This is a genomic window from Actinoplanes sp. NPDC051388 (assembly GCF_055586225.1).
Genome location: NZ_JBVJIP010000007.1, coordinates 259075 through 309050 on the forward strand (window position 1 = coordinate 259075; position 49976 = coordinate 309050).

39 protein-coding genes (1 of these 39 running past the window's edge) are annotated in these 49976 nt (G+C 71.6%); 20 read left to right on the top strand and 19 right to left on the bottom strand.

Going from position 1 to position 49976, the window contains the following annotated elements; all coding sequences use genetic code 11:
- The 3 genes from ACZ6TI_RS19835 to ACZ6TI_RS19845 all read right to left on the bottom strand — a co-directional run.
- Nucleotides 1–219 carry the start of a hypothetical protein gene (locus ACZ6TI_RS19835; RefSeq protein ID WP_465346550.1) on the bottom strand. Its footprint begins 813 nt before the window's first position, so the window shows 219 of its 1032 coding nt (coding positions 1–219); its start codon is at nucleotides 217–219; its stop codon lies beyond the left edge, outside the window.
- Nucleotides 216–755 (bottom strand): RNA polymerase sigma factor, encoded by a 540-nt coding sequence (locus tag ACZ6TI_RS19840; RefSeq protein ID WP_465346551.1) that lies wholly within the window; start codon nucleotides 753–755, stop codon nucleotides 216–218. The genes ACZ6TI_RS19835 and ACZ6TI_RS19840 overlap by 4 nt, the downstream gene beginning before the upstream one ends.
- A 144-nt stretch (nucleotides 756–899) precedes the next feature.
- Nucleotides 900–1178 (bottom strand): YggT family protein, encoded by a 279-nt coding sequence (locus tag ACZ6TI_RS19845; protein WP_465346552.1) that lies wholly within the window; start codon nucleotides 1176–1178, stop codon nucleotides 900–902.
- A 138-nt stretch (nucleotides 1179–1316) separates the two neighbouring features.
- Here ACZ6TI_RS19845 and ACZ6TI_RS19850 point away from each other — a divergent pair, with 138 nt between their 5' ends.
- Entirely contained in the window at nucleotides 1317–2639 is a 1323-nt protein-coding gene (locus ACZ6TI_RS19850; protein WP_465346553.1) for a PQQ-dependent sugar dehydrogenase, read from the top strand.
- Here ACZ6TI_RS19850 and ACZ6TI_RS19855 read toward each other — a convergent pair.
- Entirely contained in the window at nucleotides 2626–3084 is a 459-nt protein-coding gene (locus ACZ6TI_RS19855) for a phospholipase (RefSeq protein WP_465346554.1), read from the bottom strand. The genes ACZ6TI_RS19850 and ACZ6TI_RS19855 overlap by 14 nt on opposite strands.
- Before the next feature lie 116 nt (nucleotides 3085–3200).
- On the opposite strand from ACZ6TI_RS19855, the gene ACZ6TI_RS19860 reads away from it, so the two are divergent.
- On the top strand, nucleotides 3201–3827 hold the full coding sequence (locus ACZ6TI_RS19860; RefSeq protein WP_465346555.1) for a trimeric intracellular cation channel family protein: 627 nt from the start codon (nucleotides 3201–3203) through the stop codon (nucleotides 3825–3827).
- Here the strand turns inward: ACZ6TI_RS19860 and ACZ6TI_RS19865 are convergent.
- A complete protein-coding gene (locus ACZ6TI_RS19865; RefSeq protein WP_465346556.1) occupies nucleotides 3824–3979 on the bottom strand; it encodes a hypothetical protein in 156 nt (51 codons plus the stop codon). The genes ACZ6TI_RS19860 and ACZ6TI_RS19865 overlap by 4 nt on opposite strands.
- Before the next feature lie 26 nt (nucleotides 3980–4005).
- Between ACZ6TI_RS19865 and ACZ6TI_RS19870 the strand changes: the two genes are divergently transcribed.
- The 4 genes from ACZ6TI_RS19870 to ACZ6TI_RS19885 all read left to right on the top strand — a co-directional run bounded on the left by ACZ6TI_RS19870 (nucleotide 4006) and on the right by ACZ6TI_RS19885 (nucleotide 11629).
- Complete coding sequence (locus tag ACZ6TI_RS19870; protein WP_465346726.1) at nucleotides 4006–4629, top strand: NAD(P)-dependent oxidoreductase; 624 nt, start codon at nucleotides 4006–4008, stop codon at nucleotides 4627–4629.
- A gap of 21 nt (nucleotides 4630–4650) precedes the next feature.
- The gene (locus ACZ6TI_RS19875) at nucleotides 4651–4794 is read left to right on the top strand and encodes a hypothetical protein (protein WP_465346557.1); all 144 of its coding nucleotides are present in this window, start codon (nucleotides 4651–4653) and stop codon (nucleotides 4792–4794) included.
- 186 nt (nucleotides 4795–4980) lie between these two features.
- Nucleotides 4981–10464: an ATP-binding protein gene (locus ACZ6TI_RS19880; protein ID WP_465346727.1), complete on the top strand. Its 5484-nt coding sequence runs from the start codon at nucleotides 4981–4983 to the stop codon at nucleotides 10462–10464.
- A gap of 4 nt (nucleotides 10465–10468) precedes the next feature.
- Nucleotides 10469–11629: an acyltransferase family protein gene (locus ACZ6TI_RS19885; RefSeq protein ID WP_465346558.1), complete on the top strand. Its 1161-nt coding sequence runs from the start codon at nucleotides 10469–10471 to the stop codon at nucleotides 11627–11629.
- Here ACZ6TI_RS19885 and ACZ6TI_RS19890 read toward each other — a convergent pair.
- From ACZ6TI_RS19890 to ACZ6TI_RS19900, 3 genes are read right to left on the bottom strand one after another with little or no spacing between them, the layout of a single operon-like run.
- A complete protein-coding gene (locus ACZ6TI_RS19890; RefSeq protein ID WP_465346559.1) occupies nucleotides 11598–12119 on the bottom strand; it encodes a hypothetical protein in 522 nt (173 codons plus the stop codon). The genes ACZ6TI_RS19885 and ACZ6TI_RS19890 overlap by 32 nt on opposite strands.
- Nucleotides 12116–13702 (bottom strand): serine/threonine-protein kinase, encoded by a 1587-nt coding sequence (locus tag ACZ6TI_RS19895; RefSeq protein WP_465346560.1) that lies wholly within the window; start codon nucleotides 13700–13702, stop codon nucleotides 12116–12118. Before ACZ6TI_RS19895 ends, ACZ6TI_RS19890 begins: the two co-directional genes overlap by 4 nt.
- A gap of 38 nt (nucleotides 13703–13740) precedes the next feature.
- Complete coding sequence (locus ACZ6TI_RS19900) at nucleotides 13741–15987, bottom strand: ATP-dependent Clp protease ATP-binding subunit (RefSeq protein WP_465346728.1); 2247 nt, start codon at nucleotides 15985–15987, stop codon at nucleotides 13741–13743.
- 211 nt (nucleotides 15988–16198) lie between these two features.
- Here ACZ6TI_RS19900 and ACZ6TI_RS19905 point away from each other — a divergent pair, with 211 nt between their 5' ends.
- Both ACZ6TI_RS19905 and ACZ6TI_RS19910 read left to right on the top strand, forming a co-directional pair.
- Complete coding sequence (locus ACZ6TI_RS19905; RefSeq protein ID WP_465346561.1) at nucleotides 16199–16795, top strand: hypothetical protein; 597 nt, start codon at nucleotides 16199–16201, stop codon at nucleotides 16793–16795.
- Entirely contained in the window at nucleotides 16785–17627 is an 843-nt protein-coding gene (locus ACZ6TI_RS19910) for a hypothetical protein (RefSeq protein WP_465346562.1), read from the top strand. Before ACZ6TI_RS19905 ends, ACZ6TI_RS19910 begins: the two co-directional genes overlap by 11 nt.
- Here ACZ6TI_RS19910 and ACZ6TI_RS19915 read toward each other — a convergent pair.
- A complete protein-coding gene (locus ACZ6TI_RS19915; protein WP_465346563.1) occupies nucleotides 17605–17994 on the bottom strand; it encodes a nuclear transport factor 2 family protein in 390 nt (129 codons plus the stop codon). The two genes, ACZ6TI_RS19910 and ACZ6TI_RS19915, sit on opposite strands and share 23 nt — an antisense overlap.
- Before the next feature lie 165 nt (nucleotides 17995–18159).
- Between ACZ6TI_RS19915 and ACZ6TI_RS19920 the strand changes: the two genes are divergently transcribed.
- Nucleotides 18160–18426, top strand: coding sequence for a hypothetical protein (locus ACZ6TI_RS19920; RefSeq protein ID WP_465346564.1), 267 nt, complete (start codon nucleotides 18160–18162; stop codon nucleotides 18424–18426).
- Here ACZ6TI_RS19920 and ACZ6TI_RS19925 read toward each other — a convergent pair.
- On the bottom strand, nucleotides 18404–19942 hold the full coding sequence (locus ACZ6TI_RS19925; RefSeq protein ID WP_465346565.1) for a phospholipase D-like domain-containing protein: 1539 nt from the start codon (nucleotides 19940–19942) through the stop codon (nucleotides 18404–18406). The genes ACZ6TI_RS19920 and ACZ6TI_RS19925 overlap by 23 nt on opposite strands.
- Nucleotides 19943–20176: 234 nt before the next feature.
- Here ACZ6TI_RS19925 and ACZ6TI_RS19930 point away from each other — a divergent pair, with 234 nt between their 5' ends.
- Both ACZ6TI_RS19930 and ACZ6TI_RS19935 read left to right on the top strand, forming a co-directional pair.
- Nucleotides 20177–20881, top strand: coding sequence for a Clp protease N-terminal domain-containing protein (locus ACZ6TI_RS19930; RefSeq protein WP_465346566.1), 705 nt, complete (start codon nucleotides 20177–20179; stop codon nucleotides 20879–20881).
- Between the two features lie 337 nt (nucleotides 20882–21218).
- Nucleotides 21219–22274, top strand: a complete 1056-nt coding sequence (locus tag ACZ6TI_RS19935; protein WP_465346567.1) for an LLM class flavin-dependent oxidoreductase — start codon at nucleotides 21219–21221, stop codon at nucleotides 22272–22274.
- A gap of 45 nt (nucleotides 22275–22319) precedes the next feature.
- Here ACZ6TI_RS19935 and ACZ6TI_RS19940 read toward each other — a convergent pair whose 3' ends face one another.
- A complete protein-coding gene (locus ACZ6TI_RS19940) occupies nucleotides 22320–23297 on the bottom strand; it encodes a LacI family DNA-binding transcriptional regulator (protein ID WP_465346568.1) in 978 nt (325 codons plus the stop codon).
- 197 nt (nucleotides 23298–23494) lie between these two features.
- Between ACZ6TI_RS19940 and ACZ6TI_RS19945 the strand changes: the two genes are divergently transcribed.
- The 5 genes from ACZ6TI_RS19945 (at nucleotide 23495) to ACZ6TI_RS19965 (ending at nucleotide 29092) form a co-directional block, all read left to right on the top strand.
- On the top strand, nucleotides 23495–24850 hold the full coding sequence (locus ACZ6TI_RS19945; protein ID WP_465346569.1) for an extracellular solute-binding protein: 1356 nt from the start codon (nucleotides 23495–23497) through the stop codon (nucleotides 24848–24850).
- Complete coding sequence (locus ACZ6TI_RS19950) at nucleotides 24847–25716, top strand: carbohydrate ABC transporter permease (protein WP_465346570.1); 870 nt, start codon at nucleotides 24847–24849, stop codon at nucleotides 25714–25716. Before ACZ6TI_RS19945 ends, ACZ6TI_RS19950 begins: the two co-directional genes overlap by 4 nt.
- Nucleotides 25713–26612, top strand: a complete 900-nt coding sequence (locus tag ACZ6TI_RS19955) for a carbohydrate ABC transporter permease (protein ID WP_465346571.1) — start codon at nucleotides 25713–25715, stop codon at nucleotides 26610–26612. Before ACZ6TI_RS19950 ends, ACZ6TI_RS19955 begins: the two co-directional genes overlap by 4 nt.
- 105 nt (nucleotides 26613–26717) lie before the next feature.
- Nucleotides 26718–27080: an STAS domain-containing protein gene (locus tag ACZ6TI_RS19960; protein WP_465346572.1), complete on the top strand. Its 363-nt coding sequence runs from the start codon at nucleotides 26718–26720 to the stop codon at nucleotides 27078–27080.
- The gene (locus tag ACZ6TI_RS19965) at nucleotides 27077–29092 is read left to right on the top strand and encodes an ATP-binding SpoIIE family protein phosphatase (protein WP_465346573.1); all 2016 of its coding nucleotides are present in this window, start codon (nucleotides 27077–27079) and stop codon (nucleotides 29090–29092) included. Before ACZ6TI_RS19960 ends, ACZ6TI_RS19965 begins: the two co-directional genes overlap by 4 nt.
- Here ACZ6TI_RS19965 and ACZ6TI_RS19970 read toward each other — a convergent pair.
- Nucleotides 29076–29927 carry an aldo/keto reductase gene (locus ACZ6TI_RS19970; protein ID WP_465346574.1) on the bottom strand — a complete coding sequence of 284 codons (852 nt, stop codon included), beginning with the start codon at nucleotides 29925–29927 and terminating at the stop codon, nucleotides 29076–29078. The genes ACZ6TI_RS19965 and ACZ6TI_RS19970 overlap by 17 nt on opposite strands.
- A 295-nt stretch (nucleotides 29928–30222) precedes the next feature.
- On the opposite strand from ACZ6TI_RS19970, the gene ACZ6TI_RS19975 reads away from it, so the two are divergent.
- On the top strand, nucleotides 30223–34365 hold the full coding sequence (locus ACZ6TI_RS19975; protein ID WP_465346575.1) for an nSTAND1 domain-containing NTPase: 4143 nt from the start codon (nucleotides 30223–30225) through the stop codon (nucleotides 34363–34365).
- Nucleotides 34366–34614: 249 nt separating this feature from the next.
- Here the strand turns inward: ACZ6TI_RS19975 and ACZ6TI_RS19980 are convergent, their stop codons facing one another.
- The 3 genes from ACZ6TI_RS19980 to ACZ6TI_RS19990 form a co-directional block, all read right to left on the bottom strand.
- The gene (locus tag ACZ6TI_RS19980) at nucleotides 34615–35127 is read right to left on the bottom strand and encodes a VOC family protein (RefSeq protein ID WP_465346576.1); all 513 of its coding nucleotides are present in this window, start codon (nucleotides 35125–35127) and stop codon (nucleotides 34615–34617) included.
- 58 nt (nucleotides 35128–35185) lie between these two features.
- Entirely contained in the window at nucleotides 35186–37129 is a 1944-nt protein-coding gene (locus tag ACZ6TI_RS19985) for a GTP-binding protein (RefSeq protein ID WP_465346577.1), read from the bottom strand.
- Between the two features lie 114 nt (nucleotides 37130–37243).
- Nucleotides 37244–38920 (bottom strand): CocE/NonD family hydrolase, encoded by a 1677-nt coding sequence (locus ACZ6TI_RS19990; RefSeq protein WP_465346578.1) that lies wholly within the window; start codon nucleotides 38918–38920, stop codon nucleotides 37244–37246.
- Between the two features lie 119 nt (nucleotides 38921–39039).
- Between ACZ6TI_RS19990 and ACZ6TI_RS19995 the strand changes: the two genes are divergently transcribed.
- Nucleotides 39040–39861: an SDR family NAD(P)-dependent oxidoreductase gene (locus ACZ6TI_RS19995; RefSeq protein WP_465346579.1), complete on the top strand. Its 822-nt coding sequence runs from the start codon at nucleotides 39040–39042 to the stop codon at nucleotides 39859–39861.
- Here ACZ6TI_RS19995 and ACZ6TI_RS20000 read toward each other — a convergent pair.
- Genes ACZ6TI_RS20000 through ACZ6TI_RS20010 form a run of 3 tightly spaced genes read right to left on the bottom strand, consistent with a single transcriptional unit; the run spans nucleotide 39850 to nucleotide 44992 of the window.
- Nucleotides 39850–40551 carry an IclR family transcriptional regulator gene (locus ACZ6TI_RS20000; RefSeq protein ID WP_465346580.1) on the bottom strand — a complete coding sequence of 234 codons (702 nt, stop codon included), beginning with the start codon at nucleotides 40549–40551 and terminating at the stop codon, nucleotides 39850–39852. The genes ACZ6TI_RS19995 and ACZ6TI_RS20000 overlap by 12 nt on opposite strands.
- Before the next feature lie 32 nt (nucleotides 40552–40583).
- Nucleotides 40584–40886, bottom strand: a complete 303-nt coding sequence (locus ACZ6TI_RS20005) for an STAS domain-containing protein (protein WP_465346581.1) — start codon at nucleotides 40884–40886, stop codon at nucleotides 40584–40586.
- Nucleotides 40883–44992, bottom strand: a complete 4110-nt coding sequence (locus tag ACZ6TI_RS20010; protein ID WP_465346582.1) for a SpoIIE family protein phosphatase — start codon at nucleotides 44990–44992, stop codon at nucleotides 40883–40885. The genes ACZ6TI_RS20005 and ACZ6TI_RS20010 overlap by 4 nt, the downstream gene beginning before the upstream one ends.
- 229 nt (nucleotides 44993–45221) lie before the next feature.
- On the opposite strand from ACZ6TI_RS20010, the gene ACZ6TI_RS20015 reads away from it, so the two are divergent.
- The gene (locus tag ACZ6TI_RS20015; protein WP_465346583.1) at nucleotides 45222–47837 is read left to right on the top strand and encodes a carboxypeptidase regulatory-like domain-containing protein; all 2616 of its coding nucleotides are present in this window, start codon (nucleotides 45222–45224) and stop codon (nucleotides 47835–47837) included.
- Here ACZ6TI_RS20015 and ACZ6TI_RS20020 read toward each other — a convergent pair.
- Complete coding sequence (locus tag ACZ6TI_RS20020) at nucleotides 47834–48520, bottom strand: GntR family transcriptional regulator (RefSeq protein ID WP_465346584.1); 687 nt, start codon at nucleotides 48518–48520, stop codon at nucleotides 47834–47836. The two genes, ACZ6TI_RS20015 and ACZ6TI_RS20020, sit on opposite strands and share 4 nt — an antisense overlap.
- Before the next feature lie 97 nt (nucleotides 48521–48617).
- Between ACZ6TI_RS20020 and ACZ6TI_RS20025 the strand changes: the two genes are divergently transcribed.
- Complete coding sequence (locus ACZ6TI_RS20025; RefSeq protein ID WP_465346585.1) at nucleotides 48618–49862, top strand: MFS transporter; 1245 nt, start codon at nucleotides 48618–48620, stop codon at nucleotides 49860–49862.
- Nucleotides 49863–49976 lie beyond the last annotated feature (114 nt).

Below are 49976 nucleotides of genomic sequence, written 5' to 3' on the forward strand. Positions count from 1 at the left end.
CTCCGGGCGCAGTTGCCGCGCGGCCACCGCGCCTCCCCCGCCGAGCAGCACGACGGCAGCCGCCGCGAGCGCGACCCACCGGCGGCGCGCGGGCCGCCGGGCGGGTGCTTGCGCCAGGACCGTGCGCAGGCAGAAGAGTGCCTGCGAAGAAGGCGCCGACCCGGGTACGGGCACCGGGTTGGCCGCGGCCAGGCGGGCCATGGCGTCGTGTTCGTTCATGCCGATCGCGCCTTCCTGCTCGCCGGGGCGGGCCTGGTCAACGCGGCGGGTTCCTCCGCGGCGAGCAGCTTGGCGAGGCGGCGCCGGGCACGGTGGACGCGCACCTTGAAGGTCACGGTGGAGCAGCCCAGCACGGTCGCCGCGGCGTCGTTGTCCAGACCCTCCCAGCCGATCAGCAGCAGGGCCTCGCGGTCGGTGGGCGAGAGTCGCAGCAACGCCTGCCGCAGGCCGGTGTCGGCGATCACGGACAGCGCGTGGTCCGGGGCGGGCTCCAGGCGGTAGCCGGCGATCTTCTCGGCGACCCGGGCCTGACGGCGGGCGGCGCGCATCTCGTTCGCGAGACAGTTGCGCGCCACCCGATAGAGCCAGGGCAGCGGCGGCGTGGGTAACCGCTCGAAGTGCCGCCAGGCGATGGTGAAGGTGTCGGCGACCACGTCGTGCGCTCGCGCCGGGTCGGTGCGCCGCGCCACGAAGGCCAGGACGAGCGGGTAGTGCGCACGGAACATCTCCGTGAACTGCTCATGCCCGCTCGTCATCCGTCGCCCCCTCGCCGCGCCCCATCCTCATCGGTGTTAGGTCCGGCAGGCGGGGCGCGGTTACGAGAGCTATCGATCTGTTACCTGAAAACTGAGCCGATCAGGTCGGCCGATCAGGTCGGCCGATCAGGTCGGCCGATCAGGTCAGCCGATCAGCGACCGGATGATCACGACGGCCAGGAAGACGACGATGAACGAGAGGTCGATGCCGACACCGCCGAGACGCAGCGGCGGCAGCACCCGCCGGACCGGCGCCAGCACCGGCTCGGTCAGCGTGTGGACGCCCCCGGTCAGGCGGGACCGGAAGCTGCCGGCCGTGGTCGGCCCGGCCAGCGCGATCGACCAGTCGAGGATGGCACGGGCGATGAGCAACACCTGGAACAGCAACAACACGAAACTCACGAGGGCGAGCACGAGGCCCATGGGTTCCTCCAGAACGGCCGGTAGTTACCCCACAACGATGCGTCGCGTTGTTGTGAATTCGCTGAGATCCGGCGTTCGTCCGGTGCCCCGTAGCTTCGAAAGTTGCGGCGCGACACTTGAAGTGGGTACAGATGCACCGTGCACACCTTCGCGCGGGCAGCGCTGACCGGCGGCCTGGTGCTCAGCCTCGCCGGGTGTTCCTCTCCCTTCTCCGGCGGGGAGGAGGTGCCCGAGCCGGCCGCGACCGTGGCCGGCGGGCCGCGGCTCGCCGCCGTCCCGGTGCGTCCGCTCGAAGACGCCGGCGAGGCGCCGTTCGACCAGCAGCGGCAGATGTTGGCGCCGCCCGGCTGGCAGGTCACCGTCTGGGCCCGGGTGTCCGGCGCCCGCCTGCTGGCCTGGACTCCGGACCGCCGGCTGCTCGTGTCGCGGCCCAAGTCCGGTGACGTCATCGAGCTGGTCCCCGGGCCGGGTGACACCGCGCCGGAGCAGCGCCCGCTGGTCGAGGGGCTGAACCAGCCGCACGGGCTGGCCTTCGACGGCGACACGCTCTATCTGGCCGAGAGCGACCGGTTGGACGCCTTCGCTTATCGCGACGGGACCCTGTCGGACAAACGGGTGGTGGCCGACGGACTGCCCGACCAGAAGAGTCCCGAGCTCGGCGGCACCTATGCGCACGCGCTCAAGAGCGTGGCGGTCGGCCGGGACGGCGAGCTCTACTTCTCGATCGGGTCGACCGGCAACATCTCGGCCGAGGACCGCGACGCGAACCCGGAACGGGCCACCATCATGCGGGTCCCGTCCGGCGGCGGGCAGCCGGAGGTGTTCGCGCGTGGCGTGCGCAACGGCACCGGTCTGGCCATCGACCCGGGTGGCGCGGTGTGGACCGCGGTGAACAACCGGGACAACATCGCCATCCCCGAGGGCGACGACAAGGGTGAGGTCCGCACCGACTATGTGAACGACCACCCGCTCGAGCCGCTCGCCCGGCTGACCGAGGGACGCGACCTGGGATGGCCGTTCTGCAACCCGGACCCGGATCTGAAGGAGGGCGCGGCGCCGAACTACACGCGGCGTCCGTTCCTGCGGGACGTCCAGACCAACCCGGACGGCGCCGAGCTCGACTGCGCCACGCTGCCCCCGGTCGAGCAGGGCATGGGCGCGCACTCGGCCCCGCTCGGACTGAGCTTCGCCACCTCCCCCGGGCTGGGCGGCAGCTATGGGGCCGGCGCCCTGGTCGGCGTGCACGGCTCGTGGAACCGCAAGCCGCCCCGGCCGCCGGAGGTGTCCTTCTTCGCCTGGCGCGACGGCACGCTCGGCCCGCAGCAGACGCTGCTCAGCGGCTTCCAGGACGAGGACGGCTCACGCTGGGGCCGGCCGGTGATGGCCGTCCAGGGCCCGGACGGCGCCCTCTATGTCAGCGACGACCTCGCCGGCGCCATCTATCGCGTCACGCCGTCATAGGCGCGTTGCCGGCGGCTCGGTAGTAGATCCACGCCAGGGTGTCGCAGCCCGGGCGCAGCAGGAAGAACACGTCGTCGCAGACCCGGCGCAGGTCGGCCAGGAACGCGGCGTCCAGCCGGGCCCGGTTCGCGGTGAACTTGCCGGCCTTCGCGTAGTTGCGGTAGCCGAAGTCGTGCCGCTTGCAGGCGAGCCGGAAGTCGAAGCCGAGCGGCCGATCCGGCCCGCCGGTGCAGCCGTCGGTGGACCAGTCGAAGTCGAACTTCGCCCAGGCGTCCGGGTGCTGCCGGGCCTTGTTCCACTCGGCGAAACTGCCGGCCGACGGCTGCGTCCAGGCCTTCAGCACCTCGCCCCGGTCCACGGTGGCGTGGGCCGGCGCCGGGCCGACGAGCAGGGCCGCGCCGAGCGCCAGGACGGGCGCGAACAACAGCCGGGATCGTGCGGACATGCGTGGCCTCCGTGGTCTCCGTGAGCAGTCAGGACCACCATGCGGCCCGGCCTGCGCCACGCGCGGCGGAGTGCGCGGATGTCCGCCGATCAGGGGAGGTCGGCGACACTGTCCGGATGCGGGCAGGCATCGTGATCACCATCCTGGAACTGGTCGGCCTCTACGTGTTCGCCACCTCCGGCGCGCTGATGGCCATCCAGAAGGGCTTCGACGTCGTCGGGATCCTGGTGCTGGCGATGCTGACCGCGCTCGGCGGCGGGATACTGCGCGACCTGATCATCGGGGACACCCCGCCCGCCGCGTTCACGAACGTCAACTACCTGGCGATCCCGTTGGTGGCCGCGGTGGTGACGTTCTTCGCCCACGCGCTGCTGCAGCGGCTGAGCTTCACCGTGCTGGTCTTCGACGCCGCGGGCCTGGCACTGTTCTGCGTCACCGGCACGCTGAAGGCCCTCGCGTTCCACCTCGGCCCGCTGCAGGCGGTGCTGCTCGGCATCACCACCGCGGTCGGCGGCGGGGTGCTGCGCGACGTCACCGCGCGAGAGACGCCCGCCCTGGTGCAGAGGGATTCCGACCTCCATTCGATCCCGGCCGCGGGCGGCGCGATCATCGTCGTCTGCGCGCACTTCGCGGGCCTGCCGATGGCGCTGGTCGGCGCGGTCGCGGCGGTCCTGGTGTTCGCGCTGCGCATCGTCGCGATGCTGCGCCACTGGACCGCGCCACGGGCCTGGAGCCGCGGCTAAGCCCAGGTGGCGCGATAGGCGGGCCAGGCCGCGCGCAGGTAGGCGCCGAACGGCACCCACCAGATGAGGTCGTTGGTGACGATCAGCACGACGGTCTGCCACGGCCACCCGCCAGTGGCGATCAGCCAGGCCAGCCCGGCCGGGCCGGGCACCTTCCCGGTCAGCCCGACGGCGCCACCTGCTCGGGCAGGCGCCGGCCGCCGGCCACCACGTCACCGCCGTGGTCCGGCGCCCCGACGCCCTGCGTGGCGAGCCGGTCGACGTCGTGCGAGCGGACCTGTCCCGCCCCGACGTGGCCGAGCTGGCCGAAGCGCTGGCCGGCGCGCACGTCGTGCTGTCCGCCCTCGGCGCGCGGTCCGGCGGTGAGGCCGGCGTCGCCTCGCGGGGCACGGCGGCGATCGTGGCGGCGATGCGGCACGCCGGTGTGCGCCGGATCATCGCGGTCAGCGCCGCGTCGGTCGCGACGGTGCCGTCGCCCGGCCGCCCGCACCCGCCGCGGCACAACCCGGGCGACGGCCCGGTCATGCGGCACGTGATCGCGCCCGTCGCGAAGCGCCTGTTCGGCCGTCACTACGCCGACCTGGCGCGGATGGAGGACACCCTGCGCGACAGCGGGCTGGCCTGGTCGATCGTCAGCCCGCCACGGCTGCTCGACCGGCGGCCGGCCCGCGCCTATCGGGTCGCGATCGACCGGAACGTGCGGGGCGGGCTGTTCATCGCCCGCGCCGACGTCGCCCGGCACATGCTCACCATGATCGACGACCCGGCCACGGTCCATCACGCGGTGAGCATCGCCTACTGAAGTCAGAAGGGCGACACGCTGGTGCGGCTGGGCGACGTCTTCGCCGACGCGGGCGACCCGGTGCAGGCCCGCACGGCGTGGCAGCGGGCCGTGTCGCTGCTGGAGAATCTCGGCCCCGAACACGCCGAGATCGTCCGGAGGAAGCTGGCCACCCATCGAATTTGAGCGAAATTTACAAGCCCTGTTGTGGGTATCCTACAAAACCTGGCCCGGCGTCTTCCTCATCCCCCCTCTCGATTTGCTCGCCCGGAAGGGTGGACGATCGTGGACATGTCACCGTTGGGCGCCCGCTTCACCTCCGATGATGAAGATCAGCCCGACGCCCGCCCGCCGGAGACGAGGTTCAGCCAGTTGTTCAGTCGTATCGCCATCGTCAACCGTGGTGAGGCCGCCATGCGGCTCATCCACGCCGTCCGCGAGCTGGCCGCGGAGACCGGCAGGCCGATCGAGACGGTCGCGCTGCACACCGACGTCGACCGCACCGCCACCTTCGTGCGGGAGGCGGACATCGCCTACGACCTCGGTCCGGCGGCCGCTCGGCCGTACCTGGATCTGAAGGTCCTGGAGCGCGCCCTGGTCGAGACCGGCGCCGACGCGGCCTGGGTGGGCTGGGGTTTCGTCGCGGAGGACCCGGCCTTCGCCGAGCTGTGCGACAAGGTCGGGGTGGCCTTCGTCGGGCCCAGCCCGGAGGCGATGGCCAAGCTCGGCGACAAGATCGGCGCGAAGCTGATCGCCGAGGAGGTCGGCGTGCCGGTCGCGCCGTGGAGCCGCGGCTCGGTGGACAGCCTGGAGGCCGCCCTGGCCTCGGCCGCCGAGGTGGGCTACCCGCTGATGCTCAAGGCGACCGCGGGCGGTGGCGGCCGGGGCATCCGGGTGATCCGCAGCGACGACGAGCTGGCCGACGCCTTCGAGCGCACCAGCCAGGAGGCCGCGCGGGCGTTCGGCAGCGCGGTGGTGTTCCTGGAGCGGCTGGTCACCGGCGCCCGGCACGTCGAGGTGCAGGTGATCGCCGACGGCCAGGGCACGGCCTGGGCGCTCGGCGTGCGGGACTGCTCGATCCAGCGGCGCAACCAGAAGGTGATCGAGGAGTCGTCCTCGCCGGTGCTCGGCGCGGAGCAGGCGGCCGAGCTGAAGGCGTCGGCCGAGCGGCTGTGCGTCGCGGTGGGCTACCGCGGCGCGGCGACCGTGGAGTTCCTCTATCGCCCGAGCGACCGGATGCTGGCCTTCCTCGAGGTCAACACGCGGTTGCAGGTCGAGCACCCGATCACCGAGTCGACCACCGGGTTCGACCTGGTCAAGGCCCAGTTGCACGTGGCGTCCGGCGGACGGCTCGAGGGTGAGCGGCCGATCGAGCGCGGGCACGCCATCGAGGCGCGGCTCAATGCCGAGGACCCGGATCGCGACTTCACCCCCTCCCCCGGCCGCATCGCGCTGCTCGACCTGCCGGCCGGACCGGGCATCCGGGTGGACACCGGGGTCAGCGAGGGCGACAGCATCCCGGCCGACTTCGACTCGATGATCGCCAAGGTCATCGCGTACGGGCACGACCGGGACGAGGCGCTCGCCCGCCTGCGCCGGGCGATGGCGCAGACCACGGTGATCATCGAGGGTGGCGCGACCAACAAGAGCTTCGTGCTCGACCTGCTCGACCAGCCGGAGGTGATCGACGGCAGCGCGGACACCGGCTGGATCGACCGGGTCCGGGGCGAGGGCCGGCTGGTGTCACACCGGCACTCCACCGTCGCCGTCGCGGTCGCCGCCATCGAGGCGTACGAGGAACAGGAGCGCGCCGAGCGCCAGCACCTGCTGCAGACCGCGTACGGCGGGCGCCCGCAGGTGCGGCACGAGAGCGGCCGCCCCCTCGACCTCAAGCTCCGCGGCGCGTCCTACCGGGTGCGCGTGGCCCGGGTCGGCGCCCACCGCTTCCGGGTCGCCGTCGAGGCCGGCGGCAACGCCCGCACCGCCGACGTCGAGCTGGACCGCTTCGACCGGCACACCGGGCAGGCGCTGGTCGACGGCACGCGTTACCGGCTGCTGGCCCACGTGCACGGCCCGATCCACGTGGTCGAGGTGGACGGCGTCACCCACCGGGTCAGCCGGGACGAGGGCGGCGTCCTGCGCTCGCCGATGCCCGCTCTGGTGGTCGCCACCCCGCTGGCGATCGGCGCCGTGGTCGAGGCGGACGCGCCGGTCCTGGTGCTGGAGAGCATGAAGATGGAGACGGTGCTGCGGGCGCCGTTCAAGGCCCGGCTCAAGGAATGCTCGGTCGCGGTCGGCAGCAAGGTGGAGACCGGCGCGCCGCTGCTGCGGCTGGAACCGGTCGGCGACGGCTCGGCCGAGCAGGCCACCGCGGCGAGCCAGGCGGTCGAGCTCGACCTGCCGCCCGCACCCGGGGCCCGGCCGGCCTGGCAGCGTGCCCGGCGCGGGCAGGAGGACCTGCGCAGCCGCCTGCTCGGCTTCGACGCCGACCTGAGCGACGAGCGCCGCGGGCTCAGCGACTACCGCGAGGCGCGCAAGTCCGCGGCGGAGGCCGGCCACCGCCAGCTGGCCGAGGAGATCGCGCTGATCGACGTCTTCACCGACCTCGCCGAGCTGACCCGCAACCGGCCGACCGGCGAGGACGGCGACGGCGACGGCGACCGGCACGTGCACAGCCCCCGCGAGTTCTTCCACACCTATCTGCAGAGCCTCGACGTGGAGCGGGCCGGGCTGCCGGACCGGTTCCAGGCCAAGCTGTCCAAGGCCCTGGCCAACTACGGCGTCACCGAGCTGGAACGCACGCCCGAGCTCGAGGCCGCGGTGTTCCGGATCTTCCTGGCCCAGCAGCGGGCGTCCACCGACGCCGCGGTCGTTGCGGCGCTGCTGCGCGAGTGGCTGCGCGAGCCGCCGCCCGAGGAGACGCTGCGCGAGTCCGCCGGGCTCGCGGTGGAGCGGCTGGTGGCGGCCACCCAGGTGCGTTTCCCGGCGGTCGCCGACCTGGCCCGCGGCGTGGCGTTCACCTGGTTCGCCCAGCCGTTCCTGCTGCGCGACCGGGCCCGGGTCTATGCGCAGGTCCGCAAACACCTGCGCCACCTGGACGAGCAGCCGGACGCGCCGGACCGCGCCGACCGGATCGCCGAGATGGTGCGCACCACCGAGCCGCTGGTCCGGCTCCTCGGCCAGCGGCTGATCCGCGCCGACCTGGACAACTCGGTGATGCTCGAGGTGCTGACCCGGCGTTACTACGGCAACAAGGGCCTCACCGGCGTGCGGACGGTCGAGGCCGCCGGCAGCTCCTTCGTGGTCGCCGAGCGGGACGGATCGCACCTGGTCACCACCGCGGTGCAGATCGGCCGGCTGGGCGATGCGCTGCGCGGCCTGGGCGAGCTCGCGGCCGGGACGGCGGCCGTCGACGCGGACGTCTATCTGGGCTGGGAGCGGCAGCCGGAGGACTCCGAGGCGATGGCCGCCTCGCTGGGCCAGGTCGTCGCCGCGCATCCGCTGCCGCCGCAGGTGCGCAGGCTCACCCTCACCGTCGCGGGCCGGGGCGGAGCGGTGATGCATCACCACTTCACCTTCAGCGCGGTGGAGGGTGGTGGCATGGCCGAGGAGCGGCTGATCCGCGGCCTGCACCCGTACATCGCCCAGCGGATGCAGCTGGAGCGGCTGAGCAAGTTCGACCTGACCCGGCTGCCGTCCTCGGACGAGGAGGTCTACCTCTTCCAGTGCGTCGCGCGGGAGAACCGGTCCGACGAGCATTTGGCCGCGTTCGCCCAGGTGCGTGACCTCACCCCGCTGCGCGACCAGGACGGCCGGATGGTCGCCCTGCCCACCGCCGAAGAGGTCATCTCCACCTGCGTCGACTCGATCCGGCGCGCACAGTCCCGCCGCCCGTCCAAGAACAAGTTCAACACCAACCGCATCGTCCTGTACGTGTGGCCGCCCAGCGACCTGACCCGGGAGGAGCTGGAGATCCTGTCCCGGCGGGTGCTCCCGGGCACGGCCGGCGCCGGGCTCGAGGAGATCCTGTTCATCGGCCGGGTGCGCGACCGGGACACCGGCGTGCTGACCAAGACCGCGATGCGCATCTCGTTCGACGCGAGCGGCGGCACCCGGCTCACCTTCCGGGCGCCGTCCGACGAGCCGGTCGAGCCGCTCGACGACTACCGCCGCAAGGTGCTGCGGGCGAGCAGCCGCAACACGGTCTACCCGTACGAGCTGACCGGCCTGCTCGGCGCCTTCGCCGAGCACGACCTGGACGACGGGCACCGGCTGGTGCCGGTGGACCGCCCGAAGGGCAACAACACCGCGGCGATCGTCGCCGGCGTGGTGACCACCCCGACCGGCCGGCACCCGGACGGCATCACCCGGGTGGTGCTGCTCGGCGACCCGACCAAGGCGCTCGGCGCGCTCTCCGAGCCGGAGTGCCGCCGGGTGATCGCCGCCCTCGACCTGGCCGAGCGGATGCGGGTGCCGCTGGAGTGGTACGCGCTCTCCGCCGGCGCCCGGATCTCGATGGAGTCGGGCACCGAGAACATGGACTGGGTGGCCGCCGCGCTCAAGCGGATCGTCGAGTTCACCCAGGACGGCGGCGAGATCAACATCGTGGTCGCGGGCATCAACGTCGGGGCGCAGCCCTATTGGAACGCCGAGGCGACGATGCTCATGCACACCAAGGGCATCCTGGTGATGACACCGGACTCGGCGATGGTGCTGACCGGCAAGCAGTCGCTGGACTTCTCCGGCGGCGTGTCGGCCGAGGACAACTTCGGCATCGGCGGCTACGACCGGGTGATGGGCCCGAACGGGCAGGCGCAGTATTGGGCGCCGGACCTGATCTCCGCCCGCGACGTGTTGATGGCGCACTACGAGCACACCTATGTGGCGCCGGGCGAGACCGGGCCGCGGCCGACCACCACCACCGACCCGGTGGACCGGGACGTGTCGAGCTTCCCGCACACCGTGGCCGGCAGCGACTTCAGCACCGTCGGGCAGATCTTCTCGGCCGCGCACAATCCGGACCGCAAGAAGGCGTTCGACATCCGTACCGTGATGAAGGCTCTGTCCGACCAGGATCATCCGGTGCTGGAGCGCTGGGCGGGGATGGCCGACGCGGAGACCGCGGTGGTGCAGGACGTGCACCTCGGCGGGGTGCCGGTGTGCCTGCTCGGCATCGAGTCGCAGACCGTGCCGCGGCGTGGCTTCCCGCCCACCGACGGGCCGGACACCTACACGGCGGGCACGCTGTTCCCGCGGTCGTCGAAGAAGGCGGCCCGGGCGATCAACGCGGCCAGCGGCAACCGACCGCTGGTGGTGCTGGCCAACCTGTCCGGCTTCGACGGCTCGCCGGAGTCGATGCGCAAGCTGCAGCTGGAATACGGCGCCGAGATCGGCCGGGCGATCGTGAACTTCCGCGGCCCGATCGTGTTCTGCGTGATCTCCCGCTACCACGGCGGCGCGTTCGTGGTGTTCTCCAAGGCGCTGAACCCGAACATGACCGTGCTCGCGCTGGAGGGCTCGTTCGCGTCGGTGCTCGGCGGCGCGCCGGCCGCGGCGGTGGTGTTCGCCGGCGAGGTGAACGCACGCACGGCGGCCGACCCGCGGGTCCGCGAGCAGGAGAGCAGGGCAGCGGAGGCCAGCGGCGGCGACCGCGCGGCGCTGTCCGCGGAGCTGGACGAACTGCGCACCTCGGTGCGGGTGGAGAAGCTCGGCGAGGTGGCCACCGAGTTCGACCGGGTGCACAGCATCCGCCGGGCCGTCGAGGTGGGCTCGGTGGACGCGGTGATCAGCGCCGCCGAGCTGCGGCCCCGGATCATCGAGGCGGTGAACTCCGCGGGCTCGCGGGCCGTGATGTAGGGATGTGAGCAACTCCGCCGCTGTCGTCGTCCGCGCGCCTGCCCGCCCGGACGGCAGCCCGGCCACCCCGCGGGTGGCCGGGCTGGACGGATTGCGCGGCCTGTGTGCGCTGTACGTGCTGCTGTTCCACTGCTGGGCGTACACCTTCAAGGGGTTCCCGAAGAGCTCCGGTCCCGCCTGGCTGGACTGGCTCGGGTTCGGCCGCCTCGCGGTGGTGTTCTTCCTGATCCTGTCCGGCTTCTCCCTCGCGGCATCCGCGGCCGCCCACGGCTGGCGGCTCGGCGGCGTGCGCGGGTTCGCCCGGCGGCGGGCCTGGCGGATCCTGCCGCCGTACTGGGCGGCCCTGGTGTTCTCCCTGGTCATCGCGTGGACGGTGGTCGCGCAGCCGCACTCCGGCGGGCGGCCGGACGAGCGGTCGGTGGTCGTGTTCGGCCTGCTGCTGCAGGACGTCGTGCCGGCCCGCACGCCGAACGGCGCGTTCTGGTCGATCAGCGTCGAGGCCCTGCTCTATCTGGTGTTCCCGCTGATGATCGCGGTGTGCCGGCGGGCCGGGGTGACGGCGATGCTGACCTGCGCGACGCTGCCGGTGGTGGCGGTCAGCGTGCTGGTGGCCGGCGGCACCGAGACCGGCGAGAACCGGCTGGCCCCGCACCTGCTGCCGGTCTTCGCGGCGGGCGTCGCCGCGGCCGGAATCGTGGCGGCCGGCGAGCGGGTGCGGCGGTTGCCCTGGGCCTGGCTCGCCGCGGCGGCCGCGGTGCCGCCGGTCGCGCTGGTCCTGGCGCAGGGCTCGACCTGGACCGTGCGCAACTACTTCTGGGTGGACCTGGTGATCACGCCGGCCCTGACGCTGCTCGTGGTCGCGCTGGCCACCGGCCGCCCGGCGCCGCTGATCCGGCTGCTGAGCACCCGGCCGCTGGTGCGCCTGGGCTCGTTCTCCTACAGCCTCTACCTGATCCACCTGCCGATCGTGGTGGCGATCAGCCTCGAGGTGGTGGCGCCGCGGCTCGGCCACGGACTGACCGCGTTCGCGGTGACGACCGTCGCGGCCGGACTGGTGTCGGTGTTCGGCGCCTGGCTGTTCGCCCGGGTGTTCGAGTTCCCGTTCCAACGGCACCGTTCGTGGCCGGACCTGGTCAGGGCGTATAGAGCTGCGCCATCGCGGTGATGGTGCCGTCCGTGACGGTGACCTTGGCGAAACCCTCGGGGTTCTCCTCGAGCCAGTCGGCGAACTTCGCCGGCGTGGTCGGGCACTGACCGCCGCTGGTCGGCGAGTCGATGCACACCCCACCCTCGCCGTCGTCCCAGGTCAGCAGCTTGGGCCGCGCTGACACCGGGACGGTGACCTTGATGTGGCTGTCCTCGGTGGTCCACTCGCGCTCGCAGCGCGGGTCGTTCGCCTTGATCTTGTAGGTCCGGCAGAACTCGTCGCCGGTCATGAAGATGATCGGCTCGACGACCGCGGACCGTTCGGCGGCGTCGTAGGAGTAGACCTTGACCATCGAGGTGGCGTCGCCCTGGGTCAGGTCGGGGTAGGTGAACTGCGGCTCTTTCGATGCGGCGGGCGCGCTGCTGGGCGGGGGGATCGGTGTCTTCTCCTCGGCCCCGCAGGCCGCCGCCGAAAGGATGAGCGCGAGGCACAGAAGTCGTCGGATCACAGCGATCGGATCTCCACTCCCGAGAAGGCGGCGGAGGTGTCGCCGCTGCGGATGTCGTTGATCGCGCCGAGCACGACCTGCCCCGCCACGAGCGAGGGATCCCTGAGCGGCATGGTCAGCACCGGCGTGCCGTCGACCGAGAGCGTGGCGGACTCGTCGTGCACGTCCACGACCGCCCGGTGCCGGCTCTCCACCTGGAACGCGGTGCTCGGCGCCGTGACCTCGTCGATCATCTCGCCGTCGTCGTTCAGGCCCATCCGGACCTCCTTCTCGCAGAGCGAGACCTGGTAGCCGCTGCGGGCGACGAACCGGAACCAGACCACCGCGCACGCGCCGGGCGTGACCACCGCGGCGTCGACGGTCACCGACTGGTTGCCGGAGAAGATCTCCGCCGGGCCCTTGCACTGGTAGTCGGTCGCCAGCGAGGTGGTCGCGACGAGGCGGCCGTCGAACCGGCAGCCGCCGTTGAGATCCCGGGTGGCGAACCACTGCCCCGGCCGGTCCAGGCGGCGGTCGATGACCGTCGGCCCGTCCACGATCCGGACCAGCGACGGGGTGGCCGACGGGACCGCCGACGCCAGGCTCGCCGGGGCCGGCGCCTCCGTGTCGAACCTGGTCAGAAACAGGCCGGCCGCGGCGAGCGCGACGATCGCCACGGCGACCAGCGCCATGAGCCCGACACGCCGCCGTGGTCTCCGGTCCCCCGCCTGCTGTGCGGCCTGCGCCGCGCGGCGCAACTCGGGCTGCTGGGCGAGCGCGCCCTGCGGTCCCGCGGTCAGCAACTCCTCGAGCAGGTCGTGCGCGGTCGGCCGCTGCGCCGGGTCCTTCGCCAGGGTGCGGCCGACCAGCTCCCGGAGCGGGCCGGGCAGGCCGGTGAGGTCCGGTGGCTGGGTCAGGATGCGGGCCGCGGTGGCCGCGGCCGAGTCGCCCTGGAACGGGGTGCGCCCGGTGCCCGCATAAGCCACCACCGCGCCCCACGCGAACACGTCGGCGGCCGGGCCGAGCGTGCGGGCGGTGTCGGTGTCGAACCGCTCCGGCGCCATGTAGGCCACCGTCCCGACCATCTGGTCGGTGCGGGTGTGCTGGCTGGTCGTCTCGAACGCGCGGGCGATGCCGAAGTCGATAACCTTGGGCGTGCCCAGCGAGAACAGCACGTTGCCGGGCTTGAGGTCGCGGTGGATCACGCCGGCGCCGTGGATGGCGGCCAGCGCGGTGGCCACCCCGACCGCCACGCTGTGCAGGTTTCCGGTGGTCAGCGGGCCCTGTTCCCGGATCACCTCGGTCAGGCTCGGGCCGTCGACGTACTCCACCACCAGATAGGGCGTGCGGTGGTCGGGGTCGGCGTCGAGCAGCTCGGCGGTGCAGAACGGCGGCACCTGGCGGGCGCGGTTGACCTCGCTGCGGAACCGGCCGCGGAACTCCTCGTCGTCCGCGTACTCCGGGCGGATGACCTTGACCGCGACGAGCCGGTCGTCGGCGCGGCGGCCGAGGTAGACCGTGCCCATGCCACCCGATCCGAGCCGCCCGAGCAGGCGGTAACCGCCCAGCTCCTGAGGGTCGCCAGGACGTAGTGGATCAGACACGCGCAGGACGATACCCCGACCGCCGTCGATCCCCGCTGTCAGCTTCGCGCCACCTCGAGCTCCCTCTCTTTGAAGATCAACTCGCTGCCCGCGCAGTCGATCACGACGGTCTGGCCGGGGCGCAGCTCGTTGAACAGGATCCGCTCCGCGAGGTTGTCCTCGATCTCGCGCTGGATCGTGCGGCGCAGCGGCCGGGCGCCCAGCACCGGGTCGAAGCCCTTGTTCGCCAAGTACTTCTTCGCGGTGTCGGTGAGCTCGAGACCCATGTCCTTGTTCTTGAGCTGGGTCTCGATGCGCGACACGAAGATGTCCACGATCTGCAGGATCTCCTCCTGGCGAAGCTGGTGGAAGACGATCGTGTCGTCGATGCGGTTGAGGAACTCGGGGCGGAAGTGGTTCTTCAGCTCGTCGTCGACCTTCTGCTTCATCCGCCCGTATGCGCTCTCCTCCGCGTGCGAGGCCTGGAAGCCGAGCGTGCCCCTGCCGATGTCCCTGGTGCCGAGGTTGGTGGTCAGGATGATCACCGTGTTCTTGAAGTCCACGATGCGACCCTGACCGTCGGTCAGCCGACCGTCCTCCAGGATCTGCAGCAGCGTGTTGAACACGTCCGGGTGGGCCTTCTCGATCTCGTCGAACAACACCACCGAGAACGGCTTACGCCGCACCTTCTCGGTCAGCTGACCGCCCTCGTCATAGCCGACGTAACCGGGCGGGGCGCCGACCAGCCGCGACATCGTGGACCGGTCGTGGAACTCGGACATGTCCAGCTGCAGCAACGCGTCCTCGGACCCGAACAGGAACTCCGCCAGCGTCCGGGCCAGCTCCGTCTTCCCGATGCCCGAGGGGCCGGCGAAGATGAACGAACCCGACGGCCGCTTCGGGTCCTTCAACCCCGCCCGGGTGCGCCGGATCGCCTTCGACACGGCCCGCACCGCGTCCTCCTGGCCGATCACCCGCTTGTGCAGCTCGTCCTCCATGCCGAGCAGCCGGGAGGTCTCCTCCTCGGTCAGCTTGTAGACCGGGATGCCGGTCCAGTTGCCCAGCACCTCGGCGATCTGCTCGTCGCCGACCTCGGTCGCCCGGCGCATGGCAGCCCGCGCGCCGGCCTCGTCGATCAGGTCGATCGCCTTGTCCGGCAGGAAGCGGTCCGGCAGGTAGCGGTCGGCCAGCGTGACCGCGGTGGACAGCGCCAGGTCGCTGAACGAGACGCGGTGGTGGGCCTCGTACCGGTCGCGCAGGCCGCGGAGGATCTCGACCGCCTCGCCGTGGGTCGGCTCGTCGATGCGCACCGGTTGGAAGCGGCGAGCCAGCGCGGCGTCCTTCTCGAAGTACTTCCGATATTCGGCCGTGGTGGTCGCGCCGATGGTCTGCAACTCGCCCCGGGCCAGCATCGGCTTGAGGATGGAGGCGGCGTCGATCGCCCCCTCGGCGGCGCCCGCACCCACCAGCGTGTGGATCTCGTCGATGAACAGGATGATGTCCCCGCGGCCACGGATCTCCTTGATCACCTTCTTCAGCCGCTCCTCGAAGTCACCCCGGTAGCGCGAGCCCGCCACCAGCGAGCCCAGGTCCAGCGAGAAGACCTGCTTGTCGCGGAGGTTGTCCGGCACCTTGCCGTCGACGATGGCCTGCGACAGGCCCTCGACCACAGCGGTCTTGCCGACGCCCGGTTCGCCGATCAAGACCGGGCTGTTCTTCGTACGGCAGGAGAGCACCACCATCAGCCGCTCGATCTCGCGGTCCCGGGTGACCACCGGGTCCAGCTTGCGGTCGCGGGCGCGCTGGGTCAGGTTGTCGCCGTACTGGTCGAGTGCTCCGGTCGGCCTGATCTCGACGGCGGCGGCCGGCTCCTCGCCGCCGGCGAGCAGCTCGATCACCTGCTCGCGGATGCGCCCGCGGTCGATGCCGCACCGGTCGAGCACCGTCGCGGCGGCGCCGTCGATCTCCCGGATCAGGCCCAGCAGGACGTGCTCCGTACCGATGTAGTTGTGTCCTAGTTTGAGAGCCTCGCGCAGCGAGAGCTCGAGCACCTTCTTGGCGCGCGGGGTGAACGGGATGTGCCCCGGCTCGGCTTCCTGTGGCGCGGTGATCGCCGCCACCTCGCGGCGGGCGTCGGCGACGGTCAGACCCAGGTTCACCAGGGCCCGGCCGGCGACGCCGTCACCCTCGCGGAGCAGCCCGAGCAGCAGGTGCTCGGTGCCGATGAACGGGTGGTTGAGCATCCGGGCGTCTTCCTGGGCCAGGACGACCACCCGGCGGGCACGGTCGGTGAATCGTTCGAACACGACACTCACGTCCTCGCGGTGAGGCCCCACGCACCCCACCCGACAGACGCACGTGTGTGCGCACGGAAACGACATGGGGTGATCTGCGCTGAGTCGGAGCCTCTTGGCGTCGGGGCGGGGTCCGCGTGGGTGGCCTCGCTGCGCTCGTGCAGGCGCGCTGCCCCCCGAGACTACAACGACAGGTCCTACGATGGCCGCAGGGAGGACAGCGATGACCGGAACCAAGCGCCGACACCCCGTGCCCGACCGTGCCCGCCGGCGTGCGATCCGCGCGCTCGCCGCCCAGCTGGGGGTGGCCTATTCGGTCGCCGCGCGCCTGCTCGCCGCCCAGCCTCCCCCGCCCTCTCCTTCCGCTGTGGGCGAACACCGGCCGTTCCACGCCCGGGTCCGGGACACCCGCGAGGCGGTGGATCTGCCGCTCGGGCGGGCCGCCCACCTCACCGCCCGGTTCCGGCTCGGCGGGCCGGACTGCCGCACGGTGCTGGCCATGCTCTATGCGGTGGTGGCGCACGAGTCGCCGGAGCTGGTGCCCGCCGCCGAGGAGCTGGCCTGGGTGGCCGAGCTGGGTGAGGAGACGGCAGTCGACATCACCTGCGCCGGGCTCGACCAGGCCGCCCGGCGGCTGCTCGACGAGGACCACTGGCGGCTGTGGACCCGGGTCGAGGCCGCGCTGGCGGCCGGCGAGGCGGGCGACGACCGGCGGGTCCGCGACGTGGCGATCGTGCTCGGTCGCGAGCTGCGCACCCGGAGCCTGCGCGGCTCGCTCGACCCCGCCCGGCGCACGTTGGACGCGGCTTTTGCCTTCTGACGCCGAGCGGGTGCCGCTGCCGACCGACGCGGGACCCGGGCTCGGCGCCCAGTTGCACCGCTGGGCGTCGTCCGCGCCGATGCTCTCGCTGGTCGCGGCGTTCGGCGGCACGGCGCCCTCGTCGGCCGGACCGGCCTCGCTGCTGGCCTGGCTCGAGGACTTCTCGGCGCGGCACTGGGACTTCCGCACCGCCCGCGGGGTCGAACGGCACCAGGTCGAGGCGCCCGAGCTGAAGCCGGAGCAGCGGGCCGCGGTCGGGCGGGCGGCCACCGCGCTCGGCTTCGTCGCGTCCGAGGCGCCGCCGCTGCGCGAATACGATCACCTGCTGGTGCTGGGCGGCATGGCCCGCACCTGCGTGCTGCGCGCCCAGCACGCCGCGCGGCTCGTCAACGAGGACGGCATCCGGGCCGGCCGGGTCACGGCGCTGGGCAGCCACCGCCCGCTCGGCCCCGGCGAGGTGCTCGGAGAACCGGCGGAGTCCGAGGTGGACGCGCTCGACGTGGCGATGCGGGCCGCGTTCGGCGAGGGGCCGCGGGTGCTGGCCGCGCCGTCGAGCGAGCCGGAGAAGCGCCGGGCGAACACCGCGGACACCTACCGCTTCTGGGCCGAGGGTGCGGGCGTCGGCGCGGACGACCGGGTGCTGATCGTGACGTCGCCGATCTACGTGCCCTTCCAGCACTGCGACGCGCTGCGGCTGCTCACCCGGCCGTACGGCTGCGTGGTGCACACCGTGGGCCTGCCCGCGCCGAGCGCGCCCCCGGACCGCTATCTCCAGGAGATCCGCTCCGCGGTGCGCTCGATGCGCCGCCTCAGCCCGCTGCTTCCTGCTTGATCCGGTCGAATTGGGCGGCCATCGCGGCGCTCAGGGCGGTCGCGGCGGAGAGCGGGCGGACCATCACGGTCAGCTCGTCGATCAGCCCCTCGTCGTTCAGGTGCAGGAAGTCGCAGCCGTGCAGCTGCTTGCCGGACACGGTGGCCCGGAACATCAGGGCGTGGTCGCGACCGTCCGGGCTGGAGATCTCCCGCACGTAGCGGAAATCCTCGAAGACCCGCAGCACGCCGCGCAGGATCGCGGCGGTGATCGCCTTGCCCGGATAGGGCTGATGGGCCACCGGGCTGGTGAAGACGACATCGTCGGCGAGCAGCGCTTCCAGAGCCGCGCCATCCCGGCCTTCCGCAGCCTCGCGAAACTGTTTCATGCCGCGACGCTACAACGCCGGGGATGCATGGACGGCGCCGAGCGACTCCTTGCCGGCCGTGGCCTTAGCCCTGGGTGACAGTGACGCCGAGGCCCGGGAGCGGGCCGGCGGGAGAAGGCGGCCGCCGAGAAGCTCTCGATCCGTGAGCTGATCATCAAGGTGACCGTGCGGCAGACCTTCATCGGCGCGCCCGAGACCGTCGCGCGCACCATCGACGAGCTGGTGCAGGCGGACGCCGCGGACGGGTTCATCCTGGTGCCGCACGTGACTCCGGGCGGCCTCGACGAGTTCGCCGACAAGGTGGTGCCGCTGCTGCAGGAACGCGGCGTCTTCCGCGCGGACTACACCGGGCCGGCCCTGCGCGACCACCTCGGCCTGGCGATCCCGGAGAAGGGTGTGCCGGGCCGAGCTAGGGCGGCCCAACCAGCGTGAGCACCGATTCGGCCGGGTCGAACCCGGCCGGCATGCCGGCCGTCCGCCACGACCCGGCCTTCGACTCCGGCGGCAGCCATTCCGGCCGGAACATGCCGATCGCCAGATCGACATCTTCCAGGTGCGGCCGCAGCTCGGCGGTCACCGGCGTGCGCAGGTGCTCGGCCCACAGCCGCACCCGAAGGTCCCGCACCAGGTCACCGGTGGTCGCCACGGCGGCGTTGAGCTCGGTGTCCACGCCGGCCATCGAACGGCTGAACAGGTTCGCCGAGCCGACCGAGGCGAACCGGTCGTCCACGATCACGATCTTGGCGTGCACGGTCAGGTGCTCGACCCGCCAGAGACCGACGTTGCGCCGCAACTCGTGCGGCAGCGGGTCGATCAGCTTCTTCTGCAGGTCGGCGTTCACCGTGGCGTTGATCAGCGGCGACGACTCGGCCGGGTCACGGGTGCCGGAGCCGACCAGGATCACCTTCACGCCGCGGGCCGCCGCCGCGTGCAGATGTGGGTAGAGCTCGAAGCGATGGTCGCCGCCGGGATATTCGAAGAAGTACTGGTCCTCGATGTAGACGTACCGCTGGGCCGCGCCGATCGCCTGCACCAGCGTCAGATAGATCTCGTGCACGCCCTCCGGCGGCGCCGCGCTGTAATGCCGGCGCTCCCACGGCACCAGCGAGTCGATGTACCACGGGCCGACCGACCGCAGGATCTGGCAGGCCGTGCCGGGCGCCTCGCGGGCGAGCTGGGGCGGCGGCGGGCCGATGCCCTGGGCCACGGCCGGTGGGTTCAGCACCTGCAGGCCCTTCGCGGACGGCCACACGTACCGCCGGCGGGGCAGGCCGACCGCGCCGGTCCAGCGCATCCGCATCACCCGCCAGACGTCGGCCGCGGCCGGGCCCTGGATGATCGCGCCGGCGTCGTGCCAGCCCCAGCGGCCGCCGCCCACCTCGAGTCGCCGGTGCGGGGCCGCGTCCACCCGGTTGGCCGCATAGTCGATGCCGCCGACGCAGGCGGTCAGCTCGGTGCCGCGCCGCACCACGGTGATCTTCTGGTGGTTGGAGCCGACGCCGGAGCCGGACCAGTCGAGCAGGATGCGGCCGGCCAGCGGCGGCGGCCCGCTGCGCGGATCCTTGTCGTTGCGCCAGCGCCGCAGCCGATGCGCCGAGATCACATTTTGATGGAACGGGCCGATCGTGGGCCGGGTCAGGCTGCTGCTCACCACCGCGCCGGCCAGGATCACCCGGACGTCGACGCCGTCCATCGCGAGCCGCGCCAGCAGCTCACCCAGCGGCTCGTGACCGGGCTCCCCCGGCTGCCGCCCGGTCAGGTCCATGTCCGGCTCGAGCTGCAGACCGCAGATATAAGCCGCGTCGCCCGGCCCGAGCGAGTTGAGCAGCTCGCGCATGCGGCGCATCCAGCCGAGCCCGTCCACCACGAACTCGACCGACGAGTTGTCGCGGTGCGGCGACACGGCGGGCGAGAGGAAACGGGACACCAGGTCGTCGAGCGGCGCCATGACCACGACCATATCGACGCAGGTCGCGCATTCCTATCCCGCACCTGGCGATCAGCCGGCGCCTGCTCGGAACGGCAGTCGATCAGGCGGATCCAGGACGACCCGTTCATCCCACGAAGGAATCGGTCCGCGGCTTCGTCTGCGACGTGCACACCGGCAAGCTCACCAGGGCGCACTGAGCTGGCCGTCAACTTGGAGTTGACGGTCCGGCTTCGTCAACCTAAGGTTGACCGCATGACGACTTCCGAGATTCGCCTCGACGATCTGATCGAGAGCATCAAGAAAGCGCACACCGAGGCCCTCGACCAGCTCACCGGCGCGGTGCTGGCCGCCGACCACCTCGGCGACGTGGCGGACCACCTGATCGGGCACTTCGTGGACCAGGCTCGCCGCTCCGGCGCCTCGTGGACGGAGATCGGCCGCAGCATGGGCGTCACCAAGCAGGCGGCCCAGAAGCGGTTCGTCCCGAAGGGCGAGGCCCCGGATCTGGACGCCAGCCAGGGTTTCAGCCGCTTCACCGACCGGGCCCGCAAGGTCATCGTGACCGCGCAGGAGGAGGCCCGCAACCGCGGCAACAGCCAGATCAGCGTGGCCCACCTGGTGATCGGACTGGTGGTGGATCCGGCCGCGCTCGGCGCCCGCGCGATCGTCTCGCAGGGCGTGTCGCTCGACACCGTGCGGGAGACCGCCATCGCGACGGTGCCGGCGGCGGGCGACCCGGTGCCGGCGCTCATCCCGTTCGACCCGCACGCCAAGAAGGCTCTGGAGCTGACCTTCCGCGAGGCCCTGCGGATGAACCACAACCACGTGGGCACCGAGCACATCCTGCTGGCGCTGCTCGAGCTCGAGGACGGCACCGGCGTCCTGGCCGGCCTCGGCGTGGACAAGACCACCGCCGAGACGGCCATCACCGCCGCCCTGGCCGCGTCCCCGGCATAGCGGCGCCGACCTGGCGACGCCCCGGCCCCGGCCCCGGCGCCGAGGTCCTGGTGCCGGGGTCCGCACTCGACGCGTTCCCGGGCTGGGCGCTCGGTCTGCATCGACCCGGCCCATCGCGGGCGTGGCCTGGCCACCGCCGGCCATCGACTCCGGATCCCGGAGCCGGGCCGGCACGCGGCTGGTCCAGCTCCGACCGCCAGCCAGGCGAGCCGCGCCTTGCGGGCCGGGTCGCGCACCGCGACCACGCTCCACGGCCGCAGGCCGGCCTCTTGCTAATCCATACTTAGACTATACGCTAGCTAGGATTTGAGAGGCCAGCCGCCCAGGAGGGTTCGCCATGAGCTCCCAGTTTCTCTGGTACATCCCGAATCAAGTGCAGCCTGGCCACCGCGGCGACGATGTGGTGGCGGATCACAACACCCTGCGCACGCTGACCGGGCACGCCCAGGCGTGTGAGAAGCACGGCTGGGGCGGCGCGCTGATCGGCACCGGGTGGGGCCGGCCGGACACCTTCACCGTGGCCACCGCGCTGGCCGCGCAGACCACGACCTTCCAGCCGCTGATCGCGATCCGGCCCGGCTATTGGCGCCCGGCCAACTTCGCCTCCGCGGCCGCGACGCTCGACCACCTCACCGGCGGACGGGTCCTGGTCAACATCGTCTCCGGCAAGGACAACCTGTCCGCATATGGGGACAGCGAGGGCGACCAGGCCCAGCGCTACGCGCGCACCCGAGAGTTCATGCGGCTGGTGCGCCGGCTCTGGACCGAGGAGAATGTCACCTTCCACGGCGAGCACTTCGGCGTCACCGACTCGACCGTGGTCCCGCGCCCGGTGATCCGCGGCGACCGGCGGCACCCGCGCATCTATTTCGGCGGCGCGTCCGAGGCGGCCGAGCGGGTGGCCGCCACCGAGGCCGACGTGCAGCTGTTCTGGGGCGAGCCGCTCGACGGCGTGCGCGAGCGGATCGAACGACTCGAGGAGCTCAGCCGGCGCCTGGGCCGCGAGTACGAGCCGCTGGAGTTCGGGCTGCGCATCACCACGTTCGTCCGGGACACCACCGAGCAGGCCTGGGCCGAGGCCGAGGAGAAGGTCGCCCGGATGGCGTCCGGCGCGGCGCGCGACCCCAACCGGTTCACCGCCGTCGGTCAGCAGCGCCTGCTCGACCTGGCCGCACGCGGCGAGATCCTGGACGACAACCTCTACACCACGCCCGGCAAGTTCGGCGGTGGCGGCGCCGGCACCACCTGGCTGGTCGGCTCGGCCGAGGACGTGGCGAAGTCGCTGCGCAGGTATCAGGCCCTCGGGATCAGCCACTTCGTGCTGTCCGACACGCCCTATCTGCCGGAGATCGAACGCCAGGGCGAGCAGTTGCTGCCGCTGCTGCGGGGCTGAGACCCGGAGCCGCGCCGGCCGGGCAGCCCGCGCCCAGCGCCGCGCTCAGGCGCCGGGGCCGCCGCGGGTCCGCAACGCGGTCGGGTGCACCGAGCGTTTCGGGCGCCCGTCCGCGCCGCCCATCCGGGCGAACAGCAGCTCGGCGGCGTGCGCGCCCAGCGCGGTGGCGTCATAGGTGACCAGCGTGATCGGCTGCGGCAGCAGGTCGGCGAACTCGACGTCGTCGAACGCGGCGATGCCGATCGGGCCGGTCGCGCGCCGGTCGTGCACCGCGTGCAGCACGCCGACGCACATCCGGTTGTTGTCGGCGAACAGGGCGTCCACTGAGGACGGGGCGGCCAGCAGGTCGGTCGCCGCGGCCCGGGCGTCGCCGACGGTGTGCGCGTTGAGCCGCACCACGGCCGGGTCATAAGGAAGGCCGGCGTTCTTGAGGGCCTGCTTGTAACCGGCCAGGCGGTGCTTGCCGGTGCTGATCGAGGGATCGCCGCCGACATAGGCGATCCGGCGGCAGCCCTGCGCGATCAGGCTCGCCACCGCCTCGCGCGCGCCGCCGCGGTTGTCCAGCACCACCGCGTCCGCGGGCACGCCGGCCGGGGTGCGATCGAGGAACACCATCGGCGCCCAGCGACCCAGCTCGGCGTGCAGCTCGCTCTGGTTGTGCGCGGTCGGCACCACCAGCAGGCCGTCGACCCGGCGGCGCAGCACCAGGTCGCGCAGCAGGTCGCGCTCGCGGTCATAGCTCTGCCGGGTGCTGGCCACGACGAGCATGTGCTGGTGCCGGCGGGCCACCTCCTCGGCGCCGTCGGTGACCGCCGACCAGAACGGGTTGGCCGCGTCCTCGATGACCAGCGCGATGGTGTCGGTGGTCTGACCGGGGCGCAGGGCGCGGGCCGCCTCGTTGCGCTCGAAGCCCAGCTCGGCGATGGCCCGCTCGACGGCCGCCCGGGTCTCCTCGCGGATGTAGCGCTCGTTGTTGACGACCCGCGAGACGGTCGCCGGACTGACCCCCGCGGACCGGGCCACGTCATGCATCGTGGGCCTGCGCTGTGCCACCTCAACTCCGAAGATCGATGATCGCCAGCTCTGCACTTGCGCTGTGCACGGTATCTGATTACGTTCTCAGAGAACGTTAACAGAGACAATACTCAATTGATCTTGCGACCGTAAGCACCCGCTCGGATGAGTTTCGAGTGCGACGGTCATCCATGCGAGGAGTCCTGATGCGGCCCAAACCCGTCCTCGCCGCGCTGTCGGCACTGGCACTCATCGCCACCGCCGCGTGCGGCTCGTCCGGTGGCGACTCCGAAGACAAGACGATCACCATCGCCTACCAGAAGTTCGGCTCCTTCATCCAGCTGGACAACCAGTTGCAGGAGGTGAAGAAGGAGTATGAGGCGGCGCACGCCGGCTACACGGTCAAGCTGTTGCCGATCGAGGCCGCCGAGAACGACTACTACACCAAGCTCTCGCTGATGAACCGCTCCCCCAAGACCGCGCCGGACGTGATGTACGAGGACACGTTCCTGATCAACACCGACATCCAGGCCGGCTTCCTCGCGCCGATCGACGAATACCTCTCGGGCTGGGCGGACTGGAGTCAGTTCACCGACGCCGCGAAGGCGGCCGGCAAGGCGCAGGACGGCAAGACCTACGGCGTGCCGATGGGCACCGACACCCGCGCCCTCTGGTACGACAAGACGGTCTTCGCCAAGGCCGGCATCGCGGAGCCCTGGGCGCCGAAGACCTGGAACGACATCCTCGCCGCCGCGCGCACCATCAAGCAGAAGGTGCCCGGCGTGACGCCGCTGAACGTCTACTCCGGCAAGGGCGCCGGCGAGGGCGCGACCATGCAGGGCTTCGAGATGCTGCTCTACGGCACCAAGCACACGCTCTACGACGACGCGTCGAAGAAGTGGATCGTCGGCAGCCCCGGCTTCAACGACTCGCTGAACTTCATCAAGACCATCTTCGACGAGAAACTGGCGCCGGAACCGCAGGACGCGCTCGACCCCAACTGGGGCACCCGGGTCGGCACCGAGCTGATGCCGCAGAGCAAGATCGGCATCAACCTGGACGGCTCCTGGCTGAGCAGCACCTGGCTGGAGACCGGCAGCAAGCCGTGGCCGAAGTGGAACGAGACGCTCGGTCAGGCCGCGATGCCCACGCAAAACGGTGAGGCGCCCGGCACGACCAGCATGTCCGGTGGGTGGCTGCTGTCGGTCGGCGCCAACTCGAAGGACAAGAAGGCCTCGTTCGACTTCGTCACCACGATGCTGAACAAGGAGAACACCCTCAAGTACGACATCGGCGCCGGCCAGATCGCCGAGCGCAAGGACGTGGCCGCCGACCCGCGTTATCTGGAGTCCAACCCGACCCTGAAGTTCTTCACCGATCTGGTGGAGGTCACCCACTTCCGGCCGGCATACCCGGACTACCCGGTCGTGTCCAACGCGATCCAGGTCGCCATGGAGGCGGTGATGACCGGCCAGGCCGAACCGGCCGACGCCGCGAAGACCTTTGCCGAGCAGGTCACCTCGGCGGTCGGTGGAGGCGACAAAGTGACCACGGTGTCATGACCACGGCGACCGCACCCCGGGCGGCCCGGATCGGGGCGTTCGTCCCGGCTCTGGCGCTGCTCGGGGTGTTCTTCGCCGGCCCGCTGATCTGGAGTGTCTACAGCGCGTTCACCGACGTCGCGCTGACCGGTTCCGCCGAGATCAACTTCATCGGGGTGGACAACTTCACCACGATGTGGCGGGATCAGCAATTCTGGAACTCGCTGTGGCTGACCCTGGTCTTCGTGATCGGCTCGGCGGTGATCGGGCAGAACACCCTGGGCCTGCTCATCGCGCTGCTGCTGCGCGGCCGCGGCCAGGGCACCCGTTCCGTGGTCAGCGGCCTGGTCATCGCCGCGTGGACGGTGCCGGAGGTGGTGGCCGGGTTCTGCTGGTACTCGTACCTGCACCGCGAGGGCACCCTGAACGGCCTGCTCGACTGGTTCGGCGTGAGCCAGAACTGGCTCTACACCACCCCGATGCTCGCCGTGATCCTGGCGAACACCTGGCGCGGCACCGCCTTCTCCATGCTGGTCTATCAGGCCGCGCTCAACGACGTGCCGCCGGAACTGCACGAGGCCGCCGCGGTCGACGGCGCGTCCACCTGGCAGCGGCTGCGGCTGGTCACGCTGCCGCTGATCCGCCGGTCGATCGTCAGCAACCTGATGCTGATCACGCTGCAGACGCTGGCCGCCTTCGGCCTGATCTACGTGATGACCAAGGGCGGCCCGGGCACCAAGAGCTCGACCACGCCGATCTACATGTACCAGGAGAGTTTTCAGTTCTACAAGCTGGGCTACGGCACGGCGATGGCGCTGATCCTGCTCATCATCGGGGCGATCTTCTCGCTGATCTACGTACGCCTCATCAAGGTGGACAACCCATGAGCCAGACCCTGGTCGCGCCGCCGCCGGCCAAGCCGTCGCGGCGCCGGCCGCGGCCCACCGCGGACCTCTCGATGCCGGGTCGCGGACCGCTGCGGTTCGCCGTCTACCTGGTGCTGCTGATCGTCGCGGTCGCGTTCTTCCTGCCCTTCCTGTGGCTGGTGGTGGCGTCCATCCAGCCCGGCGCGGCGCTGTCCGCGAGGATCGACTGGACCTTCTCGCTGCAGAACTTCACCGACGTGATGACCGTCGACACCATCTGGCGGCCGATGCTCAACTCGCTGATCATCTCCGGCGGCACCTCGCTGATCACCGTGCTCGCGGCGACGCTGGCGGCCTATCCCCTGTCCCGCTACCGGAGCCGCTTCGGCCGGATCTTCCTCTACGGCATCCTGTTCTCCACCGGCCTGCCGATCACCGCGGTGATGGTGCCGGTCTACACGATGTACAGCCAGTTCGAGCTGACCGACTCGGTGCCCGCGCTGATCCTGTTCATGGCGGCGTCGTCGCTGCCGTTCGCGATCTGGATGATGAAGAACTTCATGGACTCGGTGCCGGTCGAGCTCGAGGAGGCGGCCTGGACGGACGGCGCCGGCTGGCTGCAGTCGCTGTGGCGGATCATCCTGCCGCTGATGGTGCCGGGCCTCACCGTGGTCTTCGTGTTCACGTTCGTCATGCAGTGGGGCAACTTCTTCGTGCCGTTCATCCTGTTGCAGAGCCCGGAGAGCCAGCCGGCCTCGGTCACCATCTACACCTTCTTCTCGACCTACGGCCAGGTGGCATACGGGCAGCTCGCGGCCTTCGCGATCCTCTACACGGCACCGGTCGTGCTGCTCTACTCGGCGCTGTCCCGGGTATTCGGTGGCGCGTTCAGCCTCACCGGCGCGGTCAAGGGCTGACACCGGGCCGCACCCGTAAGTGCACCGCCACTTGAGTGTCGGTGCCGGCGCGGCGATCCTGGTGACCGGAGGCGCGAGCGGGCGCCGGTCGGCGAGGAGGCCGCCATGGACGAACCCCCGGCGTTCCGGGTGGAGATCGATCGGAGCCGGCTGCCGCGGGCCGTGATCATCGCCGTGGCCGGTGAGCTGGACTTCGGCACGTCGCCACGGTTCCTGGATGCGGCCGCCGGGCAGCCGCCGGCCGACGCCAGCATCGTCATCGACGCCGGCGAGCTGGACTTCTGCGACTCCAGTGCGCTCGGCGCGATGATCGAACTCCGGAAGGCGGCCGTGGCCGGCGGCGGCCGCCTCTATGTGACCGGCGTCCGGCCGCAGGTGCTCTCCGCGATCAGGGTGACGTTCCTCGACGAGCTGCTGCTCATCCGCGACGACGTGGCCGCCGCACTCGCCGAGCTGGGCGACCGTTGAGCGGCCCGCTCACCCTCTCCGCCGCGGTGCTGATCGCGGCCGAGCTGCGGGCGGCCGGGGAGCGGGCCGCTGATCGTGTGGCGGCCGCGGACGCCATCGTGCGGCTTCTGCACAGGCGCCTGGACCTGGCGGACGTGGTTCTCCACGAGGGCCGGGAGCGGGAGCCGGACACCGATGGGACGGTGGTCCTCGGCGACGACACGTTCACCATGGTGCTGCGACCGGCGACCGATCTCGGCGACGAGACGATCGGAAACCTCGAGGTGGTCGCGGCCGGTGTCAAGGCGGGACTGGCCGCGGCGGCGGGGCCGCCCGCGTACCCGAAGGTTTGGGAACGCGTCGTGGCCGAGCGGGCCGCCGAGCTGGAGCGACGCCTGACCCTGCTGAGCGCCGACGCCGACGCCGGGTTGCGCCTGCAGGAGGTCGGCCGGCAGCTGACCGCCCAGCTCGACCTCGACGTGATGGTGCAGGAGGCCACCGAGGCCAGCACCACGGTGACCGGCGCCGCGTTCGGCGCCTTCTTCTACAACGTGATCAACGACCGGGGCGAGTCCTACCTGCTCTACACCATCGCCGGAGTGTCCCGGGAGGAGTTCGCGCGGTTCCCGATGCCCCGCAACACCGAGGTGTTCGCGCCGACCTTCGGCGGCGCGGGGGTGGTGCGCAGCGACGACATCACGGCGGACCCGCGCTACGGCCGCAATGCGCCGCACCACGGCATGCCGAAGGGTCACCTGCCGGTGCGCAGTTACCTGGCCGTGCCGGTGATCTCACCGACCTCGGGCGAGGTGCTCGGCGGATTCTTCTTCGGCCATCCGGAGACCGGGCGGTTCACCGCGCGGCACGAGCGCCTGGCCGAGGGCGTCGCCGGCTACGCCGCCATCGCCCTGGACAACGCCCACCTGTACGCCCGCCAGCGGTCGATGGCCACCGAGTTGCAGCGCAGCATGTTGCCGAGCGTCCCGGAGGTCGCCGGATTCGAGGTGGTGTCCCGATATCTGCCGGCCCGGACCGGTTCGGAGGTCGGCGGCGACTGGTTCGACGTGATCGAGCTGCCGGCCGGGCGCACCGCGTTCGTGATCGGCGACGTGATGGGACGCGGTGTCCCGGCGGCCGCCACGATGGGCCGGATCCGCACCGCGGTGCTCGCCTACGCCCGGCTCGACCTGCCGCCCGCCACGGTGCTGCAGCACGTCTCGCACATGGCCGGCACGATGTCCGGCCACCAGTTCGTGACCTGTCTCTACGCGGTCTACGACCCGACCGACAGCACGCTGACCTATGCGAACGCGGGCCACCTGCCGCCGGCCGTCATCGACGCCGCCGGGGAGGTCACCCTGCTCGCCGAGCGGCTCGGCCTGCCGCTGCGGATCGGCGTCGACTACCAGCAGCGGCAGATCCCGTTCCCAGCCGGTTCCGGGCTGGTGCTCTACACCGACGGCCTGATCGAGCGGCGCACCCGGCCGCTGGACGACGGGCTGCTGGCGCTGAGCGCCAAACTCGTCGAGGTGACCACGCGCGCACCGGGCGACGCCGAGGCCGGCTGCGACAAGATGATCGTCGAGCTGACCGACGGTCTCTACGACGACGACATCGCCCTGCTCTATGTGCGCGACCTCGGGCACCGCCGGCCGGCCGCGCACATGCCGCTCGAAGCCACCGCGGGCCTGGCCGCCCGGGCCCGTCGGTTCACCCGCGGCACCCTGCTGTCGTGGGGCCTCGGCGACATGATCGACGTGGTCACCACCGTGGTCACCGAACTGGTCAGCAACGCCGTGCGGCACACCGGCGCGCCGCGGCAGCTCGATCTGCTCAACACCGGCGTCTGCCTGGTGATCACGGTCAGCGACGACGACGAGCGGCTGCCCCGGCGCTCCGATCCGGCGCCCAGCGACCCGAGGCATCGCGGCCTGGTGATCGTGGACGCCTACACACATCGCTGGGGCAGTCGCCCGGTCGATCACGGCAAGGCGGTCTGGGCCGAGATGGCCCTGGTTACTTCAGACCACTGATCGCGGCGACCTCGGCCGGGGTCAGCTCCAGGCCGGCCGCCGCCACGTTCTCCTCGAGGTGGCCGGCCGAGCCGGTGCCCGGGATCGGCAGGATCTGCGGCGAGCGGGCCAGCAGCCAGGCCAGCCCGATCTGGTGCGCGGTCACGCCGTATTTCGCCGCCGCCTCCTGCACCGCCGCGTTGCCGTCCAGGTTCTGGATCGGCGCCCACGGCAGGAACACCAGCTGCTCCTGCTCGCACAGGTCGACCAGCGACTCGGAGTTGCGATCGTCGACGTTGTAGCGATTTTGAATCGAGACGATCGGCGTCAGCCGCTGCGCCGCGCGCAGCTGCACCTCGGTGAAGTTGGAGACGCCGATGTGCCGGATCTTGCCCTCCGCCTTGAGCTCGACCAGCGCGCCGATCGAGTCTTCCAGCGGCACCTTGGGGTCGGGCCGGTGGAACTGGTAGAGCGGGATCTGATCCAGCTTGAGCTTGCGCAGGCTGCCCTCGAGCGCCTCCTTGAGGTGCTCGGGCCGCCCGTCCGCGACCCAGTTGCCCGGTCCGGGCCGCACCAGGCCACCCTTGGTGGCGATGACCAGATTCTCCGGGTACGGGTGCAGCGCCTCGGCGATCAGGATCTCGCTGACGTCCGGCCCGTAGGAGTCGGCGGTGTCGATGAAGTCGACGCCCAGCTCAACGGCGCGGCGCAGCACCGCCTTGGCCTCGTCCCGGCTCTTGGGGTCACCCCAGATGCCGTCCCCGGTGATCCGCATGGCGCCGTAGCCGAGGCGGTTGACCGTGAGATCTCCGCCGAGGTCGATCGTGCCCGCGGCACCGGCTGTTGGTGTGCTCAACGTCCCGACTCCCCTGCTCTCGCTTGCGTTCGACGTTTCCGAACCTACGCCCGATCACGCCGACCGGCCGTCCGAGCCGGAGAGACGTGGCACACGTCGCGAGCGCGAATTCACGGCGAAGATCAGATGAACACCGTGACAACGGCCTATACCCTCTCCCGAGACAAATGCAATTGATGGGGTCCGGCCCGGAGGCACGATGACGGAAGATCAAATGCCGGATCAATGCGGTGATCAACTAACGGCGCGAATGCGGCAAGCGGTTGTGGCCGCGGTCCAGAGCCGGTCCGAGCAGATGCGCAAGGCGTCCGGCCCGGCCCTGATCGGGATCCTGTCAGCGTCCGCTCTGGCCCCGGTGGTCGCGGTGCTGACAGGCTCCAGCGCACTGATGGTGGCCGGCGCCGGAGTGGTCGGTAACGTCGGCGCCAATCTCGCGGCGGATCTAGTAGCGAAGGCTATAGAGCGGATCCGGGGCGAGCAGAACGACCGGACAATCGATCAATCTGTGGTTTCCCGGGCGCTGGCGGAGCGGGTGGAAAGCGCTTTTCGCACCGCCGACCCGGAGACTCAGGACGTGCGCGACGAAATCATCGCGTTGTTCCGTGCGGTCGACGTCGCCGGCGCCGCGCTCCAGGGCGCGGTCGACGCTCACGACGACGATCTCGCGCATGCGCTCACCTGGGCTTTCATCGACACCACCGAGATGTTCGGCGAGTTCGCCTATGGGCTGGCCACGATCCGGCTCATCCTGGAGGAGGTGCGGCAGCAGGCGCGGCAGGCCGCGGCCCGGCACAGCGTCGACCGGGAGCAGGCCCGGCGCAGCGAGGCCGATATCGGGCGCATCCTCGACCTCCTGCACGATCGGCGCGGGCACGATGCTCCGGCCGGCCGTCTCGAGCCGCGGTCGCCCTGGACGGGTTGCCCCTATCTCGGCCTAGCCGCGTTCCAGGAACGCGACGCGTCGATCTTCTGCGGCCGGCGTGCGCTCACGCGGCGCCTCGTCAGCCGGCTCGCCGAATGCCTCGTCCAACCGGGCGTCCTGGTTGTCCTCGGCGCCTCCGGGGCGGGCAAGTCCTCACTGCTGCGGGCCGGCCTGATGGCTGCGATCGCTGACGACGACCTGGCGCCCGGCTCCCGGCTCTGGCCACGCGCCATGATCACGCCGTCGGCCGATCCGATCGGGCAGTTGGCGGCCCAGCTGGCGTCGATGCTCGGCACCACCGCGAACGCCGTGGCCGACGACCTGCGGGCCGATCCGGGCAACGCCCACCAGTTGGTGCGCCAACTCCTCACCTCGCGTTCTCCTGACCAGGGAGTGCCGCCACGGCTGATCCTTGTCGTCGACCAGTTCGAAGAACTGTTCACGCTGGCGACGAAGCAGAACGATGACGATCGCACGGCCTTCGTCGCGGCGTTGACCGCGATGGCGTCCAACCCGGTGCTGCCGGACGGCAACCCCGGCGCGCTCGTGGTGACCTGCCTGCGCGGCGACTTCGTGGACCACGCGGCCCGCTACGACGTGTTGCGCGGCGCCGTGGAGACCGGCGCCTTCCTGGTCGGCCCGATGACCGAGGCGGAACTGCGGGCGGCCATCGTGGAGCCCGCGAGCCGGGCCGGAGTCGAGGTGCCGGACGCCCTGGTCACCACCGTCCTCAACGATCTGCGCAACCGGGCCGTGCCGGGCGGATTCGACGACGGGACGCTACCGCTGCTCTCCCAGGTGATGTTCGAGATCTGGCCAGCACTCACCGTTGAGGCGTATCACGAGGTCGGTGGCGCCGCGGACATCGTCCAGCTGAGCGCGGAACGGGTGTTCGGGCGGCTGTCGGCGGAGGGGCAGGAGCGGGCCAGGGACATCTTCGTGCTGCTGAGCACGGACCGGGGTGGGGTGCTCAGCCGGCGAGTGGGCACCCGTGCGGAACTGCGCGCTGCCGTCGACCACCCCGACGCGGTGATCGAGGCGTTCGCCGCCGATCGACTCATCACGCTGACCGGCGACGAGGTGGAGATCGCACACGAGGAACTGCTGCGCAGCTGGGAAAGGCTCCGCGGGTGGCTGGTGCCCGATCCGACCGATCGAGCGCTGCATCAGGCGTTGGTCGATGACACCAGGGCCTGGCAGGAGAACGGCCGCGACGGGTCCTACCTCTATCGCGGCGGACGGCTGGTCGCGGTCGATGACGCGGTGCGGCGCTGGCGGTCTCGACCGTCGGCCGGGCTGGAGGTCAGTGATGGAAGCGAGGAGTTTCTGCGGGCCGGCAAGCGGCGGGATCACCGGCGCCGACGAGTCACCCAGGCGGTCGCCGGCGTCGTGGTCGCGTTGCTATTGCTGACCGGCCTAACGGCGGCCATGGCGCGGCAACAGGCGGACGAGGCCCGCCGGCAGCACGATGTCGCGCTCTCCCACGAGCTGGCGATCAAGAGCCAGCTCGACAAGACGATCAGACGGACCGACGCCGCCCGGCTCGCAGCGGCGGCGCTGACCCTCGCACCTGGCGACCCGGACGCGAACGAAGCTGCCGCAGCGGCTCTCGACCACTATCGTGGGGTCCTGCCGCTAACCTCGTCCGCCGATGCCCTAGCGTTCAGCCCGGACGGCAACACGCTCATCGCCGCCGGCCACGACGGGACGATTCAGGTCTGGGATCTGCGGTCCGGTCGGCTCGACCGTTCCGTCAACATTCCCCTGTCCTCGACGTTCGCACCCGGTCAGACGCTCAGCCGTGACGGGACAGTGCTGATGCGTAACGTCGGTTCGGGCGGGTCGACGCCCCTTGGAATCTGGCGGCTCGACGAGCTCGGCGGCCCCCGAGCAGTCAATCTCCAATCCGTCGACGACACCGGATTCGACCAGGCCGCGCTCAGCGCAGACGGCCACTGGCTGGCCACCACCGATCTCGCCGAGCGCGTCTCCTTCTGGGACCTGAGCACCGGCATAGCCGTAAGGGTGACGCATTCTGGCGACGGGCCTGGCGGGAACATCGAGCTAACGGCGGATGGCCGGCTTGCGGTCGTCTTCGGCTCGGACGACGTCCGCCTGGCCCGGCGCGGCCCTGGGACTGTCCAACAGCTTCAGGACGCGACTTCACCTCGAACTGTGGAGTTCAGCCCGGACGGTCGGCTGATCGCGATGACCGATGACACAGCCGTGCGCCTGTGGAACACGCGCACCGGACGACGGACGAAACTATCGCTCGGGGTCGCCAGATACGCAGCAGGTGAACTCGCCTTCACGCCGGACGGGTCCACTCTCGCCGTCGCCAGTGGCCATCGCATCGACCTGTGGCACCTCAAAACAGGCAAGACGCAGCGCATCACGCTGCCTGACCGAATAGAGGGAATGGCGCTGACGTTCTCCCCGGACGGTCGCCGGCTGGCCACTGCCGCCGGAGACGGGATCGCTCGGCTCTGGGACGTCGTCACCGGCCGGCTCATCGACGCCGCGATGCCACTGCGTGGCGACATCTGGCGGTTGAGCTCGGACCTGCGCGTGTACGTGGCCGCCAACGAACGCAGAGTGCCACGCGCCTACGACACCCTGACCGGGCGGCCGATCGGCCCCGAGATTGCCGGAGTGCCGACCAGCTTCTCGCAGGTAGAGATCAGCGCGGACCATCGGATGATCGCTCTGAACACGACAGACACAATTGACGTCTTCGATCTGCTCGATGGCGAACGAATCGGGAAGTCGCCAAGCGGGTTGAGGGCGATCGGCGCTATCGCCTTTCGACCAGGCCACCCCCAGATCGCGTTATCAGTGCAGGGCGAGGGACCGGTCCGCCTCCTGAACGTGCGGAACGGCGGCTTCGAGGGCCCGGCTCCGATTGATGGTCACGGCGCACTCAAATTCGGTTTCAGCCAGGACGGGCGTCTGCTGGCCATCTCGGAGGATGGAAACATCGGCAACAGCGCCGCTTTCCACGTCTTCGACGTCGAGACGCGGCAGGCGGTGGGACCTTCGTTCGCCATGCGTTCGGAAGTGGTGGATATCGCGTTCAGTCCCGACGGCAGCCTCGTTGGCGCTGTCGAGTCCGACGACCGTGCGCGCGTGTGGCACAGACCATCAGGAAAGTTGATCGCCGACGTCGACGACCTACACGCGACGGCATTGGCGTTCAGTCCGGACGGCAGGTTCTTCGCCACCGGCGGCCAGGACGAGCGTGTTCGCGTGTGGAATGCGCGGGATGGCAGGCAACTCGGCGCACCGGTCAACGTCGGTGGTTTGATCGGCAGAGTTGCCTTCGACCAGGACGGCCGGATCCTGACCACGCTCGATCACGGCCCGACCGGCTCGACCGCAGAGATCAGCCGGATCCGATCCTGGGACCTTGCCCACTTCGCCGACCCCCTCGGCAGCCTATGTGGGCAAGTCGGCAAGCTGACCACGGCGGACAAGGAACGCCTCGTGCCGGGCGAGAAACTGCCCAACGTGTGTTGACCCCCCGGTCAATGGTCCGCGTTGGCGGCCAGCACCCCGTGATCCAGCGGCTCGCGCGAATGACGGTGTCGTGCTCGCCTGCGCCACCACCAGGGCAGACCTTTCAAACCGCCCGGCGTGGTCGGCCTGCCAGCTTCGAAAGATCATGTCCGAAAAGAATGCGTGCCCGCATAGCGTGCGAAATCGTCCACGACCAGTCCTCAGCGAAGGCCGCGCCGCCGCTGAAGCCAATCAGCACGACCGGTGTGGTCACGCCGGGTCGGGAACGTCGCTGCCGGCCGTGCGCACGCCGCTCCAACGCTGGACCTCGGCGGCCAGGTCGAGGCGCTCCGTTGTGGCGGTGTTCTCAAAGTCGCCCCAGTCGGCGCGGGGCAGCATCCACATGATCTCGAACTCGTTGCCGTCCGGGTCGGCGCCGTAGAGGCTCTTGGTGGCGCCGTGGCTGGACTCGCCGGTGAACGCGCCGGCCTCCTCGGCGAGCGTCTGGCGCGCCTGCTCGAGCTCGTCGATCGTGTCGACCTGCCAGGCCAGGTGGTAGAGGCCGATACCACCGCGGACCTTCGGCGGGGCCGTCGGGCCGACGCCGAACAAGCCCAGGTCGTGGTGGTTGCCGGAGCGTGGCAGGCGCAGGAACGCGGCGTTCGCCCGCGGCTCGCGCGCGACCACCTCCATGCCGAACACCTCGGTGTAGAACCGCTCGGCGCGCGCCAGCTCGGCGACGAACAGGACGGCGTGGTTCAGCCGCACGGGACCGATGCCCATGACAACCCCTTCCCTTAGATTGTTGCTGATGCAACTATATGCCGGAAAGGTTGTAGCGTCAACTAATGACGAGGCGACGTTCGACGCGCAGCAGGTACTCCGTGCGGTCGAGCGGGTTGTCGTCCGTGCGCGCTCGCGACGGCGCCCGCCCCGCCACCGGCCGGTAGCTGTCGAACGCGCTCTCCAGGGTTCCCTCGCCATGGGTCAGGCCGGGCACCGCCTGCTCCAGGTCGCGCACCCGGGCGGCCGGGATCAGCCCGCCGATCACGTAGCCGTCGCCGCGCACCTCGGGCGACTCGGGCACCGCGCCGAATCGGCCCAGCGCGCCCAGCATCGCGCCCAGCGCGGCGGCCGGCCCGTCCAGCCGGAAGCGCAGGATCGGCTCGCACACCACCGTGCCCGCCGACCGCAGCGCCGCCATCAGCACCAGCGGCAGCAGCTTGCGGAAGTCGGCCGACGTGGTGGTCGGCGAGACGAAGCCGGTGCGGGTCGCGACCACCCTGACGTCGTCGACCGCCCAGCCGCGCAGGCCCTGGGTGAGCGTGCGGCGCACGGTCCCGGCCAGGGCGTCGCTGAAGAACTCCGCGGTGCGGAAGACGTGGATCGGCACCTGCTCGATCGGCACGTCCAGCTCGAACACGATGCCGGAGCCCGGCGGCGCCGGTTCGACCCGCAGGTCGAGCGTCGCGCAGTAGGGATTGCCGTCCCGGCCGAGCGTCTCGCCGGCGCTGCCCACGCCGATCGGTCGTTCGATGTGGATGGTGCTGGTCTCCCGGAACGTCACCGCGACGCCGTACTGCTCGGCCAGCGTCGACTCGATGACCTCCTTCTGCACCTCGCCGTAGAGCGACACGGTGCCGTCGGGGCGCAGATTGATCAGCGGATCCTGCTCGGTCAGCTCGGTGAGCGCGGAGTGCAGCGCGTGCCGGTCCTCGGGGCGCCCCGCGACCACCACGGTCTCCAGCGTGGGCGGCGCAAAGAAGTGCTGGTCGGCGCCGGGTGGCAACTCGCCGATGGGGTCGCCGATCCGCACCTCGCGCAGGCCGTGCACCTTTCCGATCTCGCCGGCCGCCAGGGCCGGTCGCCGCACCGCGCCGCCGCCCTCCACCACCTCGATCGCGGTGACCACGCCGGCCGGCAGGCGGTCGCGGGCCCGCAGGGTGCCGGCGAACATCCGGACGAAGGCGATCCGCGCGCCGGCCCGATCGCGCTCCACCTTGAACACCGTGCCGCTCAGCGGGCCGCCCGGATCGCCGCCGGCCACGGGAAGCAGCTCCGCCAGGCCGTCGATCAGGGCGTCCACCCCGGCGCCGGTCACTGCCGAGCCGAAGAACACGGGATGGACCTCGGCGGTCCGGGCACGCTGGGCGAGCGCTTCGCGCAGTTTCGCGTACGGCAGGGAGTGCTCGTCGCGCACGAAGGCGGCCAGCAGATCGTCGTCGCCGGACAGCTCCACCAACCGGGCCGCGAAGTCGTCGTCGGCGGAGCCGAGGAGACGAGCCGTGGCGCCCGGCGTGCCGGGGTCGCGCACCGTGCTCACCGCGACCACCCGCGGGGTGAGCTTCGCCGCCAGATCCCGCAGCAGATCCGCCTCGCGGGCTCCGGCCCGGTCGATCTTGTTGACGAAGATCAGCGTCGGCACCCGGAGCCGGCGCAGCGTGCGCATCAGCACCCGGGTCTGCGCCTGCACGCCCTCGACCGCGGACACCACCAGCACGGCGCCGTCGAGCACGCGCAACGCCCGCTCCACCTCGGCGATGAAGTCCGGGTGGCCGGGCGTGTCGATCAGGTTGACCGTGACGTCGCCGACCGGGAACGAGGCGACCGCGGTCTTGATCGTGATGCCGCGCCGCCGCTCGAGGTCGAGCGAGTCGGTCTGGGTGCTGCCGGCGTCGACGCTGCCGGCCGTGTCGATGACCCCGCCGGCGAAGAGCAGGCGCTCGGTCAGGCTGGTCTTACCGGCGTCGACGTGCGCGACGACGCCGAGGTTGAGAAAGGGCACGAGGTGTCAGATCCTTCGACGCGGGGACGGCTTCCATCGGGATGGACCGGAAACCACCGCGCATCGCTCTTCTCCTTCGAAAGACGGACCTGACCGCCGTACGCTAGCGCGCCCTCAGCTCGCGCGCCGCTCAATTACCGGCAGGACGACGTGGGTCGGGCGCTCGCGGTCGTGGAACACCTCGAACCGGCAGCTGCGCCCGCTGGTCGCGGTGCCGAACGGTTCCGCGGTGCCCATGTTGCGGGGGTAGCGCGGGAACGCTCCCCCGCTGACCTGCACCCGGATCCGGTGCCCGGCGCGGAACCGGTATGCCGTCGGGAACAGCTCGACCGCGACGGCCAGCACGCCGTCGGCGCCGGGCGTGATGTCCGGGGCGTCGAGCGTGCGCGGGTCGAGCCGGCGGATGCCGTCCACGACGTTGCGGGAGACGCCCTGCGGGTCGACGTCGCAGACCCGCACGAACACGTCCGCGTGCGGCAGCTCGGTGCGCACGTGCACCGTCGCGCCGACCTCGCCGACGACGTCCAGGTCGGCGGTCAGCACCGGGCCGGTGAACACGAGCACATCGCCGCGCTCCTCGACCTCGGAGTTGTCGGCCTGCTTGCCGGGCGGCTGCAGCATCGGACCGCCGACGGTGGGCGTGGGGTCGGCCGGGTCGTAGGTGAACCGGCTCGGCTCGGCGTCGTCGCCGGCTTGCGCGCCGAGCCCGCCGCCGGCCCGCGGGTGCAGCTCGCGCGGCCGGGTGCCGGGCGGCGGCCACTCGTCGAACTCCAGCCAGCGGCCGGACTGTTGCAGGTGCACGCGGACCGGCCGGCCCTTCGGCGCCGGTCCGCCGTTCAGGTGGTGATCGAGCCACCGGGCGTCGGTGCGCACGATGGTCCGCAGCTCACCGGGCTCGCCGTGCAGCCACGGCCCGACCACGATCCGGGCCGGCACCCCGGCGGCCCGCAGCGCCCGGTAGTCGGCCAGGTTTCCGGCCAGGAAGAGGTCCCACCAGCCGGTGACCATGCTGACCGGCGGCATCCGGGTCAGGTCGGCGGCGTCGTGGTCGGCCTGCGCCCAGAAGTCGTCGCCGGGCTCGGCGTGCGCCACGAAGTCCCGCCAGAACGGCACCGGGGCGTCGGCCACCGCGACGTCGACCGCCTGCAGCGGCAACCGGTCCAGGGCCCGGCGGACCCGGCGCCGCACCCGCGGATCGGGCAGGCCGCCGAGCAGTCCGGGCCGCTCCTGCCGGCCGATCGACGCGGACCAGCTCAGCGCGGTCTGCGTCTGCGGCGCGCCGTGCTCGTAGAACAGCCGGCCGGTCACGTTCGCCGAGGTTATGTGCGGCGAGACGCAGGTCAGCGGCGGGTCGGCATAGGGCGCCACCGCCCACTGCGTGTGCCCGAAGTAGCTGCCGCCGATCATCGCGATCCGCCCGTCGCACCACGACTGCTCGCGCAGCCAGGCCACCGTCGCCAGCCCGTCGTCGCGTTCCGTGGTGAACGGCCGGAACTGGCCGCCGGAGCCGAACGTGCCGCGGGTCGCCTGCACGAACACCTGGAAGCCGCGGCGGGCCAGGGGCGCGGCGAACAGGTGCCCGAAGGCGCCGGCCCGGCCGTACGGGAGGCGGATCAGCACTACCGGCCGCGGCCGCTCCGGACCCTCCGGGCGGTGGTGGTCGGCCAGCAGCGTCACGCCGTCCGGCATCGGCACGGCGACGTCCGGCACAACCCGGTAGGGCGTGGCTCGCACCGGCAGGCCCAGAGCGACATCAGCGACCAGGCCGGCAACCCGGGTGAGTCTCGACATCACCGAAACATAGCCCGCAGGCCATTCGACGGAGCGGAATTCGCGACCCGATCGGAGACGCACGCCGCCGCGCGACGAAAACTGTATGCAGTTACGCCCCCCGGCTCGAGGAGAGAGACATGACTGTTGACGACGCGCCGCGCCGGCTGGCCGGCAAGCGGGTTCTGATCACCGGCACCGCGGGCGGGCAGGGCGCCGCCGCCCAGCAGCTGTTCGCGCAGCACGGCGCCCGGGTGATCGGCTGCGACGTGCAGCCGGGCGCGGCCGAGGCCACCGCCGCGGAACTGCGCGACAAGGGCTACGAGGCGTGGGGGCACGACGTCGACCTCGCCGACCCGGCGGCCGCCGAGGCGTGGGTGGAGGCCGGCGCCGAGCGGCTCGGCGGCATCGACGTGCTCTACAACAACGCGGCCGGCTTCGGGTTCTCCCAGTTCTCCGCGATGACGCTGGAGCTGTGGCGGCACGTGATGCGGGTGGAGCTGGACATCGTCTTCCACACCACCAGCCCGGCCTGGAAGCACCTATGCCGGGACGGCGGCGTCGTGATCAACACCGCGTCCTACTCCGCGCTGCGCGGGATCGGCCCGCTGGGCCAGGTCGCGCACGCCGCGGCCAAGGGCGCGATCGTGTCGATGAGCCGATCGCTCGCGGTCGAGGGCGCCCAGTTCGGGGTGCGGGTCAACACCATCTCCCCCGGCTTCGTCGCGTCACCCTCGACGGATGCCGCGGTGGACGCCGCCGGGCGCGCCTGGCAGCTCGGCAACCACCTGATCCAGCGTCCCGGCACCGGCGACGACATCGCGCAGCTCGCGGTCTACCTGGCCTCGGACGAGTCGTCCTGGGTGACCGGGCAGAACATCAGCATCGACGGCGGCGCGACCGCCGGCTGGCGCGACGACGAGGAGACCACCCGGATCGTGCGGCTGTATTCAGGCGCCTGAGATGTGCGCGGCGGCCGCCCGGGCCGCCGGCACCAGGTCGAGAAGGCGGGCCCGGTCCGAACGCAGGGCCGGGCAGCCGACGACCACCGCGGCGGCGACCCGGCCGCCCGCGCCGGCGATCGGCACGGCGACCGTGTTGACGCCGCGCTCGCCCGCCTCCAGGTCGAGGGCGTAGCCGCGGCGGCGCACCGCTCCCAGCTCGCGCCGCAGGGACGACAGGTCGCGCACGGTCCCGTCGCGCAGGATCGCCTTGCGGTCCGGATAGAGCGCGAGCAGGTCGGCGCCGGGCAGCCCGGCCAGCAGCACCTTTCCGCCGGACGTGGTGTGCGCGGGCAGCAGCCGGCCGACTCGGGCGCTGGGCACGCCGTCGACGAACCGGCAACCGTTGCCCTCGAGGGTCACCAGGTGCACGGCCCCGCCGGTGCCGGCGGCGAGCTCGAGCAACGACGGGCGGGCCACGATCTTCAGCTCGGGTTCGCCCGCCCGGCCGTTCAGGCGCGGGCCGGGCAGATAGGCCCGCGAGTGGTCCTGCTCGGCAAAGGCATGCCGTTTCAGCGTGGCGAGCAGCCGGTGCGCCGTCGGCGGGGTCACCGAAAGCAGGCGGGCGGCATCCGAGACCCGCAGCCGCCCCTGATCGCGCAGCGCGAGCACGAGCCGCAGCGCGTTGTCGGCGGAGGAGGCGGCAACCATGCGGAAAGTGTATGCAGTTTGCCGCCGGGCCGCTACGCGTCGTGGATCGTGGTGAGGTCGTCCAGACCGGCGATGGCCAGCACCGGGGCGAGCAGCGGGCTCGCCCGCAGCCGGATGCTCTCGACGTGCGGGAACAGCGCGGCCAGGCCGGCGCTGTCCAGGTATTCCACCGACGTCAGGTCGACCACGAACGAGCCGTCGCCGGCCTGCCGCAGCGCGTCGGCCAGGGCCGCTCCGAACATCGCGGCGTTGCTCATGTCGATCTCGCCGGCGGCGGCCAGGACCAGCTCACCGTCCGGATCGCGGTCGGTGGTGAGGCTCAGCTCGGTGCTCATCGGGAGAGTCTCGCCTGCAGGCCGACGATCGTGCCGGAGGCGCCGGTCGTCACTGTCACTTCGCTCATCAACGCTCTCATCAGGGTGAATCCGCGGCCTCGGTGGGGGTTGGCGGGCTGGGGTGTCTTCCATCGGCCGCTGTCGGTGATCGTGAGATGCAGGTCGTCAGCGGTGGCGGCGGCGCGCAGCCGGATCGCGCCGGCCGGGGTGTTGCGGTGCCCGTGCTCGATCGCGTTGGCGCACGCCTCGCCGGCCGCCACCAGCACGTTCTGCGCGATGGTGGTGTCCACCCCGCAGCGGTTGAGCCAGCCGCGCAACGCCGTGCGCACCGGCGCCAGCCGACCGGCCTCCGCGGGAAAGTCCAGCTCGAGCGGCCCGGGATGCCGATAGAGCAGCAGCGCCACGTCGTCGTGGTAGCCCTCGATCGGGGCCATGCTGTCCATCACGTCGGTGGCCAGGTCCTCCAGTGGCGCCGCGCGGCCGTTCTGGACGGCGGTGGTCACCCGCTCGATGCCCGCGGTCATCGGCTGCCGCCGACGCTCGACCAGCCCGTCGGTGTAGAGCAGGAGGGTGCCGAGACCCGGCATCGCGTAGTGCGCTTCGGCCCGCGCCGCCGCGGACCGCACGCCGAGGGGCCGGGACCGGCCCTGATCGAGCAGGTCGGTGGTGCCGTCCGGATGGCTCACCACGGCCGGCGGATGCCCGGCGCTGGAGTAGTTCAGGTCTCCGCCGGCGAGGTCGAGGATGCCGACGAACACCGTGGCGCACATGGCGCCGGGCAGCTGCGCGGCGAACCGGTCGAGCGCGGTCAGCGTCTGCGCCGGGTCGATGTTCTGCAGCAGCAGCGCCCGGCAGGCGCTGCGCAGCTGGCCCATCACGGTGGCGGCCTGCAGCCCGTGGCCGACGCAGTCGCCGACCACGATGCCGATCCGCTCGCCGGGCAGGGTGACCGTGTCGTACCAGTCGCCGCCGACCTTCAGCGGGCGGGTGGCGGGGGCATAGCGCACGGCGAAGCCGGTCGGCAGCCGGGCCGGGCCGAGGATCGCGCGCTGCAGGGCCAGGGCGGTCTCCCGCTGCTGGTCGATCTGGTGCACGCGGTGCAGGCCCTGGCCGAGGTGCCCGGCCAGCAGGGCGAGCAGGGTCTGATCCTGCTCGGTGAACGGCCGCCGCTCGGCCAGCCGCACCCACAGCACCATCGTGCCGTCCGGATGTTCCAGGGCGATGCCGGCGCCGCCGATCTGATCGGTGTCCGGGGTGAGCAGCGGCCGGTCCCGCATCGCGGTGAGCTGGTCGCGACGGTCGTCCGGCAGCGTGTCCCAGCGCAGGCGCGGGTCGGTGGCGGTCAGCACGGGCAGGTGCGACTCGTCGAAGACGACCGCGTACGCCTCGGTCGCCTGCCACAGGTCGCGCAGCACGGGGAGCACGCCGTGCAGCGCGTCGGCCGAGCTCTCCGCCTGGGACAGCCGCACGCTGACCGCGGCGAGGGCGCTCTCCCGCTGCACCGCGTAGTGCTCGGCGGTGACGTCGCGGAAGGTGCCGACGATGACGTGCCGGCCGGTCTCCGGGTCGTCGACCTGGCTGAAGGCGGCGGCCACCCACAGCCGGTGCCCGTCGCGGTGGACCACGGGGATCGTGTACGTGCCCCGCGAGTGCTCGAGCAGCATCGCGAACGCGTCCTCCACCAGCCGGTAGCCCTCGGGATCGGTGGCGGGATCGGGCCACCAGGGATGCACCGCGACGTACGGCAGCTCCTCCGGCCCGTACCCGAGAATGGCGGTGAAGGTCGAGTTGATCTCGATGACCGACCCGTCGTCGTCGCAGACGAAGAAGGCCTCCTGCAGGGAGTCGATCAGCGCGGTCCGCCAGCGCGAGTGGTGATTGCGCAGCCGGGCCAGCTTGACGTTGGTGCGCACCCGGGCCAGCAGCTCGGCCGAGGAGAACGGCTTGACCAGGTAGTCGTCCGCGCCCGCCTCGAGGCCCTCGATGGCGGCCTCCTGCCCGGCCCGGGCGGAGAGCAGCAGCACCGGGGTGCCGGCCGTGCGCGGATCCGCCCGCAACGCGGCGACCAGCTGCAGGCCGTCCAGCCGCGGCATCATCACGTCGCTGACGATCAGGTCGGGATGCCGGATCCGGGCGGCCTCCAGCGCTTCCTGCCCGTCGGCCACCGCCTCCACCCGGTGTCCCGCGCCGCGCAGCAGCCGGGCGAGGTAGTCGCGCATGTCCGCGTTGTCGTCGGCGACCAGAAGATTGGACGCGGTGTCGCTCGGCGCGGGGACCGGTTCCTCCGTGCCGCCCGGCACCCAGCGCAGCGCCTCCAGGACATCGGGTCCCGCGGTGGCGGAGACCGTGGTCGCGGTGCCGGCCGCGGTCAGCGCGTCGGCGGGCAGGTGGTCCGCACCGAACCGCAGGCGGATCTCGAACGTGGTGCCCCGGCCCACCGAACTGTCCGCGGTGATCGTGCCGCCGTGCATCTCGACGAGTTCCTTGACCAGTGCGAGCCCGATGCCGCTGCCCTCGTTGGAGCGGGATCGGGCGTTCTCGATCCGGTGGAAGCGCTCGAACAGCCGCGGGATCTCCGGCTGCGCGACCCCGATGCCGGTGTCGGCCACGGTGACGACCGCCCGGTCCTCGCCGGCGCGCACGGAGACCTGCACGGCGCCGTCGAAGGTGAACTTCAGCGCGTTGCTGAGCAGGTTGAGGACGACCTTCTCCCACATGCCGCGGTCCAGATAGACCGGCTGCGGCAGCGGCGGGCAGTCGACCTCGAAGCGCAGGCCGGCCCGCTCGACCGCGGACCGGAAGACGCTGGCCAGCTCGCCGGTGGTGGCCGCCAGGTCGACCGGCTCGTAGCGGGCCTGCATGCGGCCGGCCTCGATGCGGGAGAAGTCGAGCAGCGTGTTGACCAGCTTGCCCATCCGCTGCCCGTTGCGGTGGATGACGTCGAGCTCGGCCCGGATGCCGGGGTCCGCCTCCGGCCGGCGGCTCAGCAGCTCCTCGACCGGGCCCATGATCAGGGTCAGCGGGGTGCGGAACTCGTGGCTGATGTTGGAGAAGAAGGCGGTCTTCGCCCGGTCCAGCTCGGCCAGTTCCTCGGCCCGCCGCTGCTGCGCCTCATAGCTGCGGGCGCTGGCCACGCCGGCCGCGACGTGCCCGGCGGCCAGCTCGACGAAGCCGCGGTAGCTCTCGTCCAGCGACCGGTAGCGGTTCAGTGCGGCGACGACGAAGCCGTACGGTTCGGCGCCCTGCTGGAGCAACGGCACCAGCAGCGCCTGCACCGGGGGCTCCGCCCAGTCCCCGGTCGGCAGCTCGCCGAACCGGGCGGCGTCGAGCTCGGTGAGCACGGATTCACCGTGCGCCGGCGCCTGCCAGATCGGCGGGTCGCCCGCGGACAGCAGCGCGGGCGCCGCCGGATGCCCGGCCGCGACGCCGGTCGACCCGGCCAGCCGGGTGCCGGCGCCGTCGAAGAGGTAGGTCAGCGTGAACGGCAGATCCCGCAGGTTGCGGGCGAGCTGGGCGTCGGCGAAGGCGAGCATCTGGTGCTCGGTGCGGATCGCCCGCGGATCGGACCCGAGGTCACGCAGCGTGGCCATCCGGCGCTCGCCGACCACCCGCTCGGTCTCCTCGCTGACCACGCAGAGCATGCCGGTCGGCGCGCCGCTGTCGTCGCGCAGCGGGCTGTAGGAGAAGGTGTGGTAGCTCTCCTCGGTGTAGCCCGAGCGCTCCAGGAAGAGCAGCAGCGCCTCGTCCCAGGTGGCCTGCCCGGTGGACAGCACGGTCTCGATGCGCGGGCCGATGTCGGCCCAGATCTCCGCCCACACCTCGCCGGCCGGCCGGCCCAGCGCCCACGGGTATTTGTGGCCCAGCGTGTCCCGCCGATACGCGGCATTGCAGAAGAAGGTCAGCTCCGGCCCCCACGCCATCCACATCGGGAACCGCGAGGACAGCAGAATGTCGACCGCGGTGCGCAGGCTCTGCGGCCAGCCCAGCGGCGCCCCGAGCGGGGTGAGCTCCCACCGCACCGCGGCGAGATCCCGGCCGACGTCGCGGTCGCCGGCGAACACCTCGGCTCCCGGCTCGGGCCACGGCCGGCCCTCTCCGCTGCTCATGCCTTGCAGACTCCCTGTTGATCAACGCCTCGGCAACTCGGGCCGGACGCCTCGGCGAGTCGTACGATACGCAGCGCTAAGGAAGATTTCCGGTGAAAGCACCGTTGCGGGCTACGCCGATCGGCCGGCACAGGTGACCACGCGGCCGACCGCGACCTATGCCACGTCCGCCACACCCGCTAGCCTCCCTTGTGGACGATGGACATCGACGCACGGGGAGCTGAATGTCATGATCCGCCGGATTTTCGCGGCCGCCACCGCCGCACTCCTGGTTCTCGGCGGGTGGAGCGCACCCGCCCGGGCCGCCGCGACCGGCACCGTCACGGGCACGTTCAGCACCCCGGCCGGGCAGCCCATCGCACACGCGCTGGTGATCGTCTACTCGGACGCCGACCAGTGGCGTGGCGCGCAGTACACCGACGCGGCCGGGCGCTACACGATCACCGGGGTGACGGCCGAGCGGGTCAAGGTCAAATTCTCCGAGAGCCTGGTCGAGCAGTACGCGTACCAGGCCGCCGACGCCGCCTCGGCCACGCTGTTCACGCTGCCCGACGGCGGCACGCTGACCGTGGACGAGACGCGGCGACCGGCCGGCACCGTCGAGGGCACGTTCCGCTCCACCGAGGGCGACCCGGTCAAGGGCGCGCTGGTGTCCGCGTACACGCTCGGCAACCGGATCCTGGCCACCGTTCAGACCGGGGCGGACGGGCGCTACCGGTTGGAGCGGGTGCCGGCCGGGCAGGTCAAGCTCAAGTTCGACCGCCACAACCTGGTGCAGTGGGCGCATCAGGCCCCGGACTTCGCCGCCGCGACGCCGATCGACGTGGCCGCCGACCGGACGACGGTGGCCGACGAGACGCAGTTGCCGGCCGGCACGATCCGCGGCACGGTCTCCGGCCCGGACGGCGGCCCGCCCGCCGACTTCTTCGTCTCCGCCTTCCGGGTGGGCGCCACCGGCTCCTCCATCCACGCCGACATGTCCGCGGACGGTGGCTATGCGATCAGCGTGCCGGCCGGGCAGTGGCGGGTCCGCGTGCAGTCCGACGTGGCGGGCGACCAGTGGGTGCCGCAGGCCACCGAGGTCGAGGACGCCACCGTGTTCACGGTCGCGACCGGGCAGACCGTCGTCGTCGACGAGACGCTGCGGGCGCTCGGCGCGATCGAGGGCGTCCTGAAATACAGCGGCGGGCGCCCGGTGTCCGACGAGACGGTCAAGGTCTGGCGGGACGGCACGGTGGTCGCCTCGAAATACTCCGACGACGACGGCGGGTACCACTTCGGCGGCCTCGAGCCGGGCATCTACCTGGTCTCCTGGGAGAACTCCGACGACACCGAGACCTATGTGCCGGGCACGCTGCACCTCGACCAGGCGGACCGGATCACGGTGCGGGCCGGCGAGGTGACCACGGCGAACACCCGCGATCAGGAGTCCGCGGTCGTGCGGGGCACGCTCACCACGTCGGACGGCGCGCCGGCGCCCAGCGTGGCGGTGCGGGTCGACGCGGTGGCCGGTGGTCGCGCGTACGGCGCCATCACCGGGACGGACGGCACCTGGGAGATCGCCGGCATCGACCCCGAGGAGTACCGGATCTACTTCCGCAGCTACGCCGGCGGCCTCATCCAGTACGCGCCCGGCACGGCGAACCCCGACCAGGCCGAGGTGTTCACGCTGACGCCGGGCTCGCTGACCACGGTCGACGACGCCTTCGTGCTCGGTGGCACGCTGCGGGTCACCGCGACCGACGCGGTGGACGGCAGCCCCGCGCCCGGCTTCTGCGTGTCCCTCCCCCGGGCGAGCGGCTACTGCACCTCGGGTGACACGGTCAGCGTCGCCGGGGTGAACCCCGGTCCGACCACGATCAACGTCGGCCCGCTGAGCAGCAGCGACTATCTGGGCAGCGGACCGGTGCCGGTGACCGTGGCGGACGGCGGCATCACCCCGCTGACGGTGCCGCTGGACGAGGGCGGCCGGGTCGCGGTGGAGGTCGTCGACCGGGCCACCGGGGTCGGCCGCAAGCAGTGGTGCGTGGTGCTCGCGGTGCCCGGCGACGGTGGCGTGCCGGACAACGCCGACTACGGCTGCACCCACCAGAACGGCAAGATCACCACGTACGCGGTGCCGGCCGGCACCTACCAGATGTTCGTCTCCTCGACGGACGCCCAGGGCCTGGGCGCGCAGTGGGTGGGCGAGAACGGCGGCACCGGCGACCAGAAGCAGGCCGTGAAATTCAAGGTGAAGGTCGGCAAGACCACCCGGCTGCCGCAGGTGCTGCTGGATCCCGGCGGTGACATCCGGGGCATCGTGCGTGGCCCGGACGGCGCGCCGCTGGAGGACGTCCTGGTCGACGTCAACGCGTTTCCGCTGGGCGACGAGATGCCGTTCGGCGGGAGCTTCTCGGACGGCAGTTACCGGGTCTACTCGCTCGGCCCGTACCAGTGGCCTCTGATCTTCACGGCGAAAGACGGATCCGCGCCGCGGCAGCTGACCGGTGGCACCGGCAACCGCTTCCAGGCGCAGACCGTCACGGTGCGGCCGCGCGAGACGGTCAGCCCGGACACGACCCTGGTCGCGGGCGCCCGGCTCACCGGCACGGTCACCGTGGCGCCCGGGCAGCCGTCGTTCACCGGCGGCCGGATCACCGCGGTCAACGCGGCGACCGGCGACGTGCTGGCCATCGCGGACTTCACCGGGCAGGGCGGCACCTACGACATGCCGATCATCGGCGGCGGCGCGGTGCTGCTGCGCTGGAGCCTGACCGGCGGACCGGCCGCCTCGGGCACGTGGGACGACCGGGTCACGGTGCCCCGCACCGGCACCAAGACGGTGGACCTCACGATCGGTTAGGCGCGCCGCAGGTCCGCCAGGCCGCCCTGCACGTCGGCCAGCGCGATCTTCTCCGCGGCGGCCGAGTCGCCCGCCCGCAGGGCCCGGACCAGCGCGCGATGGCTGGTCCAGCGCGCCAGGCCGAACGTCTCGTCCTCGGCCACCCGCTGCAGCATCAGCTCGCGGCGCTGCGGGCGGGAGAACACCCGGCTCTGCTCGAGCATCCGGATCAGCACCGGGTTGTGCGCGCACCCGTCGACGGTGTCGTTGAACTCCTGGACGGTGTCGAGCAGCTCGGTCAGGTGCCGGTCGACCGGCTGCCCCTGCCGGCGCCGCTCCTTGGCCAGGATCAGCAGGTCGTCGGCCCGGTCGAGGATCGCGTCCAGCGCGTCGAGCTGGTCGGGGGTGGCGTGCCGGGCGGCGAAGCGGGCGACCAGGCCGCGCAGGCCGACCTCGACCTCGGCGAGATCGTCGATGGCGGCCTCGCGGATCGCGGCCACCAGCACCGTGCGCGGACCGATCCGCTCGATCAGCCCGTCGAGCTCCAGCCGGCGCAGCGCCTCGCGGACCGGGGTCGGGCTGATCGCGAGCCGCTCGGCCATGCCGCGCTCGGTCACCTTTTCCCCCGGCGCGAGCTCGCCGGCGGCGATCGCCGAGCGGACATGACGGTACGCCTGATCGGCGAGCGTCTCGGTTGCTGTCATGAAGGCAACCGTAACCCATGCCACGGCTAAGACTGTTGCAACTATTGACACCTTTGCTACAGCAACCTAACGTGACCCGGGACACCGGAGGTGGCTCGTGTCCAACCGGAAGATCGTCTTCTTCATCGCCCTGGCGCTCTTCGCGCAGGAGTCGACCTGGAACTTCTACGACAACCAGGTGCCCGTCCTGCTGCGCGAGCACATCGGCAGCGCGGCCCTGGTCGGCGCGCTGATGGGCGCGGACAACCTGCTGGGCATCTTCGTCCAGCCCTGGATCGGCAACCGGTCCGACAACACCCGCACCCGGTGGGGACGGCGGATCCCCTATCTGGCGGTCGGCATGCCGCTCGCCGCCCTGATCTTCATGCTCTTGCCCTGGACCACGTCGCTGGCCGCGCTGGTCGGCGTGATGTTCTGTTACGCGCTGATCGCCAACTCCACCCGGCCGCTGGCCGAGTCGCTGGTGCCGGACTTCGTCTCCCCCGAGCGGCGCAGCCGGGCCAACGCCGTGGTGAAGATCGCGACCGCGCTGACCATCATCGTGGCGTCGCTGATCAGCCTGCTGGTGGTGGACGACCACCCGCGGGCCGCGTTCGTGATCCCCTCGGCGATCATGCTGGTCGCCACCTTCGTGCTGCTGGCCAACATGCGCGACAGCCGGTCGCGCGGCTATCAGGCCGCGGTGGCCGAGGACGCGAACGCCGGCCCGGGCGAGGAACGGGTGCCGTTCCGGCGAGTGGTCGCCGAACTGTTCGCCGACACCGACCGCCGGCGCCTCCTGCTGCTGCTCACCGTCCTGCTGTTCGGCGGCGCCTGGTTCGCGTCCCGGTCGCTGATCACGCCGTACGGCATGCAGGCGCTCGGCCTGACCCGCGGCGAGGCCGGCGGGCTGACCCTGCCCAGCGGCATCGCGTTCGTGCTCGCCGCCTATCCGGCCGCCCTGCTGGCCGAGCGCTTCGGGCGGCTGCGCACGATCGGCACCGGCATGGTGATCTTCGCGGTCGCCCTGGCCGCGGGCACGGTCGCGCCGACCGCCACCGGCACGGTCGTGGTCTTCTGCATCGCCGCGGCCGGCGCCTCCTGCTTCAGCATCAACGCGGCGGTGGCGCTGTGGAACCTGGCGCCGTCCAGCCGCGTGTTCGGCGCCTACACCGGGCTCTACGCGGTGACCTGGTATCTGGGCGGCTTCGGCGGGCCGGCCCTGGTCGGCGCGCTGGTCGACCTGACCGGCTGGCGCTGGATGCTGCTGGACATCGCGGTGCTCGCCCTGCTGGCGGTGGCCGTCGTCGTCCGGCTCGGCCGGGTGCAACAACAGCATCAACCGGAACCCATCAGCACCTGACCGCCCCCCTGTTGGGGGGGGGGGTGGGAGGGGGGTTTTGGTCCAGCCGAGAAAAAAGACACAAACAAAAAAAAGAGAGAGAGGGGAGAGGAGAAAGGAAAACAAGCGAGGACG

Coding starts and splice junctions, on each gene's coding strand:
- ACZ6TI_RS19840 (WP_465346551.1), bottom strand. CDS start 755: ATGACGAGCGGGCATGAGCAGTTCACGGAGATGTTCCGTGCGCACTAC.
- ACZ6TI_RS19845 (WP_465346552.1), bottom strand. CDS start 1,178: ATGGGCCTCGTGCTCGCCCTCGTGAGTTTCGTGTTGTTGCTGTTCCAG.
- ACZ6TI_RS19855 (WP_465346554.1), bottom strand. CDS start 3,084: ATGTCCGCACGATCCCGGCTGTTGTTCGCGCCCGTCCTGGCGCTCGGC.
- ACZ6TI_RS19860 (WP_465346555.1), top strand. CDS start 3,201: ATGCGGGCAGGCATCGTGATCACCATCCTGGAACTGGTCGGCCTCTAC.
- ACZ6TI_RS19905 (WP_465346561.1), top strand. CDS start 16,199: ATGACCGGAACCAAGCGCCGACACCCCGTGCCCGACCGTGCCCGCCGG.
- ACZ6TI_RS19915 (WP_465346563.1), bottom strand. CDS start 17,994: ATGAAACAGTTTCGCGAGGCTGCGGAAGGCCGGGATGGCGCGGCTCTG.
- ACZ6TI_RS19925 (WP_465346565.1), bottom strand. CDS start 19,942: ATGGCGCCGCTCGACGACCTGGTGTCCCGTTTCCTCTCGCCCGCCGTG.
- ACZ6TI_RS19930 (WP_465346566.1), top strand. CDS start 20,177: ATGACGACTTCCGAGATTCGCCTCGACGATCTGATCGAGAGCATCAAG.
- ACZ6TI_RS19935 (WP_465346567.1), top strand. CDS start 21,219: ATGAGCTCCCAGTTTCTCTGGTACATCCCGAATCAAGTGCAGCCTGGC.
- ACZ6TI_RS19945 (WP_465346569.1), top strand. CDS start 23,495: ATGCGGCCCAAACCCGTCCTCGCCGCGCTGTCGGCACTGGCACTCATC.
- ACZ6TI_RS19950 (WP_465346570.1), top strand. CDS start 24,847: ATGACCACGGCGACCGCACCCCGGGCGGCCCGGATCGGGGCGTTCGTC.
- ACZ6TI_RS19955 (WP_465346571.1), top strand. CDS start 25,713: ATGAGCCAGACCCTGGTCGCGCCGCCGCCGGCCAAGCCGTCGCGGCGC.
- ACZ6TI_RS19960 (WP_465346572.1), top strand. CDS start 26,718: ATGGACGAACCCCCGGCGTTCCGGGTGGAGATCGATCGGAGCCGGCTG.
- ACZ6TI_RS19975 (WP_465346575.1), top strand. CDS start 30,223: ATGCGCAAGGCGTCCGGCCCGGCCCTGATCGGGATCCTGTCAGCGTCC.
- ACZ6TI_RS19980 (WP_465346576.1), bottom strand. CDS start 35,127: ATGGGCATCGGTCCCGTGCGGCTGAACCACGCCGTCCTGTTCGTCGCC.
- ACZ6TI_RS19990 (WP_465346578.1), bottom strand. CDS start 38,920: ATGTCGAGACTCACCCGGGTTGCCGGCCTGGTCGCTGATGTCGCTCTG.
- ACZ6TI_RS19995 (WP_465346579.1), top strand. CDS start 39,040: ATGACTGTTGACGACGCGCCGCGCCGGCTGGCCGGCAAGCGGGTTCTG.
- ACZ6TI_RS20000 (WP_465346580.1), bottom strand. CDS start 40,551: ATGGTTGCCGCCTCCTCCGCCGACAACGCGCTGCGGCTCGTGCTCGCG.
- ACZ6TI_RS20005 (WP_465346581.1), bottom strand. CDS start 40,886: ATGAGCACCGAGCTGAGCCTCACCACCGACCGCGATCCGGACGGTGAG.
- ACZ6TI_RS20010 (WP_465346582.1), bottom strand. CDS start 44,992: ATGAGCAGCGGAGAGGGCCGGCCGTGGCCCGAGCCGGGAGCCGAGGTG.
- ACZ6TI_RS20015 (WP_465346583.1), top strand. CDS start 45,222: ATGATCCGCCGGATTTTCGCGGCCGCCACCGCCGCACTCCTGGTTCTC.
- ACZ6TI_RS20020 (WP_465346584.1), bottom strand. CDS start 48,520: ATGACAGCAACCGAGACGCTCGCCGATCAGGCGTACCGTCATGTCCGC.